A 43,181-nucleotide genomic window follows, 5' to 3' on the forward strand; every position below is an offset into this window, starting at 1 on the left:
TTATTTTATCAAATTCAATCGGTTATTGCCGCCGTGCTTAAATTGACGACATTGGCCGACAGGTGCATTCACTGACTTAAAAAGCTCTGTTGCTTCTTTTCTGTCTATCACAAAGCCATGTGATGGATAACCACTTAATAAACTCACCATGGCTTCGGGCTTGAGGGATTGATACATCGCATCCAGTCGCTTCCCATAATCAAGGGCGATCTGCATGGCCCTCTGATGCTCTCCCAGTGTCAACGGGTCAATTTTTTCGGCTATGGGAGAGATAAAGCCTTGGGCCAACCTCGCCGCAATATCCGCCGCCATCTTCGTTTGAATGCGGCTTCCAAGGCGGATGTTCATTAGATATTCCCTAAATGAATCAAGCATCTGCCCTTGCAGGGCATTAATCGCCTGAATAATATCCATGCCTGACCTTCTTTCCAGTATTTCGTCAGGCTTGGATAGCTGAATATCTAACGGGCCCAACTCCCCCCTATCACCAAAAATAAGTTCATGCGAGCCAACACATACCAGTGTGCCAGCAGACTTGCATATATCTGGAATGAGAACCCTAACGCAGTCAAAATAATGATTAGCCGCGCGCGCCATACGATAGGCGGCATCTGGATCCCCGCCAGCGGTGACCAGAATCAAGCAAAGGTTGCCACCTTTTTGCTGCCTGGTCTCGTAAATCCCTGAAAGCGCATCATATCCAGATCGGTCAATCGGGCCATAATATAGAACTATCTCCCCATCATAATCCAGTAGCTCTTTCCTCACTGCCTCTGCATCCCCTTGCCTACCCATATAGACCATTCTCCAAAAGTCTTGGTTCTCAGTAACGCGAGCGGACTTTTTGAAGCCGCTCACTCGTCCTTCTCCGATGCCCCACCCATGCCCTGCCGTTGTCCCTGTCCCTGCCCCTGCTCTTGCTCCAACCGCTCATCCGCACTCACCAGCGCGTGCACTACCGCCCGAGCGTGCATGCGGTTTTGGGGGCTGAGCTTGTCGTAGGCGGCCATCCATTCGGCCAGGTCGGGGGGCATGGTGCTGCCCGTGCAGTGCTGGGACACCTCGGCCAGCATCTGCTCTGACTGGGCGCCACTGTCTTTGCCCTGGGCGATGAGCTCCAGGGCCTCCACGCTGCCCACGCGCCCGTGGATCACGTCTTCCATCTTGTGTTCAGGGATGTGCGTGACGCCGCCTACCACCGGTTGCAGCACCTGGGCGGTGAGCAGGCCGCAGGGGCCGGCCACCAGCTCCACGGCGGTGTAGTGGATGGTTTCCCCCTTCTCCCCATCGGTGCTGGTGTCGATCTCGGCCGGTTGATGGAGCACCACGGCGCCCCGGTGGCCGTCGGTGAGCACCCACACGCGCCAGGCCTCGTCGTCCAGGTGGGCCCGTAGGGTTTGCGCGGTTTGGGCGTCGGTATCGCAGCGGTGCACCAGGTAGGGGGCACCTATCCCCAGGATGAGCCAGTCGAGACTGCAGTTTTCCACCCTCACGATGCGGCCCAGCACCTCGGCCCCCGGTACGTGCCCGCTTTTCATCCGGTGGGCCATAGTCTTTTGAAAACCAAGGGATTCTGCCCACGGGGAGGCCTTTCTCCCCCGCAGGATGTGGATGAACCGATCAGAAAAAGTTTCTTTTTTGGTCATTTGCCCTTGATTTGTTCCAAATCGGGAACTAGCATCAATGCACACCCGATACGTTTTTGCACACTTCACATGATAAAGCACAGCGAATCCCCCCGCGATGAAAACCCCACCGTTGCCACCCAGATCCGCATTCCCGTGGAGATGGACCAGCAGCTCAAGGCCCTGGCCCGGCAGGAGCGGCGCTCCAAGACGGGGCAGATCCTGGTGATGCTGCGGGACGCCCTTCGGGCCGACCGTCAGGACGCTGCGTGACCTGGGTTCCTGTTTGGGAACTCTGGTCCCGCGATCGTCAACCGTCCACGTGAGCAGCCACCCCATGATCCACGATGACGAATTCTCAGGCCTGGACAGGGCCAAGTACCGCCTGGTGCACGACCACCCGGGCGGTGCCCGGGCCCTGGGGCCGTTGGTGGGCATTAACCCGGCCACGCTGTGTAACAAGGTGAACCCGCTGATGGACACCCACCACCTGATGGTGGACGAGGCGGTGCGCATCCAGGCGGTGCGGCGTCGGTTTGATGTGCTGCACGCCGAGGCGCATGCCCTGGGGCATGTAGTGGTGCAGGTGAGTGATCACAGCGAGACATCGGACCTGGCCCTGCTGGATGCCTATGCGGCCTATCACGCCGATGTGGGGCAAACCGCCCTTGCCATTCGCGATGCCCTGGCCAATGGCAAGGGCATTACCAAGCAGTGCCTGGAGCACATAGAGCGGGAGCTCTACCAGGACGCCACCGCCGGGTTTGAGTTCCTGGCCCGTTTGAAAGCCATCGTGGAGGACAAGTGATGGGGTACGTGTATCGCCTGATTAACCCACCAGCCCAGCCGGCACCGGAGCGCACGCGGCGTGCGTGGCTTGTGCCGGGGCAGGTGGCCAGCCTGGGGCGCAAGTGCGGGATCACGCTGTTTCATGACCGATCCATGGGGTTGTTCGGCTGGGAGTACACCAGCCGGGTGGAGGCCCGCAGCGGCCACAACCGCCTGAACCTGCCGATTACGCCGGGCACGATGATCAACCTGGTGGATTGGTGCGGGCTGTACGCCCTGCCCATCGCCATGGAGTACGACAACCGGGGCCGCCCTGCCCGCCTGCGCATGCAGTTTGTGGCCATGGACGATGCGGTGAGGTGGGCGTCGTGAGTGAGCGGCAACAGGTGATGAGCGAGGCCCTGGACGCTATTGCCAGCGGGCGCACCACCCGCAGCGAGATATTCGAGGCATGCCCCACGGCCACCGATCCTCAGCAGGTTTCCGACGCCCTTTATGGCCTGCGCAAGAAAGGGGTGATCGCACGCGATGACACACGCGGCACCTGGCGGCTCCTCGATGACCACACCACAGAGCCCAATGCCCAACCGACGCCAACGCCCAACCCCGTAGCCACCGACCCGGCACCGCCGGCGGCCGAGCCCCAACCCCAGGACGACCCACTGATCACCGCCATTCACCGCATGACCGCCGTGCCTGCGGTGCAAGACGCGGAGCGCAAGGCCCGCGTGCTGAACACCCTGGCCGACTGGCCCGCACTGGATGGAGAGGTGGCCCTCTATCTGCGACAGATCGCCAGCGACATCCGCAAGTTGGCCTGAAGTACCACACGGGAGACACACACATGACCAAGGCTTTCGACCGTTATCTGACCCCGGAAGAGGAAAAGCGCCTGCTGCGCGCTATCGATCGGGTGAAATGCATCTATGCCGAGCGGGACCACGCGTGGATCCGCCTGGTGCTGAACACGGGCATCCGCGTGGGGGCCCTGGCGGGGCTCACGGTGGGCGATGCCCGAGCCGCCATTGCCAGCAGGACGCTGGAGCTGCGCGCCGAGATTCAAAAGGGTGGCCGCCAGCACACGGTGTATGCCAACAACCAAGCGGTGGTTGCGCTGCGGGATCTGCTGGCCAACCGCAAGCGCCAGGGCTACCACAACGAGGATCTGGACGCCCCGCTGGTGGTGGGCCGCCGCAATCGGAAGATGACCACCCGCTCGTTCCAGGTGCGGTTGAAGGCCTGGGCCGGTGAGGCGGGGTTGTCGTCGGACATTACCCCCCACTGGCTGCGCCACACGGTGGCCAAGCGGCTGATGGCCACCAGCACGGCAGAGAACCCGCTGGGCGTGGTTCAGCGCGCCCTGGGCCACGCCAACATTGCCACCACCGGCATTTACACCGCGCCTGACAAGGACACGGTTCGCCAGGCAATGGAGGGGCTGCGGTCATGAGGCCGGAATTCTCTGTGCTGGGTCGTGACAACGCACGCCAGGTGGAACGGGCCCTGCAGCGCATCGAGCGCGGTATGGGTGGGACCGCGGAGGCCGAGACCATCGCCCGGGCCCTGGATGAACTGGAGTGGCGGATGATGACGTGCGCCGAGCAGGTGGCTGGCATGGCCATGGGGTACACCTTCGATGAGTTTCGGCGGACCACGCCACACCTGTCGCCTGACCGAAACCGCACCTTTTACATGCTATTGGCGGCCAAGCACCTGGCCCCGCAAGACTCTGAGCCCGAGGTGTTTCTGAAGTGGATCCTGGATTCCTGGGAACACTGCGCCAGGCACGACAAAACCGCACCTGATCAGCCGCCACCGCCCCACTCTCACCCGGGAGAAAACCGCACCCGCGTTCGGGCTGCTCCCGGGCGGGCGGTGGCTGAATAAGCGCGGGAGGGGCCGGCCCAATACCGGCAACGCCGGGCGGACCCGGACGGGGACCTCTTCCTGCCCTGTCTTCAGGCCCGGCATTCATTCAATTCACGCAGGAGATCGCCATGGATCTACAGAGCTTTTTCGCTGGCATTGTTTGGGCCTTTGCGGGCATTGCCGCCCTGAGCTGGCTGGATGCCCGCTGGCAGGTGGCCAGCCATTGGCTGCGCAAGCCGGGGGCCACCGGTGCCGGGGTGTTTGTGCTGGGCCTGGTGGCCTGGCCGGTGCCCCTGGTGGCCGGCCTGGCCGTGCGCACCGCCCGCCGCCTGCGCAGCCGGGTGGTGTGATGAGCACGCGAGGCGCGTGGTGGATCGACTCTCAGGCCCCGGAGGTGCGCCGCACGGCCTCCCGGGATGAGGTGATCGTTCGCCAATCCACCACGGGCTATCGCTACAACCTGCCCACGGCCGACGGCTGCATGGCCGTGTACCTCACCCCCGACGACCGGCGCGCCCTGTGGCGGGCCCTGAGCTCTCAGGCGCCCCACCTGGCCGAGTTGCTGCGGGATGAGCTGGCCACGGGGCTACGGGAGCAGTTTGACGCCGAACTGGTGCTGCCCCGGCAACAGTTCTTTGAGTGGATGAAGTCCGAGGAGACCAACCAGTGACCGATATAACCCCCGAACGCCTGCGTTACCTGCACAGCACCGGCATGAGCAAGGCCGAGATGATGCGCCACACCGGGCTAAGCCGTTACCGGCTGGATGCCCGGCTGCAGGCCTTGGGCCTTACCCGTTCGCCCCGCGAGTCCAGCGCCCTGGCTTACCAGCGCCGGCGCAACCCAGGCCCGCCGAGAGCCGCGCAGCAACGGCGCCAGGCCAAGGCGGTGCCGGCCGCCTCCAGCCTGAACATCCGCATCAAGCCGGGGCGGGGCGGATTCCACTGGGAGTGCGAGCGACTGAACGCCCGGGGCTGGACTCGGGCCGAGACCGAGGACGCGGCCCGAGAGCACCTGACCGAGATGCTGCTCAAGCCCGCTGAGCGAACCGCCCATGCACGCGCCGCACTGCAATAACCCCTGGGAAGGCCATGAAGCCCGACGAAATCAAAGAGCGGCTCGACATCCACGATGTGGCCGATCGGCTGAACCTGCAGCGCCCGGGCCGGAGCGGCAACTACCGCAGCCCGCACCGCAAGGACGCGAGCCCATCCCTGGCCCTGTGGACTGCCGCCGAGGCCAAGGGCGGCAAGGCGTTGTTCAAGGATTGGGCCACCGGCCAGAGCGGCAGCGTGATCGACCTGGTGCAGTACGTGCTGGACTGCGATTTCACCACGGCCATGGAGTGGCTGCACGATGAATTCCAGCTCCCCAAGGACAAGCTACCCCCGCAGCAGCAGGGCAAGAAGAGCCTGGCGGAGTGGATTGCCGAGCGCACCATTGATGCGGCCCGGGATGCCGCGGGCCGGGATGCGGTGAAGGCCTACCTCACCGGCCGGGGCATCACCGAAGAGGTGGTGGACCGGGGCCTGAAGCTGCGGGCCCTGGGCTGGAACACCTACACCAGCACCAAGCACGAGGTGGGCCAGCCCGGCCACGGCGGGCCGGGGGTGAGTTTCATCGTGCGCAGCCCCAACCCGGGGCATGTGGTGGCGGTGGACACCCGCTACGCGGATCCAGCCCTGAACGGCGGTGTGAAAACGAACAGCCAGGGGGAGAAGTTGGGCGCCCCCTGGTGCATGAGCTGGCGCAGCCTGGCCCAGGCCCGGGATGTGGTGGCGGTGGAAAGTGCCATCAATGCCCTGAGCGTGGAGAGCGCCGGCCTGCCCCGCACCGCAGGCCTGGCACTGCGCGGCACGCAGACCATCGAGGAGTTGGACCTGAACCTGCTGGTGGGCAAGCGGGTGCTGATCTGCATGGATGCGGACGAGATCAACGATTACGGCCGCCAGCCAGGCCCCGAGGCCGGTTGGGCCCTGTACGACCGGCTGACTGCCGCCGGCATTTGCGCCCACCTGGTGAACCAGGACAAGTGGGAGTTGAACGACGTGAACGACATCCTCCAGAACAAGGGCCGCGACACCCTGCGCGAGGCCCTGAAGAACCTGGACCAATGGCTGATCCCGGGCCTGCCGGGCAACAACGACCTGCCCCGCAAGATCAAGCGCCGTGTGTTCCTCCCTGCCCACGACTGGGCCCAGTACTGGCGATTCCGCACCCGGGAGGATTTCACGGTGATGATCAACGAGATTGAGGACAAGGAAACCGGCGAGGTGCAAACGCAAACCCACGATCTGGCGGGTTTTCGGGTGGCCAGCCTCAGCCGGGTGAGTGTGGCCAGTGCGCTTTCCACCATTACAGGGGAAGCGGACAGCGCCCCCCAGGTGCTGTTTTCGGTCACCGTTCAGGCACCGCGCCACGGGGCGCAGTTGCAACGCCGGGTGCTGGATGACGACCAGCTCCACAACCCCGCTCAGTGGACCAAGTTTGGTCCCATATTTAAGCCACAAGGATTCGCACGAATGCTCACGATACTGGAACGGGCTGCCGACCTCGGCAGCCGCAAGGCAATCAATTTCGTTGGCCTGGCCTGGCGCGATGGCAAGCCTATCGTCAACGAGGGGCCGGATTGCTACTTCAAGAACCCGGACCAGCAGTGCCCCTACTCGGGCCTGCGCTTTCCCAGCGGCCCGGTGCAGGACACTCCCGGCATCATCGAGGCCTACCAGGCCACCATGCGCGACAACGCGGCCGCCATGCTGCTGGTGTGGGCCCTGGGGGCACACCTCAAGGCGTTCCTGGGATTCTGGCCCCACATGATCATGCAAAGCGGTAAGGGGGCGGGTAAGACCACCCTGGCCCACCGGCTGAGCCGCACCCTGAGCATGCACATGTTCTCGGGGCAGAGCATCAACACGGAGTTCCGCCAGCTCACCAGCCTGAGCTACACCAGCCACCCGGTGGGCTGGGAAGAGCTCAGCGCCCGGCAACAGCAGGTGATTGATAAGGCCGTTTCCATCCTGCAGGAGGCGTATCAGTTCCAGTACACCCGCCGTGGCAGTGAGATGACGGAATACCTGATCTCCGCGCCCGTGCTGCTGGCCGGTGAGGATGTGCCGGTGGACAGCCTGCTGGGCAAGGTGGTGCGCACCGATTTGACTGGCAAGAAGGGCACGCCCCTGCCGCAGAACCTGCCCCGCTGGCCCCTGCGGCAGTGGCTGGACTGGCTGGCCGCCCTCAGCCGGGACCAGGTGCTGGAGCAGCTGGCCAGCGCCCAGGAGTTTTGCCAGCGCCACAGCTGCGCGGCGCAGGACGACGACGGCGCCCGCCGCATCACGGGCAACTATGCGGCCCTGCTCACTTCCTGGAAGTTGGTGTGCGAGTTCGCGGGCATCGATGTGCAGCAGGGCGGGTTCATCAACTGCGCCATCCGCGAGATGAACGACCACATCCGCGAAACCCGGGCCGATCGTGAGCCCTGGGTGAAGCTGACCGAGATCCTGCTCAGCGAGATCGACGCCGGGCAGTTCCGCCACCCCTACCTGTTCGACGAGGTGGTGGACGAGGCCTGGGAAGGCCACCAGGCGCTCCTGGTGCGCACAAGCCACGTGATCGCCCACATCAGCACCGCCACCCATTTGCGGGACCGCTTCAGTGCCAGCCCCGTGAAAAGCGACCGCGTGTACAAACGCATGCTCCGCCAGGCCGGCGTCACCCTGGACGACAAGGGCCAGGGCTTCGAACGCACCATCAACGGCCGCCGAGTTTCCCACATGACCGCCCTGAGCCTGGACGCCCTGGCCCAGTACGGCCTGCACGTGACTACACCTGAGAGAGAAGGAGCTTTGGTATGAGTCGGCCTCCGCTGATTCAAATGTCGCTTGATCTTGGGCGGGAGTTGGTCGTGGACCTGTTCGCCGGGGGAGGTGGGGCCTCCCTTGGGATTGAATGGGCCCTGAACCGACCTGTGGACGTGGCCGTGAACCACGATCCGGAGGCGGTGGCGATGCACGAGGCCAACCACCCCGGCACCCGGCATTACTGTGAGAGCGTGTTTCGTGTGGATCCGGCTGACGTCACCGGCAATCAGCCCGTTGGGCTGCTGTGGGCCTCTCCGGACTGCACCCACCACTCGAAAGCGAAGGGCGGCAAGCCCGTATCTGCCAAGCGCCGGGGGCTCGCCTGGGTTGTCGTGCGGTGGGCCAAGCGTGTCCGCCCGCGGGTAATCATGCTAGAGAACGTGGAAGAGTTCGCGGACTGGGGCCCGCTTACCGCACAGGGTCGTCCTTGCCCAGTCCGGAAGGGCGCCATTTTCCGCCACTGGGTCGAGCAGCTGGAGCGCCTTGGCTACCAGGTGGAACACCGAATCCTTCGCGCCTGCGATTACGGCACGCCCACCATTCGCCGCCGGCTATTCCTCATCGCGCGACGGGACGGGCGGCCGATTGTCTGGCCAAAGCCGACACACGGGCCTGCGGATAGCATGGATGTAAAGAAGGGTCGGCTTCAGCCGTGGCGCACGGCAGCGGAGTGCGTTGACTGGTCTTTGCCGTGCCCCTCGATCTTTGAGCGCAAGCGTCCCCTGGCAGTGAACACCCAGCGGCGCATTGCCCGGGGGATCCGACGCTTTGTGCTGGAGGCTGCGCAGCCGTTCATCATCAGCATTGACCACGGGAGTAACCGCACAGGATGCGTGTGGAGCGCTGAGGACCCACTGACCACCGTGACCACGGAAAACCGGCATGCCGTGGCGGTGCCGCATATCCAGCGGCAATTCGGACAAAGCGTAGGCGGAGAGGCCGGGGATCCACTGGGCACGATAACTGCCGGCGGGCTCGGAAAGAGCGCCCTTGTCTCAGCCACCCTGATCCAAACTGGTTACGGGGAACGCCCAGGACAGGCCCCGAGAGTCCCAGGGCTCGATAAGCCGCTGGGTACAGTTGTGGCTGGCGGCAGCAAGCACGCCCTGGTGGCTGCCTTCCTCGCCAAGCACTACGGCGGCAACTACACCGGCCCCGGCGTGGATCTGCGCGACCCCACGGGCACTGTGACCACAGTGGACCATCACGCCCTGGTTGCCGCCCACATGATCAACCTCAAAGGGTCTTCCAGGCGTGAAAGTGCGCCCGCAGAACCTGTCCGCACTGTGTGCGCCGGCGGCACCCACGCTGGCCTGGTCGCTGCGTTCCTGGCCCCATATTACGGCAGCGGCTCCGGCGAGACCGGCAGAGACATCAGCACCCCCGCGCCCACCGCAACCACCCGAGACCGCCTGCAGCTCGTGACCGTCAATCTGGACGGCAATGAATACGTCCTGTCCGACATCGGTATGCGGATGCTTCAGCCCCGGGAGTTGTTCCGTGCCCAGGGGTTCCCTGATGGCTACGTGATCGATCCCGTCGTGAATGGCAAACCCCTGACGAAAACCGCGCAGGTTCGCATGTGCGGCAACAGCGTGCCACCGCAGTGGCCGCAGGCATTGGTCTCCTCCAACTTCACCCATGAGAAAACGATTGAGGTAGCCGCATGACCCCCACCGACGCCATCAACCTGCTGCCGGCCAAGCGCCACGTGCAAACCCTGCGCAATGCCATGCCCGACCCGGTACCCAAGACCTACCACCGCGCCCAGGTGGCCCGGATGCTGGAGCGCGCCGAGTACATCCGCGCCACCCCCAAGGGCACCGGCATCCCCACCCGCTACGGCCTGGCCATCGACACCGGATCTGAAACCTTCTTCGTGGAGACGCGAGCATGAGCGATATCAAGACAGGAGACACGGTGCGATTCCACCCCGTGATCGGGGGCAAGCATGACGGCAACGTCTATGCCGTCACCGACACCGGCACCCTACCCAACGGCCAACCGGTGGCCTGGCTGGAGGGCAAGGCCGGGTGCGTGGCCATGGAGGCAGTGAGCCGGTACCGGGAAGGGGCGGATAACTACGGGTTGCCGGTGGAAGGGGGTGCGGCATGAGCGCATGGGAGCCATTCACCAGGCAGCCCACTTCCGGCGTCTACTGGGTCGCAGGTTTCTACCCGGAGACCGATTGCGATGTAGATGATTATGGTCGCCCCATCGGATGGCATACAGGCGAGAGTGTGCCGTTCGTTTCTCTCGTGCATCTGGATGTGGGTGACGACGGCGAAGTGTTTGCCGAGGCGCTGGATATTGAGACCGGCGATTTTGGTGACGAATACGCGATCACACACATCATGAAATTCACCCGGCCAAAACACCCGGAAGGGGGTGCAGCGTGACCGACATCCCAGCGCCGTGGCGCGTTGAGCAGTTCTCGACCTCGACCGGCAAAACACTGTTCGATCTTGTGGCCAGCAACGGAAATCCAGTGATCGTCGGCCCGGTACCCAAGACCTACCACCGCGCCCAGGTGGCCCGGATGCTGGAGCGCGCCGAGTACATCCGCGCCACCCCCAAGGGCACCGGCATCCCTACCCGTTACGGCCTGGCCATCGACACTGGATCTGAAACCTTCTTCGTGGAGACGCGAGCATGAGCGATATCAAGACAGGCGGCACCAATGGATGCGGATGCGTCGCACAGATTGAGGCGGACGCAGCAGCCCGGATGAGGGATGAGGGACGATTCAAGAAGCCTGTAAAACGGGTTTCGATGCAGGGCGTAGTAATCCGCTTTACCAACGACCCCGATGTTAATGCCGTGACGGCCAATACGCTCGAAATTGAGCTTGAGGGCCAGAAGAAGAAGGTGACTATGAGCATGTTGCACAGTTTCTGCCCTTTCTGCGGCAGGAAGATCGGGGGCGATCAGAATGGGGGCGCCGCATGACCCCCGGCCTCAAACACGACACCGGCAAGATCCGCCCCACCCTGGTCATCAACTCCATGGCCCTGGCCATGCAGGCCATCGCCGAGGTGGGCACCTACGGGGCCGCCAAATACAGCGATGACAACTGGCTGGAGGTGGAAGACGGCATCGAGCGCTACACCGATGCCATGTATCGCCACCTCCTGGACGAAGCAGCCGGCGAAGCCCTGGACGACGAAAGCGGCCTGATGCACGCGGCCCACGCCGCCTGGAACGCCATCGCCCGGCTTGAACTCATGCTGCGCCTGGAGGCAGACAGCGGCGACCTGCCCGAGGAGCTGAGAGCCTTCAGCGAGGCCATCAACCGGATCTTCAAAGCGAAATGACCCGATCCGCCCGACAACCCCGAATCAAGATGCTCCCCTCTCGGGGGGAGCCCGGGGTCAGCGTTGTCCTGGCCCGACAGATCGCCCTATTGTGTCAGCCTCACCCCAGCAACGAGCCGAAACATGACCCCAACAACGTCATCCCCCTCCAGCGGCCGAGCCGCACTGTACCTCCGAAGCAGTAAGGACCGGCATGACGTATCCATCCACGCCCAGCGCCGCGAGCTCATGGAGCTCGCCGGCGCCCGAGACCTCACCATCACCGCCGAATGGTCCGACGCGGTGGAATCCGGAAAGGACGAGAACCGCCCAGGCCTCCAGGCCCTGCTACAGGCCCTGAAGGATCCCGCCAGGCCCTGGGACCACCTGCTGATGGTGGACACCAGCCGCCTGAGCCGTCAGCCCTACTTTGCCGAGGCCTTCGCCCACGAATGCGAGCGCCGCGGCATCACCGTGCTGTACAGCAAGGTGCCGGAGGTGGACCCCATCTCCAAGGTCATCCTGCACAGCGTGCTGCGCGCCATGGACCGGGTGCACAGCCTCATGAGCCGGGAAAAAGGCCTGGCCGGCATGGCCGAGAACGTGCGCCGAGGTTTCCGCGCCGGCGGCCGGGCCCCCAGGGGCTACAGCCTGGAGCGCATCACAACAGACACCGCCCGCGACGGCCGGGCCGTGACAAAGAGCCGACTCACCCCCAATACCGACGCCCCCGCCATTGCCCGGTACCTGAAGGCCCGAGCCCGGGGGCAGTCCCAGCCGGCCGCCATGCGCGCCGCAGGCCTCGACCAGGTGGCCCAGTCCACCCTCATCGGTGTGGAATGGCGCGCCCTCACCTACGCCGGCCACACGGTGTGGAACCAGCACTCCGAGCGCATCGATGGGAAGTACAAGGGCGGGTGCAAACACCGCCCCAGGGACGAATGGGTGATCCACCGGGATACCCACCCTGCCTTCATCACCGATGAGGAGGCGGAAAAGATCCTATCCCGCCTGATCGACAGCGATTTTGGGGCCCGGGTGCGCGCTGGCCGTACCGGTCAATTCGCCTACCTGCTCACGGGCCTGCTGCAGGCCCCGGACGGTCGCCCCTGGACGGCAGAGAAAGGCGTTCACTACCGACTGCGCCGCGAAGGCCGCACCCCAGGGCGCACCGTGCGGGTTGATGATCTGGATCAACAAATCCTCGACACCATCCGCGAGGACCTGAGCGCCCCAGGCCGGGTACGCACCATGCTGGACGATGTGCAACGCCTGCTGACCCCAGACACCGATCCCACCAGCACCCTGCGGGCCGAGCTGGTCCGTATCAACGACCAGGTGGAACGTCTGGTGGATCTGGCGATGACAGCCGAGGATCCAGCGCCCTATCACAGACGAACCCAGTCCCTGGAGGCCAAGCGCCGCCAGGTGGCGGAGGAGCTGGCCAGACAGGAACGCGAGAATGCCCAGGCGAAGGCCGCCAGGCAGATCACGGAACCGCAACTGCGGAGCCTGCTGGAACGCGTGTTGAACAGTATGGAAGGGTCGGACCTGAAAGCGGCCCTGAGAGAAGTGGTAGGCCAGGTCATCCTTGACCCTGCTACCTTGGAGTGCCAAATCCACTACAGCATCGCTGCAGCGGACCGGCTAAAAGTGGCGTCCCCACGGGGATGCGAGGAATTGCCGGTGTTGCGGATGGTGCGTCGCGTGGGGGAAGACTGATGTTCATGCCACCGACGCCGGCGTTGACGCGGATCGCGCCTTGGCCTACTCTCAAGGGGTCACGGCAAAATCCGTGGCCGGGATTAGCACCCCGAAGTACGCAAGGCGCACAGGCGCCATAAAGGCGCTTTTTTTGTGCCCGCCCAATCGAGTTATGGCGGGTTGTGCGGGGCCTCCTTCGGGAGGGCCAGCGACCTTGCGTGCTGGTTGTGCTAACCCCGTACGACCCGTCACCCTAAAGCCACAGCACATGGCGGTGACGGTTCCCAACCAACGCAAGGGACCAACATCGTGACTACAGAACTGCAATCCTTCTCTTGGGGTGATATCGCCCTCTCCGAAGTCGTCCACCTCGACGGCATCCCTCATGTGACCAAGCGCGCCATCGGCGAGTGGCTCGAATATAGCGACCCTCGCGGGGCTGTGAATACCATAGTGGACCGGAACCGGTACATTGAACAGTGGTCAACCGGTGTCAATCTGCCATCGGTTGACGGCAAAAATCGCGACACCAGCGTTTACCACCCGGTCGGTTTTCTCCTGATCGTGATGGAGTCCGGACAGCCCAAAGCCATGGCCATGAAGGTGGCCGTAGCCGAGTTCGTCTGGTCATTCTGCGGCCGCAAGACGCTGAGCACGGCCGACCGTATCGGGCTGCGCAGAGAGCTGCGCCTTCTCCTGAAGGAGATCGACCGTTCCCAGACGCAGTTCACCCGAGACGCCCTGTTTCAGGCGATTACCGAGATTTCGCAGGATCTCGGCGTGAAGATGCCTGACAAGGCGCTTATCATGGAGCGCCTGGACGGTCAGCAGCAATTCCCGGGGATGGACTGATGAAAGCCTACAGCGACCTGGAGCAGATTCAACAGTCCATCGGCTGCATGGCCAAGCTGGCCGGCCACCACGGAAGCCAGGAAACGTGGCCCAGCGGCGATGAGTGGTACGCCCTCCTGCACCTGGTGGAAACCCGCCTGGAGCAGGTGCTCGATGAGATGGAAGAAGTGACCGCCCCCTCGGCCGCCAGGGCCCGAAGGGCCGCCAACGAGGCATAATCCACCCCACCACGAAGGCCCCGGATACCGGGGCCTTCTGCGTTGTTGGGTCTTACCATTTAAGACCGAAGCCGGGGTTTTCCGTCAGTCAATTCTGTCGGTTTCCCGTGGTCTCTGCTGCTGAATGAACTGTGTAAACAGCCTAAGCCGCTCCGTCTCCATCTCCGACAGGCGGGCGTGCGCCTCCAGATTTTCTGCCTGGAACCTATGGTCCAGCCAACTTCTGAACGATAGATACCCCGCCAGGATCAATGAGAGGCCGAGGATGATGATAACGATGTGATGAGTCGCCATATGTTGGTCTTACCTCAGGCACAAAAGGGGTAATGGCGTTCGCGTGACCATTATACCCCTGCCTGCTCGCAGGCTCGATGGCCTCCCTGGCCCTATCCATAAGCCCACCCCTTCACACCTGTGCATGCATACACATGCGTGCGCACGTAACGTGAGCGTGCGCGCGCATTCCCCTTCTCCCATATGGGGCGGATGTTTTCTAACCCGTGGATTTGGGGGTTTCAGATTTATAAGTCATTGTTTTAATTGAAAACACCGCCCACGGGTTGGGTCGTTTTTTCCACGGGTTAGCTTTTTACGCCCACGGGTTGCCCCTTTTCTTCCACATCCCGTTTTCCGCATATACCGCCCCCTATTTATATCTATCTCTTTGAATAATAAGAGAAAGAGAGAGAGATATAGGGGGTAAACCCCATCCACGGGTTAGCGTAGGTGGTTAAAAAGTGATCCACGGGTTAGAGGGCCATCCACGGGTTAACACGTGGAAACCCGTGGAAGGTAAGGCGTTGATAGGCGTGAAGTTTTTCCCTGAAAAGGGCCCCATCCACGGATCCACGGGTTAATCTGCCCCTGGTACCCCCCATTTTTTTCCAGAGGCCCCCCATGGACCCCCTGATTACCGCCTACCTCTCCTGGCTCGAACACAACAAGGGCCGGGCTCCCCGCACCATCGAGAAGTACGGCCCCCTCCTGGAACAGTTGGACTGGTTCCTGGATGGCCGCGGCCGCACCCTGCTCACCGCCACTCTCAAGGATCTGGAGGACTGGGCCGGCCCCGATGCCCACCGCCGAGGCCTGCGCCCCATCACTCGTGGCCCCATGGTGAGCTGCGTGCGCGGCTTCTACGCCTGGCTGGTCCAGCAGGGCCACATCGTGGAGAACCCCACGAAGTACCTGCCCACACCCAAGACCGGCACGCCCCTGCCCACCCCCCTGAGCCTGAAGAACGCTGAGAAGCTGCTTATGCAGCCGGACATCAGCACCTTCATCGGCCTGCGGGATGCGGCCATCCTCTCGGTGCTCATGGGCTGCGGCCTGCGCGTGACGGGCCTCACGGGCCTCAACGAGTCCAGCCTGCAGTGGGTGAACTACGAAGGTCAGGAGTGGCTGGTGATCCGCACCCTGGAGAAGGGACGCAAGGAGCGCCTGGTGCCGGCCCCCCACGACACCCGCCTGCTGCTCCGAGCCTACCTGGGCCATGAGGAGCTGCAGCGCATCGATCGCACCTTGCCGGATGGGGACAAGGTGCTGTTCGTCTCCACCCGGGCCGGGATCCCCGCCCACGAGTATTACGGCGAGGCCCGGCGGATCAGCGTGAATGGCGTGAACGAGATGATCCTGCGGCATGGCGAGAAGGCCGGCATCCCCCGCAATCAGCTCCACGCCCATGCGGCCCGGCACCTGTATGGCACCGAGCTGGCCGAGTCGGGGGCCGATGTGCTCCACATCCAGGCCCTGATGGGGCACGTGGATGCCAAGACCACTCAGGTGTACACGCGCCTGGCCATGCGCACCCTCGCGGAGAAGGTGGCCAGCGGTAACCCCCTGGGCAAGATCCGCACCCCGGTCAGCGACCTGGTGAAGCGGCTGGAAGAGGCACAGGGGCACCGGAAAGCAGCCGCCAGGAGGTCATAACCGTCTGTTTTTATTTGAATAACGCAGTTCGAACGCCTCATACTCACCCCGCGCCAGCCTGCTACGGGCACTAAAGCTTAATGTTGACGCGCGTCTTCGCTTTACCGCCGATGGTGCGAACTTGTGGGGCAGTAGCGGTGCAGTGCAGCAAACGGTAGGGGTTCCGTATCAACTTCGCATACCGTCAAAAAGCGAAGTAGCGGACCGGAGCTGAACGGTGTAATGCGGGCTGCAGGGGTGGTGTGGAAACGGAAAAGCGAAGTGAAACCGGGGGAATGGTCGGGCGGTGGTGTCCAGGGCTGCGCGGGTGGAGGCCTGGGGCTGGATGACCGGGCGGGGGTGGGGGTTCGGCATAAGGGACCGGCCTGCCCGGGACCCAAGGTGGGTACCTGGATGTCTGCACCTATTTCAAACTCTGGATATGCGCGGGATATGCGCGCCGCCCGTGGGCGCAAAAAATATGCGCGGGCGGCGTGAATTTGTTTCATTTTCGGGACTTAACGGGCAATTCGTTACAAAAATGAATTAGAATTGCAGCGTGGACCCGCTCAAAACCGTCAACTTCACGTGCAGTTTCTGCGCACACCGCTTTGAAGCGGAACCGGAGTCCGTCCAGGACGATCCGGACACCCCCTATCACCCCTTTACCTACCACGCCACCTGCCCCAAGTGCGGCGACCCCGCCCAGCAGGCGCAGTGGGAACGGGCCCTGCTCAAGGCCTACACCCGGATGACCGGGCCCACCACCCCGGAGGGCAAGGCCCGGGTGCGGGAGAACGTGCGGGGCTTCCCCACCCCGGAACAGGCGCAGCTCACCCGGTTCAACGCCCTGAAACACGGCCTTTACGCACGGGTGGCCACCTTCTTCCCGGCCAAGCCCGGCCGCTATCCCCATTGCGAGGGATGCGACTACCGTCCCACCTGTGGCCAGGGCAACAAGCACTGCCTGCGCCGCGCCGAGCTCTACCTGAAACACCACGTGGCTTTCGAGACCCGCGACCCGGGCCTGCTCACGGAGCTGCGTGCCGACACCCAGGCCGGCATCCAGGCCCTGATCAACGACATGATCCTTACCATCACCCAGGACGGTGGCCCCAGGCTGATCAGCCCGGAGTGGTACACAGACAAGGAGGGTGCGGTGCACCTGGTGCGATACCAGGACAGCGACGGAAACATCCACCAGGTGTACAAGCACGAGGCCCACCCCCTGCTGAAACACCTCATGGACTACATCAGCAAGAACACCATGACCCTGGGCGACATGGGCATGACTCCCAAGGTGATCCAGCAGGAAGAGGAAGAGCGCGGCCACCTGGAAGACAAGCGCAAGGCCCGGGAGGAGTTCAGCGAGTTCCAGCAGCGGCAGATGGACCAGCAACAGCGGCTGATGCAGCTCATCGAGCGGGGCGCCCCACCGGCGGGCCGGGTGATCGAGGCCACGGACGAGGGCCCCGGCGATGGCTGAGCGCATCACCCGCAAGCAGCGCATCGAGATGCAGCAGGTGGCCGAGCGGGAGATCCAGCGCTACGCCGACGACCACGCCGCCTGGCACAAACACGTGCACAACGTGGAGCTGGACCCCATCCAGGTGCTCAAGTGCAACGAGATGGACCAGCACAAGAACACCCTGGACTTCGCCAGCCGCCGCACCGGCAAGACCGCGGTCAAGGAGATGTACCAGCTCAAGTGGAACGCCTGTCACTCGGACCAGGAGCTGGGCATCGTTGCCCCCCGGGAGGCCCAGAGCCTTGTCAATCTCGGGTACCACCTGGAGGCCATCAACCGATCGGAGATCCTGGCCGCCTACATCCGCACCAAGGGCGGCCGCCGCCAGTTGGCCGACACCTACTATCAGTTCGAGAACCGCAGCCAGGCCAAGGCCTACGGCATCATGGCCAACGTGGACGGTGGCGACCTCACCGCCGCATCCCTGGAGGAGGTAGACGACATGCCCCGGGATCGGCTGTTCAGCCGCTTCCTGCTGATGATGGGCTCCACCCGCCGTCTCGGCGCCGATACCACCTCAAAGAATGATCCCCAGGTGCGCATCACCGGCGTCTACAAGGGGGCCGACACACTCACCGACCTGATCGACTCCGGAGAGTACCGCGTGGTCGGCGCCTTCCGTGGCGACCGGGCCCGGGACGAAGTGCGGCACATGATCGCCCTGGGCTACATCGACCCCAACGGCGTGGACGTGGAGACCTACAGCTACCCGGTACCCATCGCCAACGCCGTGAACGCCATGGACCTGGGCCTGCTCAACCGGGAATTCATGGAGAGCATGCGCGTGCAGCTCTCCCCCGACGAATTCACCCGCCAGCTCCTGTGCGTGAACACCAGCTCCCGCAACCTCATCTGGGAACGCTGGCTGCGCTGGGCCATCCAGCTGGGCGTGAAGGTGCAGCAACGTCCCCAGCCCCCGCAGGTGGGAGAACGCTACAAGAAACGCGGCCTCATCGCCTTCGGCTACGACGCCTCCGGCCACGGCGAAGACCCCCAGGCCTCCCGCCATGCGTTCGTCGTAGTGGAAGACCTGGGCGGCTGGGCCTGCGTGATCTGGTGTCGCACCTGGCCCCCGGGGACCGACGAAGGCACCGTCAAGCGCGACCTCATCAGCTACTGGCGCTACTACAACCCGGACCACGCCATTGGCGACGCCTACGCCGTGGGCATGCTCACCCAGTTGTGCGACGAACTCTATGCCGCCGGTCTCACCCAGGTAGACCGCCGCACCATAGGCGACGGCAACAGCACCGCCAGCACCTGGCCCGAGTGGCCCTTTGCCCCCCTGCGCTTCGAAGGCATGGCCAAGCACTCCATGGCCACCGGCGTGCAGGCCGCCTACTACAACAACCGCATCGTCCACCCCTACGTGGACGACCTGCCGCCCACCGATGAGGACGCCAACTGGATCCGCCAGCTGGGCGCCCAAGTCATCAACATTCGCGCCGAGTCCACCAGCAAGAGCTACGCCAGCTACAAGATGGTGAAAAAATCCATCGGGGACGACCTGTTCGACGCCCTCATGGCCGCCGTCTGGGCCCTCATCACCCGTGGCGCCGGCATCACCCAAACCTCCGTCCTGGTCACCCAGCGTGACCGACAGCAAATGTTGGGAGCCCCCGCATGAGCGCCCTCACCCCTCTGCTCCGCGCCCTGGGCATCAACCGCCCGGCCCCCGAGCTCCCCGACGAACAACCCCAGGGGGCCCAGGAACGTGGCTATCGCACCACCGACGAAAGCCGGCTGCGCATTCTCTACAACGACATGATTGCGGACCCGGCCCTGCGCGCCGCCATCTTCGAGATCCGGGAGATGCAGCGCCGCGACGGCCGCGTGAAGAAAATCCACAACCGCACCGCCCGCGCCGCCACCAAGGGCGGGCTGCAGATCAGCACCGCCAGCAGCAACAAGCGCCTGATCAAACACTGGCTGGCCTTCGAAATGCGCCTGGGCCTATGGAACCGCCAGAAACTGGAAAGCGACTTCCGCGGCCTGATGATGGAAGGCAACCTGCCCATGCAATGGGTGCTGGACCCGGACGGCCGCAGCGTAGTGGCCGCCGTGCGCATGCCCACCGAGAGCATCCGCCCCCGCACCGGCCCCAACGGTCGATTTCAGGACCTCACCCGGGCCTACGAACAGTGGGACCTGCTCACCGGCCAGGTCATCGCCACCTGGCCCCTCTGGGCCCTCACCCTGGTGCGCCTCAACCCCGACAACTACGACGACCTGGGCTGTCTCGGCCGACCCTACCTGGACGCCGGCCGCGAAGTGTGGCGCAAGCTCACCATGACCGAAGAGGATCTGGTCATCCGCCGCCGCGAGCGCGCCCCCATGCGCACTGCGCACTTCCTTGAAGGGGCCAACGAAGACGAACTGGAGGCCTACCGCCAAAGCATCGAGAGCGACCAGAAACAGATCGCCAGCAACTTCTACAGCAACAAGAAAGGCAGCGTGCAGGCCGTCCAGGGCGATGCCAACCTGGACCAGATCGCCGACGTGGTTCACCTGCTGGACACCTTCTTCAGCGGCGCGCCCGCCCCCAAGGCCTTGTTCGGCTACGTGGGCGACCTCTCCCGCGACATCCTCGAAGACCTCAAGCAGGACTTCTTCGACGAGCTGGACGCCATGCAGGACACCCTCGCCTTCGTCTACGAGATCGGCTTCCGCCTGGACCTGCTCCTGCACGGCATGAACCCCGACGCCTACGAGTTCGACATCAAGTTTGCCGAACGCCGCACCGAAACCCTCAACCAGGCCGCCGACCGCGCCCTGAAGCTGCGCACCATCGGCGTGCCCTACGAAACCGTGTGGCAAGTGGCCGGCCTGGATCCGGCCGACGTGCGCAAGCAGATCGAGGCCGAGCGCAACAGCACCGATCCCTACCCCCAGGGCGAAGAGATCCCCACCAGCAGCCGCCGCATCAGCATCACCCCCGGGCAGGGCAAGAAAGGGGAAAGCGGGACCACCATCAGCAACCGGTGACCGGCCATGAATAAAGTCCAGCGCGCTAAGGTAAAAGCTCTTACCCAATGCCGTGCCCACCCCGGCAGTTGGGAGGAACGCTTCATCCGCTCGCTGGACTGGCTGCGTGCCCACGACCCCGCCACCACCCTCACCCCCAACCAACGCTACCACCTGGACCTGGCCATCTGGCGGTTTCGCCGCCAGCTGGCCGGGCGTGAAAACGGCTACGTCCTCCCCACCGAAGAACCCCGCCCCCAGGACTACACCCACGAACCCAAGCCACCCCGCCAAGGCTCTCTCCTATGATGCGCCTCGCCGTCAAAGCCGCCATCCGTCGCGCCATGTCCTCCGCCCGCGGCGACCTGGAACAGCTCGACCAGGAAACCGCCCGGGAACTCCTGGCCCTGTACGCCGGCGCCGTCACGGACATTGGCATTGAACTCACCGGCTACGCCGACGACCAGGACAACATCCGCGCCGAGGTGCTGGCCCAGCTCATGGACATGGCCACCGCCCGCATGGTGGAACTGGCCGAGGCCCGCAACGTCCTCCTGGACGACCGCCTGGCCCAGGCCGCCCGCCTCGGCATCCGGGCCTTCGGCGAAGACGCCGGCGCCCTGGATGCCTCCCTCCTGGAACTCGCCGAAAAGGCCGTGCGCAAGGTGCGCAGCTTCGTGGCCGAAGACGGCCTGCAACTCTCCGATCGGTTGTGGCGCAACGACCGCCAGGCCCGCCAGCTCATCGGCGAACAGATCGAAGCCGTGGTGCTGCAGGGCCGATCCGCCAGCCAGGCCGCCCGGGAATTCCTGGCCCAGGGCGAAGACATCCCCCCGGAGATCGCCCGCAAGATGCAGGCCGCCACCCCCGGCCGCATCAAGCGCGGCCTCGGCCAGGCCCTGGTCCGCGACGAAGGCAGTGCCTACGCCAACGCCCTGCGCGTATTCCGCACCGAGATCAACCGCGCCCACGGCGAAGCCTTCCGGGAAAGCATGTCCGCCCACCCCGAGGTGATCGGCGAACGCTTCGAGCTCAGCCCGGCACACCCACAAAAAGACATCTGCGATTTACATGCCTCCGCCAACCTCCACGGCCTCGGCCCTGGCGTGTACCCCGTAGGTAAATCCCCCTGGCCAGCCCACCCCAACACCCTGAGCTACCTCACCCCCGTATTCGCCGACGAGGTGAAGCCGGAAGACCGCCAGGGCAAGGAAAACCGCATGGACTGGCTCCAACGCCAGCCCCCCGGCACCCTCCGCCAGGTGCTCGGCCACAAGAAAGCCGCCGCCCTGAAAGCCGGCCACCTCAGGGAAAACCAGATCGGGACCCCCTGGCGCGTGCTCAAGCAGCGCTACGAACGCCAGGGCATCGACATCGAGGACCTATGAAGGTCAGGAAACTCCCCATCCGCTGCCCCACCTGCCGCCGCATCCTCTACGACGGCCGCGTGGTGAAAAACACCCGCTGCCTGCGCCGGGACGCAGACAGCGACCGATTCGAGGCCAAGTGCGAGTGCAGAACGTGGGTGGGGTTACCGCTGGGGGATCCTCAGGCTTGAGTCATCGGGGCGAGTGTCACACCATATGGGCACACTCACACCCGACTGCACTCACCGCCCTATGGAGCTCCATGATTATCTCGCCGTGCTGACCCTGCTGGTCTCCATCCTGGCGATGGGGGTGATCCTGCTCGGATACATTGAGTACGTTCGGGTCCGTGCCCTGCGACGCGAGCTTCAGGCCTGGCGCACCCAGGTGGAAGATCGGCTGTACCGCAACGCCAAAGCTCAGCAGCAGATCCAGGCCAGCTACCACGTGGAATCACCTGAGCAACGCATCAGCCTCATTGAATCGGCCCTGGAGGCAGACCCCGACACCTTCAACGGCTACAACGCCCTGGGGTGGGAAAGGATGAATCAGGACGACATACCGGGGGCCATCGCAGCCTTTGAGCAGGCCACCATCCGGCATCCCAAGGATAAGGCGGGCTACTTCGATCTGGCCTGGGCGCATCTGCGCATCAACCGCCCCGACAAGGCCCGCAAATCCCTGGACAAGGCGCTGCGGGTGGATCCGTCCTCCAGGGAGGACATTGATGCCTCACCTGATCTGGCCAACCTGTACCGTTGATCGCCTTTGGCGAGAGGGGCCATGCGCCGCATACCAGTCTATCAAACGCCATTCTTGGAGTTGAAAAGGTAATTCACCACAATGACAAACATTTGCTCCCTAAAACGAGGGGGCAGCGCGCCATAAGTTGCTCAAACGAGAATTTCAATAAAACACACCCCCAATAAGTTCCCTTTTTGAAACTTTCTGCTCTATAATCAAAGCGTCCCGAACGGTCGGGCGCCAAGGTACGACCATCCTCACAGCGGTCGATAAGCCGGCACAGCTCCCTTCACCCCGTGGGGGAGCCTTGCCGGCTTTTTTTTGGGAAAACGCATGCCACAGCACGCACACAAACGACTCGAAGCCCCGCCCCATCCCGGATCAGTGCGCCTCCTGACCGGGCTGCATGTGTCTCTGTCAGAGGGTCAGCGCACCTCGGTCGTCACCATCACCCGCACCGGAACCTTCACCGACCCCCGCTATGGCCAGTTCGAGATCACCCCCCGCCTGCTGCAGGGCATGGTCAGCAACTTCCAGCGCGGCACCTACGGGCAGGACATCTTCCTGGATGTAGCCCACCTGCCCAGCAACGGCGCCGCCGCCAAAGTGCTGGACCTGTTTACCGAAGGCAGCCGCCTGCGGGCCCGGGTGGAGTGGACCCCCTACGGCACCGACGCCGTCACCCAACGCGGCTACCGCTACCTCAGCGCCGAATACGTGGAGGACTTCGTAGACAACGAGACCGGCCAGCGCCACGGCCCCGTCCTGCTGGGCGCAGGCCTCACCGTGCGCCCCGTGATCAAGCGCCTGGATCCGGTCCAGCTCTCCGAAGCGGACCACCCCACCCTGATTCACCCCGAACTGCTCAAAACCCTATCCCAAGAGGCACAGAACACCATGGAAAAATGGCTCAAGAAGCTGCGCGCCAGACTGCAGGCCCGCAAACTGTCCGAAGACACCATCACCTCCCTCATGGCCGCCGCCGAACAGGCCGCCAAGGCCCTGGGAGAAGATGAAACCGCCCTCAACACCCTGGCCGATCGCTTCGACGACACCGCCAAGCAGCTGGCCGAGGCCACCGCCACCGGCGGCCAGCCCGTGCAGCTCTCCATCACCCTGCCCGAACCCGGCAAGGGCCAGGCCCAGGGCGACAACAAGCCGCCCCAAGGCGCCGCCCCAAAGGCCCTCAGCGAAGAAGACGTGCGCCGTATCCTGGCGGCAGAGCGCGAAGCCGCCAGCCAGGCCGCCAAGCAACTGGCCGAAACCCTGGAGAACAACCAGAACCTGTTCGACCAGGTGCTCACCGAGGCCAAAGGCCTGGACGAAGACACCCGCCAGGCCCTGAGCGACGCCCGCGATCTGGTCACCGCCGACATGACCACCGACCAGGTGCGCAAACTGGCCGAGCACCAGGTGGCCACCGGCAACCGCATCATGGCCGCCCGCCAGCTCTCCAGCATGGGCTACGGCAGCCCCGCCGGACAGGTGAGCATCACCCCCGGGCAGGACACCGACGCCCTGCGCCTGCAGCAGGAGATTGACAAGGGCCTGCGTAACTCCCTGTCGTTCGCCAACCACCAGGTGCGCGCACCGGAAAAGACCTCCGGGTTCGTCAGCCGCGTGCTGGCCGAGTTCGACCGCACCCACGCCCGCCGCCTGTCCGAAGAGGCCCGCGCCCTCTCCGGCGAAACCAACATCGGCCACACCGACCTCCCGGTGGGATTCCAGCGCACGGTCATCCGCGAAGCCCTGCACGACCTCAACATCCTGCAGCTGGTCCAGACCCTCACCGACCCCAGCGCCACCATGACCACCCAGGTGCCCTACGAACAGCGGGACACCTCCGAGGTGGTCAATGACGGCATCGTGTTCGAAGGCCACGGCATCCCCCGTGCCGGCGTGCGCCAGATGATGGACATCGCCTACGTGCTGGCCATGAAGCTGAGCCTCAAGCTCACCAACGAGGTCATGCACTTCACCCGGTCCAGCCAGATCAACTGGGACGCCTACGCCCGCAACGTGGAGAGCAACGCCCGCGTGATGCGGGAACTGGTGAGCCGCCGCATTGCCAACGACATGCAGCGCGCCGCCGATGCCTACCTGGCCGCCAACGTGGCGGACGAGTCCATCGCCACCCAGCTGGACGGCGCCACCCACACCATCAAAACGGTGGAGTTCCCCCTGGTGCGTCCCCACCAGCGGTACGACATGCAGGGCAACGCCGTGGGCAACCCGGACAACCCCATCACCATCGCATTAGGCGCCACCGAAGTGCCGGCATGGGACGGCAGCGGCGACCAGGACCCGGGCACCTACTACCGGGTGAAGAACTTCAACCTGGGGTACATCCAGTTCGTGGACGAAGACGGAGTGCCCGTCACCCCCGACGAGGCCACCGCCACCATCAGCTATTCCTACGCCACCAACCTGGTCAAGTGGGACAGCGACGTACCCAACGGCGAAAAGCAGGAGGTACACCTCAACCGCCTGCTGCAGCGCATTGGTGCCCGTAAGGCCACCCTGTCCAGCGATCGGTTCATCCAGCCCAACTTCCTGCTGATGAGCCCCATCCTCAACGACATGTGCACCAACGCCGAGCAGTTCGCCCTGCACAGCCAGCGGTCCGGCAGCGACACCGACGCCACCGGCGACCTGGAACGGGTGAAGGGCCTGCCCGCCTGGGGCACCAACGCCCCCGGCATCGATCTTGGGGATGAACGCATCCTCATGGGCCAGCGGGGCACCACCACCTACACCGTGGCCAAGCCCTTCGGCACCGGCACCCCCTTCGAGGCGGTAGACGCCCAGGGCCGACCCACGGGCGAAAAGGTGGCCTATGGCGAGGAATACAACGCCATCCACACCCCCGCGCCCATCCGCAACCGCTACACCAGCGTGCTGGTGTACAGCGCCGGCAACCGGTAAGCGCCACGGCCAGGGAAGGCCCACACCGGCCCGGGGTAACCCCCGGGCCCATGGGGGACGCATGAAAGTCATCCACCAGAACAACACCCCACGCACCGTGCACATAGGCGGCGTGACCATCCCCCCCGGCGAAGCCCGGGAGGTGGACGCCGCCGACCTGCGCCGGGCGCCCCAACAACCCAAGCCCCAGGCCGCCGAGCCCACCGAGGCCGACGCCCTGGCCCACGCCTGCAATGCCCTGCTTTGCGGCACCGTGGCCGAGATCCGCCAGGCCCTCCCCGGCCTGGAAGACCTCGGCCCCCTGCTGGCCGCCGAACAGGCCGGCGCCAACCGCAAGGGCGTGATCGAAGCCATCGGAACCGAGCGCCTGCGCCGGGCCACCCAAGGGGGTGAGGCATGAAGGCCGCCGAAGCCCTCACCCGCGTCATTCTCCCCGGGCTGGAACTGCTCCCCCAGCGCATGAACAGCCCCGAGGCCCGGGCCATGCTCATCGCCATTGGCCTGCAGGAGAGCCGCTGGATGTACCGCCGGCAGATCCGTGGGCCAGCCCGCGGATACATGCAATTCGAAATGGGCGGCGGCGTGCACGGCGTGCTCCACCACCGCGCCACCGCAGCCCTGGCCGAGGAGGTGTGCCACCGACTGGACTACGAGGCCACCCCGGCTCAGGTGTACACCGCCATCGAGCACAACGACCCCCTGGCCACAGTGTTTGCCCGCCTGCTGCTCTGGACCCTGCCCAGCCCCCTGCCCCAGCGCGGCGACATGGCCGAATCCTGGCGGCAATACATGGAGGCCTGGCGCCCCGGCCGCCCCCACCCCGACACATGGCCCGACTTCTACACCCAGGCCTGGGACATCGTGCTGGCCCATGAGGAGAACCGCCCATGAAGATCACCATCATCGCCCTACTCGCCGCCCTCACCCTGGGCGCCTGCGCCTCCCTGGGCGACAACCAGCGCACCGTACAACTGAGCGTGCAGTACGCCACCCTCAAGTACATCGGCGACGACCCGGCCAAGGCCCAGCGGGTGCACCAGGTGGCCAAGGAGGTGTTGCCCGGGCTCTCCGGGGCTACCACCATAGGCGCCCTGGAAAACACCCTGCGCAACCGGATCCAGTGGCACCGCCTCGACATGGCGGACCGCCTGCTGCTGGACACCCTCATCACCGAATTGGCCGCCGATCTGCACGCGCGCATGGGTGAAGGCGTGCTGGACGCCGACCAGCGCGCCCGGGTGGAAACCGTCATCTACTGGGTGCAGCAGGCCGCCAACCCGGTGGCGCCCAGGGAGGTGAGCGATGCCCTTTGAAACCAGCCTGCACGTTCACAAACTGGCCCCCGACCGCTGGCAGCTCACGCAAGACCTGGTGTACCACGCCACCCTGGACGATGAACCTCTCATCGTGGAGGTACCGGATGGGTACATCACCGACTTCGCCAGCGTGCCCCGCTGGCCGGTGGCCTACTGGCTGACCGGCAACACCGCCCATCGGGCCGCCGTGGTGCACGACTGGCTGTACGACCACAGAGCCCCCTCGCTTCACAGCCTGCGCTGGCTCACCCGCAAACAGGCCGACCAGGTCTTTCTCCAGGCCATGGCAGACAGCGGCGTGCCCTGGTGGCGCCGGCGGCTGATGTACACCGCCGTGCGCACGTTTGGCGGCGCTGCCTGGAATGCCTACCGCCACCCGGAATGAGCGACCACCCATGACCGATGCCGGATACCAATCGTTGCGACAGGAACTGAAAGAGCTCAGGAGCGAACTCACCGCCCGGTTGGACAGCCTCAGTGCCAGCCTGCTGGACCTGGCGCGCCTGGAAGGCCGACAACACCGCCACGACGACGCCATCAAGCGCATCGGCGGCCAGGTAGACACCCACGAAGAACGCATCCGCACCCTGGAGGCCGCCAGCAGCGGCGACGTGATTCGCTGGCAACTGGGCCGCTGGATCATCGTGTTTGTCATCACCGGGGCCTCATCCCTGTTCACCGGCGTGGCCGTGGGGATCACCGTCTTCTACTTCACCCAAGGAGGTGGCGCGTGATCACCCTGCCCAACATGATCGCCGACCACACCGCCGCCCTCGGCCCCACCGCCCAGCGCTTCCAGCCCGAAGACCTGGAGCGCCACATCACCGCCGCCCTGCGCAGCCTGAGCCGGTACCGGCCGGTGACCCGCCGCGCCACCGTGCTGCTGCAACCGGGCGTGGGGGCCTACCCCGCCCCCGCCGACCTGGTGCGCGTGATCAGCCACGCCTGGGGCGCCGACCACACCGTGCAACCCTGGGACACCCACTACCTCGGCCCCCGCCCCCGCGTGCTCACCCACCACGACGGCGAACAGATGTGGATTGAATTCACCCCCTCGCCCACTGCCACGCAGGTGCACAAGTGGGGCACCCAATGCCCCTACCGCTACTCTGCCCGCCACACCCTCACCGAAGAGAGCGGCACCGTGCCCGAAGACGACCGCCACCTGGTGCGCCTGCGCGCCCAGCTGGAGGCCCTGCGGGAGCTGGCCGTGGCCGGCGTGACCGACACCATCCAAATCCACCGCGGCATGGGTGCCAGCCTGCCCAGCAACGGCACTCCCGCCGCCATGGCCCAGCAATGGCAGCAAATCTACCTGCAGGAGGTACAGCATGGCCGTTGACGTGCGAATTGAGTTCGACACCGAAGCCCTCAGCGCCGCCCTGGAGCGCGCCCCCGGGCAGGTGCTCCAGGCAGTGGACAGCAAGCTGGAACGCGGCGCCCTGGAGATCGCCCGCGAGCTCAAGCGCACCGGCCCCAAGGCCACCAGCCAGATGATCAACAGCGTGGACGTCCGCCAGTCCGGCCCCCTGGCCTGGTCCGTGGGCCCCAGCGCAGCCCACGGCGTGTTCGTGGAGCTGGGCCGCCGCCCCGGTGGCCGCCAGCCCCCCGCCTCGGCCCTGGCCGACTGGGTGAAAACCAAGCTGGGCGTGGCCGACCCGAAAGAGCGCGCCCGCATCGGCTTCCTCATCGCCCGCCGCATTGCCCGCGATGGCATCGAACCCCAGCCCTGGGTGAGCCCCATCGCCGCCAGCCCAGAATGGGCCGACCGCATCGCCACCCTGGTGAGTCAGGGCGTAGACCAAGGCCTGCAACAAGCGGGGATGAGCTGATGTGGTGGCCCATCCTCCAAGCCATGCAAGCGCGCCTGGTGGAGCACCTGGATGTACCCGTGCAACTGGGTGGCGACGCCCAGGTGCCCCGCGAGGCCAAGGTGCAACTCCTGCGCGGCCCCGGCACCCCCCGCACCGACTGGGACCAGACCGGCCGCCAGGACCAGACCGTGTTCATCGAACTGTGGTCCTACGACCACGACAACGCCACGGCGTATGCCGCCCTGGCCGAGCTGGAAGACCAGGTGCAAAACGCCCTGTTCAACACCCCCTTACCCATCGATCCAGACGTGGACGCCCTGCTCACCCTGGCATCGATCGAACCCGATGGCGACGCCTTCCGCCCCTCTGTGGCCTGCCGCCTCTCCGTCACCGTGAAATGCCGCCGCCGGCGGAAACGCAACATCACACCAGCATGAGGACATGACCCATGTCGAGAACTTCCACCACAAACGGCTATCGCGGCCGCGGCCGCTTCACCCTGCGCCCCCTGGCCGGGGGTAAACCCTTTGAACTGGGGAACGCCGTCAACCTGAACGAAACCATCGAGGTAGACCGCCAGGCACGGCAGGACTTCCAAGACGCCAGCGGCGGCGAACTTGATGTGATCGAGCGCGTGACCAGCTACACGTTCGAGGTCACGGTGAACGACATCACCCCCCAGAACATTGCCCTGGGTTTGCGTGGCACGGTAGCCGCCATCGACTCCGCCGATGTGACCGACGAACCCCTGCACGCCTGGCCGGGAGTGCGCTCCGCGTTCAAATACCTGCCGGATCCGGATAAGACCATCACCGTCACCACTGCGGAGGAAACGCCCACCACCCTGGTAGCCGGGGAAGACTACGAGCTCACCCCCCACGGCCTGCGCCTGCTGCCCACCCCTGTGAACATCACCCCGCCGGTGGACGAGGATGAGGCCATCCCCCTGCTGGTCACCTACCACCGCAACCCGCAGTCCCTCATCCAGGCCCTGGTGAATACCGGCCTGGAGTTCGAAATGACCTACGAGGGCTACAACGAAATCGACTCCGGAAACCCCAACACCGTGCGCTACTTCCGCGTGAAATTTAGCCCCACCAGTGGATTCCAGCGTCACGGGGGTGATGAGTTTGCCGAACTGGCCCTGGCGGGAACGGTACTCAAGGATCCCAACCGCACCGGTGAAGGCGTGTCCGCCTACATGGAGCAAACCATGATCTAACCCCCCAGTCGGGCACCCCCCATGCCCGGCAGCTGAGGACGGCAGCCCCCATACCCGCGCCCCCGCCGCGGTCCGTCCACGCGGGGACTCATTCAGGAGCCCGCCACATGTCAAACCCAGCTGTCACCATACTGCTCAGGGCCAAAGATCAGGCCACCCGAACCCTAACCCGTCTGCGCGACACACTGCGCGGCACGGGCCAGGCCGGGGAGCAGGCCGGGCAGGAGGCTGGCGCCGGCCTCAGCCAGATCGACAGCGCCGCCCAACGACCCGCCGGCCCGCTGCGTCGGCTGGTAAACCATCTGCGTGGCCTGGGCGACACCGGCCAAAACGCGGGCCGCAAGGCCGGCGGAGGCATGGACACCCTCAGCGGCAAGGCCAGCGCCGCCGCCGCACCGGTCGTGCGTTTGGGCGGGCTCATTAAAGCCCTGGCCGTTGGCGCAGCGGCCAGGGCTTTCCTCCTCGTTAACACCACTGCCGAACAACTCCGCCTGGGTTTCGAGGCCGTTACCGGGTCTGCCGAACGCGCCAGTCAGGAATTGGACTATGTGCGCGAGGTGGCGGACCGCACCGGCCAGTCTGCTGATCGCCTGGCCCAGCAGTACCTCAACCTCACCGCCGCGTCCCAGGCCACCAGGATGGAGGGGCAGGCCACGCGGGACATCTTCGAGGCTGTTACCAGTGCTATGGGCCAGCTGGGCCGGTCCTCCGATGACACGGCAGGCGCCCTGCTCGCGATTGAGCAAATGATCTCCAAGGGTCGAGTGAGCGCCGAGGAGCTACGCCAGCAGCTGGGTGAACGGCTCCCCGGTGCATTCCGCATGGCGGCAGAGGCCGTTGGCGTGACCACCGAGGAACTGGACAAAATGCTAGCCGCCGGCGAACTGACCGCCGACCAACTCCTCCCCGCTTTGGCCGCCCGTCTCGGCGAAGTCTACGACACCAACAAACGCGCCGAAGGCCTGACCGCCGCATGGGGCCGCTTCAAAAACGCACTCACCGGCGTGGGAGCCCAGGCCGGTGAAACAACCGGCGTGATTAGCCTGCTGGCCACCGGCCTGAACAAGGCCGCCGAGGCCATCCCCAAGGTCTACGGCCACCTCGAAACCCTGTACGAGAAGCTGCGCAATAGCGGTGCCATAGAGGCGTTCGGGAAACAGATCCGGGACATTTTTAATGCCGCCCGAGAGCAAGTAGAGCGGTTCATCGACTCCGTGGACGTGGACGCGCTCATGGAACGATTCCGAAACCTGGCCGCCAGTACCGAATCATCCCTGAGCAAATGGTCCGGCTACCTGCGCACCGGCGGCCAGGTGGCCGGCGTCTTCTTCGGCGCCATCCAGACCGGCGTGAACACCATCCTGGCCGCCTTCTTCGGCCTGGCGGCTGGCGTGTCGAAGGTTGTCCAGGGCATCACCCTGGGGCTGAGCAAGATCAACGAAGGCCTCGCCCGCATCACTTTCGGCGGCGTCAGCGAGCACTACCGCCAAGTAGCAGAGGACATCCGCAACGTATCCGACGCCATGGGCGCCTCCGTCGAGGCCAACACCCAGCGAGCCAAAGACGCCCTCGACCGAGCCGCCGACAGTGGCCAGAAACTGCGCGACCGATTCACCGAACTGGCCACCGGTGCCGACACCGCCGGCGCAGCCACCCGCCGCATGGCCGAGGAGCAAGAGGAAGCTGCCGAGAAGGTGGGCCTCACCGCCGATGCCCTGGACGCCTTGGGCGAAGGCGTGGAGTACGTGGACGGAGAGATCCGAGGGCTGAGCCAAACCGCCGAAGATGGCGGCAAGGCCATGGACGGCTTGGCCGACGACAGCGAAGACGCGGCAGACGCCCTGGACGGCGTGCGTCAAGAAGCCAAGGACGCCAAGGATGAGCTACTGCGCCTGATGCAGGTGGGCGCCAGCATGGACGAGATAGCCGCCGCGAGCCAACGGTATGAAGCCGCACAGAGGCGGGCAAAGGGCGCGTCGGAGGAGTCGGGGAAGGCGGCCGAGGAGGCAAGCGAGAAGACAAACACGCTGGCGTCTTCATACGACGGTGCCGGCGATGCCATCGACAGGATGGGGGAGGTAGAGCGCCTATCACGAATTCGCGCTGACCTGGGGGTGATGTTCCAGGAGGGAGAAATCAGCGCAGACCAATACAACGAATCGGTCAAGGGGGTGGATAGCGAGTTAAGGGTCTTGTCCAAGTCCTCCAAAGAGGCAGGGGAACAACAAAACGATCTCAAAAACGATCTCGAAGGCACCAAGGACAACCTGAAAGACACGGAAGAACAAGCGGGCAAATCCGCCAAAAATATCCAGAGCGTGGCCGCCCACATGGCTGCCTTTGTGGCAGAGAAGCGGGCGGAGATGGAGGGCCTATCCAAAGCCGCACTGGAACACTTCAGCCGCCTGTCGTCGGGTATTCGTCAGTTTAATAAGGACGCGAAACTCACCGCCGAAGATGGCGTGGAGTATTTCCGGCAGAAAATGCAGGAGGCGGGCAAGGAACTGATCTACTGGTCCCTCAGGCTGGCAGATAACCCCTTCTCACGATGGGGCAAGGGGATACAAAAGGCCGCCGCCGCCACCAAGGTTGCATTCTATGAGCAGCGCGTAGAGGCCGAAAAACTGTTCAACGCACTGGAGGATGGCGGCACGGCAGGGGCCATGTCCCTGAGTGAGCTGGAGAGGGAAGCCAGACGAGTCGAGAGCCGCTTCAACCTGCTGGATGAGCAAACCCTCAGTCAGCTACATGCCGCTATAGACGGAGCCCGCAGGAGAATGGAAGACCTGCGGGAATCGAGTCAGTCCACTCTGGAAGACATGCAGGACGAACTGCTGCGCCTCCAGGGCCGGGAAGACGAGCTGGCCCGCCGCCAGCAGGAGCGCAGAAAGCAGGAGCTGCAAGCCCAGCTGAACGAAGCCCGCGCCGCCGGCGACGAGAAAAGCATCCGAGCCCTTCAAGAATCCCTGCGCGTGCTGGAAAAGATCGGCCAGGAGGAAGCCCGCCAACGCCAGGAACGGGACAAGGAGCGCAAACAGCGGGAGCGCGAAACCCAGCAGCGCCAGGAAGCCACCCGCCCCGCCCCACGCCAGGACACCACACCCACCCGCACCGTCCGCATTGAGTTGGGAGGCGCCCGTGTGGACGTGCCCGAGGCCCAGGCCGACGCATTTATCCGTGAACTGGAACGCGCACAGAGGACCGTTCAATGATCCTGCACGGCATCACCCTCCCCGACGACCTCACCTGGGACGACGAATGGGCCTGGACCCCCTACACCGCCGAGGCCGACCACGCGACAGACGGCACACAGATCATCGAGCGCAGCCAGCCCCGCCAGGCGGGCCGCCCGGTCACCCTCACCGGCGCCCAGAACCGCGCCTGGCTCGACCGCGCCACCCTCCAGGCCCTGCACGCAGCCCTCGACCAGAACGCCATGACCCTCACCCTGTGGGATGGCCGCGAACTCACCGTGGGCTGGCGCCACGAAGACACCCCCATTGAAGCCACCGAGGTTCGGCCCCACGCCGGCTGGTGGTACGGCACATTGAGATTGAGGACCGTCTGATGGCGATCTATGAGCAAGACATCAAACTACTGGAATCCCAGCGCCTCACCGACAACGAAGATGGTGGGGGCCGCATCACCGGCCACGAGATCATCGACGGCGAAGCCAACAACATCTTCCCCGATATTTCGAGCCTGGACCGGGTGTATGGGCGGGTGAACTTGAGGAAAGCATACCCCGCCATCCTCACCCCCAACACGGACACGTATTACGGCTCCCACCTCATCATCGCGGACCCGCCCGAAGACCCGAACGTGCATGTCACCCTGTTCGATACCGAGGACTGGACAGACCAACGGGCCAACTCTCGCCAGAGGATCGAGGCATACGTGGTCATGGGGCCGGAAATGCGCGGCTACCTACTGGGCACACAGTATGAAGGCCAGCGACAGATCACCGTCCTGCAACGACTGGACGCGCCAGTGCCAGAGATCGGCACCACCATGGTGCTGGACCTGGATGAGGACGGTTATACCCCACATCGTCAGTACATCCGGATTACCGGCGTGGAACACGCTGAGGTGGAATACGAAGACGACCGCGGGGTGTACATTCGCCGTCGCGTCTTGATGGACATCAGCGAACCCCTGCGCAACGACTTCCCAGGGAACGATCCCAGCCGCACCCGCTCCAGTGGCAGCCTGACAACCGTGCGCGAAACCCGAGTAGCCGACGCGGCCCGGTACTACGGAGTAACACCGCTGGCGGACCCCGCCACACAAGGCGACCTGACCATCAAATGCGACAGGATTTACACACCACTGGTGCCATCCACCCAGGCGGAGAGCCCGCTCACCGATGAACCCGCAGCAGCCGCCGTGGAGATTCCGCTGGAGTCTGGCGGGGAGACCGTAACGGCAACGGACGTGGCACAGACGGGCGAAATACCCATCACGCTGGCAACTCGCCGGTACAACTACATTTTCGCGTGCCTGCCTCGCCCTGCCCCCGGCACCCTGTCCGTCAGCTACCGTTCTCAGGGGAGGTGGTATGACCTGCGAGACAACGGGAGCGGGCAACTGGAAGGCGTCGGCACCGGGACCGTGGACTACAACACCGGCACAGTACAGGTCACGCTTGCAGAGTTACCAGACGTGCCGAGTTCGATCCTTCTGGCCTGGGGGGCGGGCGGCATCAACTACAACGACCGGGCGGGGGTTGAAGGGGATATTGACCCCTTCCGAGTAACGATAAACACCAACACACCAATGCAGCCACAGACCGTCACAGTCACATGGCTGGTAGATGGCGTTACCAAGACAGCGACCGATGCGGGTGTCAGCCCAGCGGGGACGCTACAGGGGGATGCTACAGGCCGGATCAACTATGTCGATGGCGTGATCTACCTTGAGCCCGACATTAACAATATCCCCGACTACGATAGCGTGGTGCAGGTAGAGGGGGATGAGGCCGCAACGCAGACCGTGGCAATTGACCCCGACGTGCAATCGGACGGCACGACCACCATTGATATTGGGCAGCAAATCCAGCCGGGAACGCTCACGCTGAAATACACAGAGCAAGACCCGTATTGGCGTTTCAACATGCTGGCCGACGAAGAAGACGACTCAAAGCAGCAGGTGGTCGTGACGGATGACGGCCTGGGGAATCTTGTCGGTGCGACGGGGATGGTGGACTACACCAACGGAATCATTCAGGTAGAGGTGGAAAGAAAGTACGTCAGGGAAACCGCCAATTCAGGAAGCTATTGGGTGCCGGAATACACGGAATTGCCGGAAAGCTACTCGACTGACACTAGGAGCAGAACCTATGTCCGAGGCCCGGATGCAATGAGGTTTGGGGATACCGGGAATGATGGCTACTTCGTGCAGTACACCGGCACATATAGGTCCGTGAGGAGCATGCTCCTGGTGGGTTCGATCATGGTCGAGTTCTACCCCCCTGGCGTCATGGGAGACACCGTGACGGTACAAGTCCCTGCCCCGGAGGTGAGCGGCAATCTATTGGGTTTGGTCAGGGAGACCATCGTGCCGGGAACGGTGCGATTCAGGTGGCGCGGGGAGATCTACGAGGACCGGGATGGTGAGCTGGTGTACAACCCCGACTCAAGCGGATTCGGTCCCGTGGCGGGGAGCATAAACTACAACACCGGGGAGGTGAGCATGACCCGGTGGGGCACCGGAAGCCAGGAATTGTCGGTTCAGCGAATGGTCACGTCTATCGGGGCCATAGCCACCAACAACATCACATTCCGGGTGGTGGGCGCGCCCCTGAGAAACCAGAGTTTGATCGTCCAGGCCATGACGCCACAGGGAGACCTGCTGACTATCCAGGGGGACGCCAATGGTGTGCTATCTGACCCCACAGGGCGAACCAACGGGAAGGTGGACTGGGAGACAGGCGTGGTCCGCTTGGAGTTTGGGCAGTGGATTGATGGAGAGTTTCAGCAGGAGTTCGACGCTGGGCCAGACGGAGACCCCGCCGATGAGTCTGTGACGATACTCCCCGGCTCTGTGCGGTTCAGCGCCGTGGTATTCCGATCCATACCCCTAGATGCCGACCTCCTGGGCCTGGACCCCGTGCGCCTGCCCAGCGATGGCCGCGTGCCCTTCGTCCGCCCCGGCAACGTCGCCGTCATCCACAACACCCAGACCACCGACATTGGCGATGGCGCCGTCACCACCACCCTGCGCCCCCGCCTCACCTACTGCCATGTGTACGACAGCGAGGGGGAGCGCCTGACCGACGACCGGCTGACTGTGGACCTGGACGCGGGCACCGTAGAGGTGCTGGACCCCTCCGGGCACACCCCCCCATTCACAGCAGAACACCGGATCGAGGACATGCGACTGGTCAGCGAGGTGCAGATCACGGGCTACGTCAGCCTCGCCAGCGCCCTAACGCACGACTACCCAGCCGATGGCACCTACCTGAGCACCGCCCTGCTGTACGGCGACCTCCAGGCCGGCTGGATAGACCCCTGGGCACAGACCACCTGGAACAACGTGTGGAGCGACGAACCCCAGGGCGACAGCCCCACCGCCACACTCAACACCACCGACTACCCCATCGTGGTCACGAACGAAGGCGCCATACAGGAACGCTGGCTGTTGAGATTCGTATCTACCGCCGCCGTGAATGTAATAGGGGAATACACCGGGCAAATCCTCACCAACATCAGCATCAACGAAGATATTGCCCCCACCAACCCCAACACCGGCGTGCCGTATTTCACCATCCCGAAAGAATCCTGGGGCGGGGGTTGGTCAACCGGCAACGCCGTGCGCTTCAACACCCGAGCAGCAAACAGACCCGTATGGATAGCCCGCACCGTGCTGGCATCCGACGAAACTACAGACAGTGACCAGTTCAGATTGCAGATCAGAGGGGACGCACAATGAATATCAGGATGTACTCATGGGACGACGCCGACGCACCGGCCCTCACCAGCGACGCACCAGGAGCCATGGCAAACGTGCTCCGCAAGGTGCTGGTGGATGGCTACGGATCAGGCGACCAAGCCAAGCCCGGCATGGGATGGGAAATGCAGTGGGACAGCGAGACGAACCAGCGGGCGGCGTTCCGCTCAAGCGACCCGCTCAGCACGCAAATCTGGCTGTATGTGGATGACCGCAGCGGGGCAGATACCGGGTTCGCAGGCGGCAACCGCTGGGCACGGGCCTGGGGGATGGAGACGTTCAGCGGATGGGACGCGGGAGAGCCGCAGTTTACGGGGCGGTTTCCGCTGGAGGGTCAGTCTAGTTTTGGGGTGACGATAGCGAAGAACGCTGAGGAAAACTCCGATGTTGTCCCCTGGATTATCGTTGCCAGTGAACGTAGTTTTTATTTGGTGGTGGATCACTCAAGGAAAGATGGATTTATTAGCAAAAATTACGGAGGAGGCGGCTCAGGTCACTTTTTTGGTGATATAAAATCTCGCGTTGTAGGGGATCAGTATTGTTTTGCTGTATGCGGAGGGCGAACCGAAAACTACGTGAGTACGAGTTTTGGGGGCCTTTGGCGTTTAGGTAACGTTAATAACACAGCCAAAGATGGCTTATATATAGCCCGCAACTACGGACAAGAAACCCCCTCTACCCCAATCAGAACATCGTCCAGCAGTGGGGGGAGGTTTGAAATCGGCTGGAGTAGGATAAACGACTATAGCGCGCAAGCCCCATGCCCGATAACGGGCAGGCTGCTAATGACCCAGGCATTTGTGCATGAGTTAAGTGGAGGCGGAGTCATCCGAGGCGAGTGGCCCGGACATAGAACTACCCCTCAAAATATTGGAGTAGACCCTATCGCATATCATCCGAGGATGATGGTTGAGGCAGGCGGGAAAACGTGGGTGTGGTTAAGAATGCTGGTGGATTCATACACTGACTTTGGCGGATTTTTCTTAGATATGGATGGGCCTTGGTATGACGATTGAAGGCGAATTGCTGGGTATTGGCTTATTAAAGCCAGGAAAACATCGCTTGGCTGGTACGGTAACGATTGAAGGTGAGCCAGCACGCCGCATTGTCCGTGCGTTTAATAGGCACACCGGAAGAATAGAGCGGCAGGCGTGGAGCAATGAGGACGGCAGTTATGAGATGACGCCGATCCCCGCTGGGGAATATATGGTTATCGCCCTCGACCACACTCGCACCTACAACGCCGCTATAGCTGATGCTGTAGTGGCCGTGCCGATGGAAGATTGATATGGCCGCGCCAACCACAGGATATAGTCTTGCCAGCGCCCCGGCCCTGATCGACCAGCGCGACGATCTGATCTACGTCCCCCCCGGTCCGCCGGAGGAGGCGCCGGAGGTCGAATCGTCCGGCATCACCCACGACACCCTCTCGTTCACCTGGGGCGCAGTCCAGGCCAACCCCGAGGTCGCCGCCTACACCGCAACGCTCCAGGCCGGGGGAGTAGAGGTGCAGGCATCCACAAGCCCGGACGCCCTCGCCACATTCGAGGGGCTTGATACAGATACCGAATACACCCTGGAGGTGTTCGCAACGAATGACCTGGGGGATGGGCCTGCCGGGACGTTCACGGTATCGACCACACCAGCAGAACCCCCCGCCCCACCAGAAGTGACGATGGTGGTCACGCCAGGGCGAATCGATGTTTCCTGGCCCACCTGGGTGCCAGGGGCCGAGGATTATGTGGTGCGCCTGCTCACCCTCGCAGGGGAGACGATTGAGAGCCAGATCACCGAAGCGTGGGAGGCCCATTTCGAGGCAAGCCCCTCCACCCGCTATCTGGTGCGCGTGACCAGCCGAAACGAATTCGGTGAGGGTGAGCCGTGGGAGGGTGTTGCAGAAACCCCGTATCCGCAAGTGGGCAGTTCTGTGTTGCTGAATTTCACATCCACCCCCATCGTGGATGCCATCGTTGGAGAGCCAGACCCCAACAACGGTCTTGCAGGCGCCGTGCAGGACATTCATGGCGACCCCCTGGCAAACCACCGGGTCCACATCCACGACCGCAACAGCGGGGAACTGGTACGCCGTGTGGACACCGACGAAACCGGGCGATGGGAATGGCGGGGAGCCATGCCGGGGGAATACTACGTTGTGGCAATCAACCCCAGTGTTGATGCTGCGGATTACGCACCCCCCGCAGCCAACCGGCTCACCCCGGTGATTCTGGAGCAACCCCAGGAATGACCCGCCCCGGTGACGACATCCTCCTGCGGGTACTGAGCGGGGGCAGTGCCCAGCCAGGGGATGCCGTTCGCCTTGCCCCCTGTGGTATCAAGCAAGCCCCGGACAGCATTACCCTGGTGGTGGTCGAAGGCGGCAGCGCCCAACCCGGCAACGCCATCACGCTGTTCCCCTGTATGCAGGGGGGCGGGGCAGGCCCAGGGGAGCCAGTAGACCCAGAACCCCCACCACCCGACCTCCCCCCACAACGCATCGGCATGGACGCAGGCGTGGGCAGCCTATGGGCCAGGGTCACAGGCCAGCAATCCGCCAGCCGCCCCATCCGCTACCTGCACCCGCCCCTGCGCCCCGTGCATTCTGGTGCGCGTTGGCAACGGGGCAAGCTTAAGCCCCACCAGACCGACGCCCGATGGGGGCAGAAGCCGCCGCGCCCCAGGCGTCATGCCAGTCCCTGGCCCCAGGAGCTGCGGGACGCCTCCCGAGACCACGACAGCCCTTGGGGCATCCTCAACCGCAGACGCACCCACCGGGACGCCCCCTGGCAGCCCGTGGAGCGCCGTGTACCCGCATCGGTGGACGCCCACCACGCTACACCACCCCCGAAGCGCATCCACATACACGACGCCTGGGCACCCGTACCGCGCTGGCTGGCCCCACGCCTGGATGCCGGGTACACCTACCCGCCCCACCGCTGGGAACGCTGGATCGTGCCCTGGGGGGAGGTGCGCGGTATCGACAACCTCATCCGTCCGCCCATACCCGACGAACCCGACCCGGAAGAACCGGATGACCCCTACTACTACCCCCCGCTGGGTGATGCCGTCCTGCTCAACCTCCAGTGTGGACTGCACCACTACCCAGGGGGCGCCGTGCGCATGTGGTTCACCGACGCCCCGTGCCCGCCCGTGCCCTACACCCCCAGGAGGACCATATTCGTGACCCACTCCGTCATCATCACCCGCACCGAGGACGGCCAGCGCATCCCCATGCAGGGCATCACCCTGAGCACAGACATGGACTCATGGACATGGGACGCCCGAGGCACCCCCCTGGGCGCCACCGCCCTGGCCCACCTTCAGCACACCGCCCAGGGCCCCCGGGAACTCAACGTGGAGATCGACGGCATCGACTGGCGCATCCTGGCCGAAGACACCAGCGACGAGGAGCGCTGGGGCCGGCGCAGCCGCAGCCTGCAGGGCCGAGGCATTGCCGCCCATCTGGCCGCCCCCTACGCCACCCCCGCCAGCGGCGCACCGGACAACGACCGCACCGCCCAGCAGATCGCCGCCGACCTACTGGAGTTCACCGGCTGGACGCTGGACTGGCAAACCGTGGACTGGCTCGTGCCCGGGGGCGCCTACAGCTACCAGGACCAGACCCCCATCGGCCTCATCAGTCAGGTGGCCGCCGCCGTGGGCGCCTTCGCCCAAGCCCACCGGCAGGCGCAGACCATCCGCGTGCGCCCCCGCTACCCCATCAGCCCCTGGCAGTGGGCCGAGGCCACGCCCGATGCCATCATCCCCGGCAGCCTAGTCAAGCGCCGCGCCGCCAGCTGGGACGAGCGCCCCGCCTACAACCGCGCCTGGGTAGCCGGACGCACCGGCGGCGTGCTGGTGGGCACCACCCGCACCGGCACCGCGGGCGACAGGGCCGCACCCCAGGTGGTGGATCCACTCATCACCCACGTAGACGCAGGCCGGGAACGGGGCCGCATCATCCTCGCCACCGCCGGCCGGGCCAGCCGCGTGGCCCTGGACACCCCCCTGCTACCACCCCCGGACGGCCCGGGCCTCATCCTCCCGGGCCACCTGGTGGAAGTGCAGGAATACAGCGGCACCTGGCGGGGCCTGGCCAAGGCCGTGACCATCACCGCCACCAAGGCCAGCGTGACCCAGAGCCTGGAGATCGAAAGGAGGTTCCCATGAACAACCTATACGCCCACTTCAAGCGCCTGCTGCCCAGCGACCCGGTGCAGTTCGTGACCGTGCAGCTCCATCACGCAGACGGCAGCAGCACCGTGGAGACGCCCACCGGAGGAGTGCTGCGGGTAAGGGGCACGGACGTGGCCGTGGGAGACAACGCCTATATTCAGGGATGGAGGATTATCGAGGGGGCACCGGATTTGCCGGTGTTTATGGAGGAGGTGTAGCTACAACGGAAGACCCCGGCGCGAGGCCGGGGTCAGGAACATCTCACCTGCAAGGAAAGCGATTACCTGCATCCGCGCGGGAGATAGCTTTCATCGAAATCACCAGATGCCTTACATGTCCAAGAGTTCGACGTGCTGTCGAACTCCAGCAGCATCGATTCTCCATCGAGCGCGGAATCAGCCTTAAACGCCACCGTCAGGTTTCCATTGGTGGCCACGGCGACGCTATCAACATATCGACCCTGCAAAGTCGAGTCACCAGCTTCAACCTCGTCGACCGTAGAGGCTCCCATTGCAAACTGCTCTTGTATGTCCGTCCGTACCCCGCTGGTAATTGACAGCGCCTCAGCCGCCTGCGCCCGGGCGGTATAGTTGTTGTAAGCTGGCAACGCAATCGCCGCCAAAATCCCGATGATCGCCACCACGATCATCAGTTCGATCAAGGTAAAACCTGCTTGTCTCTTCATGCTCTCGTCCTCATGACGTTGTGTGAACCCGAATCCCCTGTTGCACCTGGCGTGCCAACCCGCGCGGGGGGATGAGCGGATCGGCCCGAAGGATGAACGGCCAATCCCGGCCAGGGTAACCCGCCATGGCACAGCCGAGGGTGTGCCATTCGGTGGCTTTGGCACACCCAGGGTGTGCCATTTGCCTTGCGTGGCACACCCTCCCCCGTGTGTCCCGGGGCATGGCATACTCCACGAGGGGCACAACAGGGGGCAACCATGCACACCGTCAGCGTTGAAACCGCCATGCAGCTCACCGGCCTGAGCAGGCGCACCCTATGGCGCCGGGTATCCTCCGCCCCCTACCCCACCCACCGGGAATCCCACGCCGGTTCCCGCACCCTGATCGCCCTCGAAACCATCGAGGCCGACCTGCCCGCCCCGCTGGAGCCCGGCGACGACGCCATCATTGCCCGCGCCGACCAGGGCGACCCGGAGGCCCAGAACGATGTGGCCATGATCCTCATGGAGGCCAACCGCTACGACCTGGCCCTGCACTGGCTGCGCCTGGCGGCCGCCCAGGGCTACGCCGACGCCATGCACTGGCTGGGCCGGTGCCACATCGAGGGCAACGGCGTGGAGAAGGACGAAGCCCAGGGTCTGGACTGGCTGCGCCAGGCCGCCGAGCGGGGGCATGTGATCAGTCAGAGGCAGGTGGAGGCGGTGGGCGGGGGTTGAGACATTCGCGCGAGGTCGCACCGTGCATCTGTTTGGGCCCAGGGCAAAGTGATTCGTGTCGATAGTATCGACGGGTAACCCCACCCCATGCCATCGAGACCGGCCCGACAAGAACGGGCTACTCACGGCAGCCCTCTGGGCAAGGCATCGGGATGGGGTGACCGCCAGCAGGTTGATGGCGATGATTCTACCCTTACTACTGTTCAGGGTAGCCGCCCCCACCAGCCCCACACGCGGTAACAGCGTTATACCCATCCCAGTGTTGACACAGCCCCGGGGCAGGCATAATCTGCACCTGTCGCTGCAAATTCAGCGGCCCGGGATTGGCGTCCTGGAAACTCGGCGGACACAGCCGCCATCAGTGCGGTTTTTTTGTGTCTATCTGACCAGTTTACGGGCTGGTCGTGCGGGCACCCTTCGGGGTGGCCGGTCCGCCTGAGTACCGGTACGCCAACCCGCACGATCCGCCCACCCTTTTGGCGTAGGGTGGCGGGAATTCAGACCTACTCAGGTGCCTTAGCCATGAAAAAAATCGACTATTCGGATAGTTGTGCGTCTGAATAAATCCGCGCGATAGTATGTCGATAGTTGTATAGGTGCCGACAGGTCAATGTCGTCAATTTAAGCCGCCATCCCTGGTAATGGATTGACGTGTTTCGA

The 43,181-nt window shown here is 64.3% G+C and carries 50 protein-coding genes; 47 read left to right on the top strand and 3 right to left on the bottom strand.

The genetic code is table 11. The features are described 5' to 3' along the window. Together AC54T3_RS12400 and AC54T3_RS12405 are read right to left on the bottom strand one after the other, a co-directional pair. Complete coding sequence (locus AC54T3_RS12400) at window positions 1–858, bottom strand: hypothetical protein (protein ID WP_496625139.1); 858 nt, start codon at window positions 856–858, stop codon at window positions 1–3. After that, complete coding sequence (locus tag AC54T3_RS12405; protein WP_496625141.1) at window positions 855–1,646, bottom strand: hypothetical protein; 792 nt, start codon at window positions 1,644–1,646, stop codon at window positions 855–857. The genes AC54T3_RS12400 and AC54T3_RS12405 overlap by 4 nt, the downstream gene beginning before the upstream one ends. Window positions 1,647–1,715: 69 nt before the next feature. On the opposite strand from AC54T3_RS12405, the gene AC54T3_RS12410 reads away from it, so the two are divergent. From AC54T3_RS12410 to AC54T3_RS12635, 46 genes are all read left to right on the top strand, one after another. Then, entirely contained in the window at window positions 1,716–1,898 is a 183-nt protein-coding gene (locus tag AC54T3_RS12410) for a hypothetical protein (RefSeq protein WP_496625143.1), read from the top strand. 64 nt (window positions 1,899–1,962) lie between these two features. Beyond that, entirely contained in the window at window positions 1,963–2,433 is a 471-nt protein-coding gene (locus AC54T3_RS12415) for a phage regulatory CII family protein (RefSeq protein WP_496625144.1), read from the top strand. Further along, a complete protein-coding gene (locus tag AC54T3_RS12420) occupies window positions 2,433–2,786 on the top strand; it encodes a hypothetical protein (protein WP_496625146.1) in 354 nt (117 codons plus the stop codon). Before AC54T3_RS12415 ends, AC54T3_RS12420 begins: the two co-directional genes overlap by 1 nt. Continuing rightward, window positions 2,783–3,235, top strand: a complete 453-nt coding sequence (locus AC54T3_RS12425; RefSeq protein ID WP_496625148.1) for a hypothetical protein — start codon at window positions 2,783–2,785, stop codon at window positions 3,233–3,235. Before AC54T3_RS12420 ends, AC54T3_RS12425 begins: the two co-directional genes overlap by 4 nt. 23 nt (window positions 3,236–3,258) lie before the next feature. Then, window positions 3,259–3,864: a tyrosine-type recombinase/integrase gene (locus AC54T3_RS12430; RefSeq protein WP_496625150.1), complete on the top strand. Its 606-nt coding sequence runs from the start codon at window positions 3,259–3,261 to the stop codon at window positions 3,862–3,864. Further along, window positions 3,861–4,301: a hypothetical protein gene (locus tag AC54T3_RS12435; protein ID WP_496625152.1), complete on the top strand. Its 441-nt coding sequence runs from the start codon at window positions 3,861–3,863 to the stop codon at window positions 4,299–4,301. The genes AC54T3_RS12430 and AC54T3_RS12435 overlap by 4 nt, the downstream gene beginning before the upstream one ends. A gap of 110 nt (window positions 4,302–4,411) precedes the next feature. Next, window positions 4,412–4,633: a hypothetical protein gene (locus AC54T3_RS12440; protein WP_496625154.1), complete on the top strand. Its 222-nt coding sequence runs from the start codon at window positions 4,412–4,414 to the stop codon at window positions 4,631–4,633. Then, a complete protein-coding gene (locus tag AC54T3_RS12445) occupies window positions 4,633–4,953 on the top strand; it encodes a hypothetical protein (protein ID WP_496625155.1) in 321 nt (106 codons plus the stop codon). Before AC54T3_RS12440 ends, AC54T3_RS12445 begins: the two co-directional genes overlap by 1 nt. Beyond that, window positions 4,950–5,360 (top strand): hypothetical protein, encoded by a 411-nt coding sequence (locus AC54T3_RS12450; RefSeq protein ID WP_496625157.1) that lies wholly within the window; start codon window positions 4,950–4,952, stop codon window positions 5,358–5,360. The genes AC54T3_RS12445 and AC54T3_RS12450 overlap by 4 nt, the downstream gene beginning before the upstream one ends. Window positions 5,361–5,374: 14 nt before the next feature. Beyond that, window positions 5,375–8,137 (top strand): toprim domain-containing protein, encoded by a 2,763-nt coding sequence (locus AC54T3_RS12455; RefSeq protein ID WP_496625159.1) that lies wholly within the window; start codon window positions 5,375–5,377, stop codon window positions 8,135–8,137. A 50-nt stretch (window positions 8,138–8,187) separates the two neighbouring features. Next, on the top strand, window positions 8,188–9,813 hold the full coding sequence (locus AC54T3_RS12460) for a DNA cytosine methyltransferase (RefSeq protein ID WP_496625161.1): 1,626 nt from the start codon (window positions 8,188–8,190) through the stop codon (window positions 9,811–9,813). Then, window positions 9,810–10,040, top strand: coding sequence for a hypothetical protein (locus AC54T3_RS12465; RefSeq protein ID WP_496625163.1), 231 nt, complete (start codon window positions 9,810–9,812; stop codon window positions 10,038–10,040). The genes AC54T3_RS12460 and AC54T3_RS12465 overlap by 4 nt, the downstream gene beginning before the upstream one ends. After that, window positions 10,037–10,258 (top strand): hypothetical protein, encoded by a 222-nt coding sequence (locus AC54T3_RS12470; RefSeq protein ID WP_496625165.1) that lies wholly within the window; start codon window positions 10,037–10,039, stop codon window positions 10,256–10,258. Before AC54T3_RS12465 ends, AC54T3_RS12470 begins: the two co-directional genes overlap by 4 nt. After that, window positions 10,255–10,542 carry a hypothetical protein gene (locus AC54T3_RS12475; protein ID WP_496625167.1) on the top strand — a complete coding sequence of 96 codons (288 nt, stop codon included), beginning with the start codon at window positions 10,255–10,257 and terminating at the stop codon, window positions 10,540–10,542. Before AC54T3_RS12470 ends, AC54T3_RS12475 begins: the two co-directional genes overlap by 4 nt. Continuing rightward, the gene (locus AC54T3_RS12480; RefSeq protein WP_496625169.1) at window positions 10,539–10,799 is read left to right on the top strand and encodes a hypothetical protein; all 261 of its coding nucleotides are present in this window, start codon (window positions 10,539–10,541) and stop codon (window positions 10,797–10,799) included. The genes AC54T3_RS12475 and AC54T3_RS12480 overlap by 4 nt, the downstream gene beginning before the upstream one ends. Beyond that, complete coding sequence (locus tag AC54T3_RS12485) at window positions 10,796–11,092, top strand: hypothetical protein (protein ID WP_496625170.1); 297 nt, start codon at window positions 10,796–10,798, stop codon at window positions 11,090–11,092. Before AC54T3_RS12480 ends, AC54T3_RS12485 begins: the two co-directional genes overlap by 4 nt. Beyond that, window positions 11,089–11,457 carry a dATP/dGTP diphosphohydrolase domain-containing protein gene (locus AC54T3_RS12490; RefSeq protein ID WP_496625172.1) on the top strand — a complete coding sequence of 123 codons (369 nt, stop codon included), beginning with the start codon at window positions 11,089–11,091 and terminating at the stop codon, window positions 11,455–11,457. The genes AC54T3_RS12485 and AC54T3_RS12490 overlap by 4 nt, the downstream gene beginning before the upstream one ends. Before the next feature lie 123 nt (window positions 11,458–11,580). Further along, window positions 11,581–13,158 (top strand): recombinase family protein, encoded by a 1,578-nt coding sequence (locus AC54T3_RS12495; RefSeq protein WP_496625174.1) that lies wholly within the window; start codon window positions 11,581–11,583, stop codon window positions 13,156–13,158. A gap of 40 nt (window positions 13,159–13,198) precedes the next feature. Then, complete coding sequence (locus AC54T3_RS12500) at window positions 13,199–13,453, top strand: ash family protein (RefSeq protein ID WP_496625176.1); 255 nt, start codon at window positions 13,199–13,201, stop codon at window positions 13,451–13,453. Next, on the top strand, window positions 13,450–13,992 hold the full coding sequence (locus AC54T3_RS12505) for a hypothetical protein (RefSeq protein ID WP_496625178.1): 543 nt from the start codon (window positions 13,450–13,452) through the stop codon (window positions 13,990–13,992). The genes AC54T3_RS12500 and AC54T3_RS12505 overlap by 4 nt, the downstream gene beginning before the upstream one ends. Then, window positions 13,992–14,210, top strand: a complete 219-nt coding sequence (locus AC54T3_RS12510; protein WP_496625180.1) for a hypothetical protein — start codon at window positions 13,992–13,994, stop codon at window positions 14,208–14,210. Before AC54T3_RS12505 ends, AC54T3_RS12510 begins: the two co-directional genes overlap by 1 nt. A gap of 897 nt (window positions 14,211–15,107) precedes the next feature. Beyond that, the gene (locus AC54T3_RS12515; protein WP_496625182.1) at window positions 15,108–16,139 is read left to right on the top strand and encodes a tyrosine-type recombinase/integrase; all 1,032 of its coding nucleotides are present in this window, start codon (window positions 15,108–15,110) and stop codon (window positions 16,137–16,139) included. A gap of 538 nt (window positions 16,140–16,677) precedes the next feature. Continuing rightward, a complete protein-coding gene (locus AC54T3_RS12520) occupies window positions 16,678–17,604 on the top strand; it encodes an FmdB family zinc ribbon protein (protein WP_496625184.1) in 927 nt (308 codons plus the stop codon). Then, entirely contained in the window at window positions 17,597–19,273 is a 1,677-nt protein-coding gene (locus tag AC54T3_RS12525; RefSeq protein ID WP_496625186.1) for a hypothetical protein, read from the top strand. The genes AC54T3_RS12520 and AC54T3_RS12525 overlap by 8 nt, the downstream gene beginning before the upstream one ends. Beyond that, the gene (locus AC54T3_RS12530; protein ID WP_496625188.1) at window positions 19,270–20,631 is read left to right on the top strand and encodes a hypothetical protein; all 1,362 of its coding nucleotides are present in this window, start codon (window positions 19,270–19,272) and stop codon (window positions 20,629–20,631) included. The genes AC54T3_RS12525 and AC54T3_RS12530 overlap by 4 nt, the downstream gene beginning before the upstream one ends. A 6-nt stretch (window positions 20,632–20,637) precedes the next feature. Next, window positions 20,638–20,919, top strand: coding sequence for a hypothetical protein (locus AC54T3_RS12535; protein ID WP_496625190.1), 282 nt, complete (start codon window positions 20,638–20,640; stop codon window positions 20,917–20,919). Next, complete coding sequence (locus tag AC54T3_RS12540) at window positions 20,916–21,998, top strand: hypothetical protein (RefSeq protein WP_496625192.1); 1,083 nt, start codon at window positions 20,916–20,918, stop codon at window positions 21,996–21,998. Before AC54T3_RS12535 ends, AC54T3_RS12540 begins: the two co-directional genes overlap by 4 nt. A 255-nt stretch (window positions 21,999–22,253) precedes the next feature. Beyond that, complete coding sequence (locus tag AC54T3_RS12545) at window positions 22,254–22,739, top strand: tetratricopeptide repeat protein (RefSeq protein WP_496625194.1); 486 nt, start codon at window positions 22,254–22,256, stop codon at window positions 22,737–22,739. Between the two features lie 366 nt (window positions 22,740–23,105). Beyond that, window positions 23,106–25,646, top strand: coding sequence for a phage protease (locus tag AC54T3_RS12550; protein ID WP_496625195.1), 2,541 nt, complete (start codon window positions 23,106–23,108; stop codon window positions 25,644–25,646). Between the two features lie 61 nt (window positions 25,647–25,707). After that, window positions 25,708–26,046, top strand: a complete 339-nt coding sequence (locus tag AC54T3_RS12555; protein ID WP_496625196.1) for a hypothetical protein — start codon at window positions 25,708–25,710, stop codon at window positions 26,044–26,046. After that, window positions 26,043–26,537 carry a hypothetical protein gene (locus AC54T3_RS12560; RefSeq protein WP_496625198.1) on the top strand — a complete coding sequence of 165 codons (495 nt, stop codon included), beginning with the start codon at window positions 26,043–26,045 and terminating at the stop codon, window positions 26,535–26,537. Before AC54T3_RS12555 ends, AC54T3_RS12560 begins: the two co-directional genes overlap by 4 nt. Beyond that, window positions 26,534–26,959, top strand: coding sequence for a hypothetical protein (locus AC54T3_RS12565; RefSeq protein ID WP_496625200.1), 426 nt, complete (start codon window positions 26,534–26,536; stop codon window positions 26,957–26,959). Before AC54T3_RS12560 ends, AC54T3_RS12565 begins: the two co-directional genes overlap by 4 nt. Beyond that, window positions 26,949–27,347, top strand: coding sequence for a DUF1353 domain-containing protein (locus tag AC54T3_RS12570; protein ID WP_496625202.1), 399 nt, complete (start codon window positions 26,949–26,951; stop codon window positions 27,345–27,347). The genes AC54T3_RS12565 and AC54T3_RS12570 overlap by 11 nt, the downstream gene beginning before the upstream one ends. A gap of 10 nt (window positions 27,348–27,357) precedes the next feature. Then, window positions 27,358–27,696 (top strand): hypothetical protein, encoded by a 339-nt coding sequence (locus tag AC54T3_RS12575; RefSeq protein WP_496625204.1) that lies wholly within the window; start codon window positions 27,358–27,360, stop codon window positions 27,694–27,696. Further along, a complete protein-coding gene (locus AC54T3_RS12580; RefSeq protein ID WP_496625206.1) occupies window positions 27,693–28,304 on the top strand; it encodes a hypothetical protein in 612 nt (203 codons plus the stop codon). The genes AC54T3_RS12575 and AC54T3_RS12580 overlap by 4 nt, the downstream gene beginning before the upstream one ends. Then, complete coding sequence (locus tag AC54T3_RS12585) at window positions 28,294–28,794, top strand: HK97 gp10 family phage protein (RefSeq protein ID WP_496625208.1); 501 nt, start codon at window positions 28,294–28,296, stop codon at window positions 28,792–28,794. Before AC54T3_RS12580 ends, AC54T3_RS12585 begins: the two co-directional genes overlap by 11 nt. Further along, a complete protein-coding gene (locus AC54T3_RS12590) occupies window positions 28,794–29,213 on the top strand; it encodes a hypothetical protein (protein WP_496625209.1) in 420 nt (139 codons plus the stop codon). Before AC54T3_RS12585 ends, AC54T3_RS12590 begins: the two co-directional genes overlap by 1 nt. An 11-nt stretch (window positions 29,214–29,224) precedes the next feature. Next, window positions 29,225–29,998, top strand: coding sequence for a phage tail tube protein (locus AC54T3_RS12595; RefSeq protein ID WP_496625211.1), 774 nt, complete (start codon window positions 29,225–29,227; stop codon window positions 29,996–29,998). Window positions 29,999–30,105: 107 nt separating this feature from the next. Further along, window positions 30,106–33,210, top strand: a complete 3,105-nt coding sequence (locus AC54T3_RS12600; RefSeq protein ID WP_496625213.1) for a tape measure protein — start codon at window positions 30,106–30,108, stop codon at window positions 33,208–33,210. Next, window positions 33,207–33,566, top strand: a complete 360-nt coding sequence (locus AC54T3_RS12605) for a hypothetical protein (RefSeq protein ID WP_496625215.1) — start codon at window positions 33,207–33,209, stop codon at window positions 33,564–33,566. The genes AC54T3_RS12600 and AC54T3_RS12605 overlap by 4 nt, the downstream gene beginning before the upstream one ends. Next, window positions 33,566–36,928, top strand: a complete 3,363-nt coding sequence (locus AC54T3_RS12610; protein WP_496625216.1) for a hypothetical protein — start codon at window positions 33,566–33,568, stop codon at window positions 36,926–36,928. Before AC54T3_RS12605 ends, AC54T3_RS12610 begins: the two co-directional genes overlap by 1 nt. Further along, complete coding sequence (locus AC54T3_RS12615; protein ID WP_496625218.1) at window positions 36,925–37,962, top strand: hypothetical protein; 1,038 nt, start codon at window positions 36,925–36,927, stop codon at window positions 37,960–37,962. Before AC54T3_RS12610 ends, AC54T3_RS12615 begins: the two co-directional genes overlap by 4 nt. Continuing rightward, window positions 37,952–38,233 carry a peptidase associated/transthyretin-like domain-containing protein gene (locus tag AC54T3_RS12620; RefSeq protein ID WP_496625220.1) on the top strand — a complete coding sequence of 94 codons (282 nt, stop codon included), beginning with the start codon at window positions 37,952–37,954 and terminating at the stop codon, window positions 38,231–38,233. Before AC54T3_RS12615 ends, AC54T3_RS12620 begins: the two co-directional genes overlap by 11 nt. A 1-nt stretch (window position 38,234) precedes the next feature. After that, window positions 38,235–39,191, top strand: coding sequence for a fibronectin type III domain-containing protein (locus AC54T3_RS12625; RefSeq protein ID WP_496625222.1), 957 nt, complete (start codon window positions 38,235–38,237; stop codon window positions 39,189–39,191). A gap of 932 nt (window positions 39,192–40,123) precedes the next feature. Further along, on the top strand, window positions 40,124–41,113 hold the full coding sequence (locus AC54T3_RS12630) for a hypothetical protein (RefSeq protein WP_496625224.1): 990 nt from the start codon (window positions 40,124–40,126) through the stop codon (window positions 41,111–41,113). Further along, a complete protein-coding gene (locus AC54T3_RS12635) occupies window positions 41,110–41,337 on the top strand; it encodes a hypothetical protein (RefSeq protein ID WP_496625225.1) in 228 nt (75 codons plus the stop codon). The genes AC54T3_RS12630 and AC54T3_RS12635 overlap by 4 nt, the downstream gene beginning before the upstream one ends. 62 nt (window positions 41,338–41,399) lie before the next feature. Here the strand turns inward: AC54T3_RS12635 and AC54T3_RS12640 are convergent, their stop codons facing one another. Continuing rightward, complete coding sequence (locus AC54T3_RS12640; protein ID WP_496625227.1) at window positions 41,400–41,804, bottom strand: pilin; 405 nt, start codon at window positions 41,802–41,804, stop codon at window positions 41,400–41,402. Window positions 41,805–42,062: 258 nt separating this feature from the next. On the opposite strand from AC54T3_RS12640, the gene AC54T3_RS12645 reads away from it, so the two are divergent. Further along, window positions 42,063–42,521, top strand: a complete 459-nt coding sequence (locus AC54T3_RS12645; protein WP_496625229.1) for a tetratricopeptide repeat protein — start codon at window positions 42,063–42,065, stop codon at window positions 42,519–42,521. Window positions 42,522–43,181 lie beyond the last annotated feature (660 nt).

The organism is Halochromatium sp. NSM3 (genome assembly GCF_059621085.1).

Excerpts from the sequence above, each read along its gene's own strand:
- AC54T3_RS12590 (WP_496625209.1), top strand. The coding sequence starts at position 28,794 with ATGTGGTGGCCCATCCTCCAAGCCATGCAAGCGCGCCTGGTGGAGCAC.
- AC54T3_RS12610 (WP_496625216.1), top strand. The coding sequence starts at position 33,566 with ATGGCGATCTATGAGCAAGACATCAAACTACTGGAATCCCAGCGCCTC.
- AC54T3_RS12570 (WP_496625202.1), top strand. The coding sequence starts at position 26,949 with ATGCCCTTTGAAACCAGCCTGCACGTTCACAAACTGGCCCCCGACCGC.
- AC54T3_RS12640 (WP_496625227.1), bottom strand. The coding sequence starts at position 41,804 with ATGAAGAGACAAGCAGGTTTTACCTTGATCGAACTGATGATCGTGGTG.
- AC54T3_RS12595 (WP_496625211.1), top strand. The coding sequence starts at position 29,225 with ATGTCGAGAACTTCCACCACAAACGGCTATCGCGGCCGCGGCCGCTTC.
- AC54T3_RS12495 (WP_496625174.1), top strand. The coding sequence starts at position 11,581 with ATGACCCCAACAACGTCATCCCCCTCCAGCGGCCGAGCCGCACTGTAC.
- AC54T3_RS12530 (WP_496625188.1), top strand. The coding sequence starts at position 19,270 with ATGAGCGCCCTCACCCCTCTGCTCCGCGCCCTGGGCATCAACCGCCCG.
- AC54T3_RS12560 (WP_496625198.1), top strand. The coding sequence starts at position 26,043 with ATGAAGGCCGCCGAAGCCCTCACCCGCGTCATTCTCCCCGGGCTGGAA.
- AC54T3_RS12445 (WP_496625155.1), top strand. The coding sequence starts at position 4,633 with ATGAGCACGCGAGGCGCGTGGTGGATCGACTCTCAGGCCCCGGAGGTG.
- AC54T3_RS12605 (WP_496625215.1), top strand. The coding sequence starts at position 33,207 with ATGATCCTGCACGGCATCACCCTCCCCGACGACCTCACCTGGGACGAC.
- AC54T3_RS12485 (WP_496625170.1), top strand. The coding sequence starts at position 10,796 with ATGAGCGATATCAAGACAGGCGGCACCAATGGATGCGGATGCGTCGCA.
- AC54T3_RS12585 (WP_496625208.1), top strand. The coding sequence starts at position 28,294 with ATGGCCGTTGACGTGCGAATTGAGTTCGACACCGAAGCCCTCAGCGCC.
- AC54T3_RS12510 (WP_496625180.1), top strand. The coding sequence starts at position 13,992 with ATGAAAGCCTACAGCGACCTGGAGCAGATTCAACAGTCCATCGGCTGC.
- AC54T3_RS12440 (WP_496625154.1), top strand. The coding sequence starts at position 4,412 with ATGGATCTACAGAGCTTTTTCGCTGGCATTGTTTGGGCCTTTGCGGGC.
- AC54T3_RS12620 (WP_496625220.1), top strand. The coding sequence starts at position 37,952 with ATGACGATTGAAGGCGAATTGCTGGGTATTGGCTTATTAAAGCCAGGA.
- AC54T3_RS12410 (WP_496625143.1), top strand. The coding sequence starts at position 1,716 with ATGATAAAGCACAGCGAATCCCCCCGCGATGAAAACCCCACCGTTGCC.
- AC54T3_RS12555 (WP_496625196.1), top strand. The coding sequence starts at position 25,708 with ATGAAAGTCATCCACCAGAACAACACCCCACGCACCGTGCACATAGGC.
- AC54T3_RS12420 (WP_496625146.1), top strand. The coding sequence starts at position 2,433 with ATGGGGTACGTGTATCGCCTGATTAACCCACCAGCCCAGCCGGCACCG.
- AC54T3_RS12565 (WP_496625200.1), top strand. The coding sequence starts at position 26,534 with ATGAAGATCACCATCATCGCCCTACTCGCCGCCCTCACCCTGGGCGCC.
- AC54T3_RS12615 (WP_496625218.1), top strand. The coding sequence starts at position 36,925 with ATGAATATCAGGATGTACTCATGGGACGACGCCGACGCACCGGCCCTC.
- AC54T3_RS12540 (WP_496625192.1), top strand. The coding sequence starts at position 20,916 with ATGATGCGCCTCGCCGTCAAAGCCGCCATCCGTCGCGCCATGTCCTCC.
- AC54T3_RS12575 (WP_496625204.1), top strand. The coding sequence starts at position 27,358 with ATGACCGATGCCGGATACCAATCGTTGCGACAGGAACTGAAAGAGCTC.
- AC54T3_RS12525 (WP_496625186.1), top strand. The coding sequence starts at position 17,597 with ATGGCTGAGCGCATCACCCGCAAGCAGCGCATCGAGATGCAGCAGGTG.
- AC54T3_RS12430 (WP_496625150.1), top strand. The coding sequence starts at position 3,259 with ATGACCAAGGCTTTCGACCGTTATCTGACCCCGGAAGAGGAAAAGCGC.
- AC54T3_RS12490 (WP_496625172.1), top strand. The coding sequence starts at position 11,089 with ATGACCCCCGGCCTCAAACACGACACCGGCAAGATCCGCCCCACCCTG.
- AC54T3_RS12435 (WP_496625152.1), top strand. The coding sequence starts at position 3,861 with ATGAGGCCGGAATTCTCTGTGCTGGGTCGTGACAACGCACGCCAGGTG.
- AC54T3_RS12455 (WP_496625159.1), top strand. The coding sequence starts at position 5,375 with ATGAAGCCCGACGAAATCAAAGAGCGGCTCGACATCCACGATGTGGCC.
- AC54T3_RS12625 (WP_496625222.1), top strand. The coding sequence starts at position 38,235 with ATGGCCGCGCCAACCACAGGATATAGTCTTGCCAGCGCCCCGGCCCTG.
- AC54T3_RS12475 (WP_496625167.1), top strand. The coding sequence starts at position 10,255 with ATGAGCGCATGGGAGCCATTCACCAGGCAGCCCACTTCCGGCGTCTAC.
- AC54T3_RS12465 (WP_496625163.1), top strand. The coding sequence starts at position 9,810 with ATGACCCCCACCGACGCCATCAACCTGCTGCCGGCCAAGCGCCACGTG.
- AC54T3_RS12405 (WP_496625141.1), bottom strand. The coding sequence starts at position 1,646 with ATGACCAAAAAAGAAACTTTTTCTGATCGGTTCATCCACATCCTGCGG.
- AC54T3_RS12415 (WP_496625144.1), top strand. The coding sequence starts at position 1,963 with ATGATCCACGATGACGAATTCTCAGGCCTGGACAGGGCCAAGTACCGC.
- AC54T3_RS12535 (WP_496625190.1), top strand. The coding sequence starts at position 20,638 with ATGAATAAAGTCCAGCGCGCTAAGGTAAAAGCTCTTACCCAATGCCGT.
- AC54T3_RS12515 (WP_496625182.1), top strand. The coding sequence starts at position 15,108 with ATGGACCCCCTGATTACCGCCTACCTCTCCTGGCTCGAACACAACAAG.
- AC54T3_RS12645 (WP_496625229.1), top strand. The coding sequence starts at position 42,063 with ATGCACACCGTCAGCGTTGAAACCGCCATGCAGCTCACCGGCCTGAGC.
- AC54T3_RS12600 (WP_496625213.1), top strand. The coding sequence starts at position 30,106 with ATGTCAAACCCAGCTGTCACCATACTGCTCAGGGCCAAAGATCAGGCC.
- AC54T3_RS12635 (WP_496625225.1), top strand. The coding sequence starts at position 41,110 with ATGAACAACCTATACGCCCACTTCAAGCGCCTGCTGCCCAGCGACCCG.
- AC54T3_RS12470 (WP_496625165.1), top strand. The coding sequence starts at position 10,037 with ATGAGCGATATCAAGACAGGAGACACGGTGCGATTCCACCCCGTGATC.